The sequence below is a fragment of the Cellulophaga omnivescoria genome, from assembly GCF_027915275.1.
Taxonomy (GTDB): Bacteria; Bacteroidota; Bacteroidia; order Flavobacteriales; family Flavobacteriaceae; genus Cellulophaga; species Cellulophaga omnivescoria.
The window spans coordinates 171824-229494 of sequence record NZ_CP115819.1 but is presented as its reverse complement, the minus strand read 5'-3'; the positions used below and the strand labels follow the sequence as shown (position 1 = coordinate 229494).

Genomic DNA, 57671 nt, shown 5'->3' with positions numbered 1-57671 from the left:
TTCTAACGGATAGGTTTGGTTGTTAACTACAGTAGTAGCTGTTCCATTATCTATTTTAGCACTAACTAATGCCCATGTCCCAAGCAAAGGAGATTTTACTTCTACTTCATCTGCAATTAATGGGTTTGTACCAGCATTTACTTCATCAATATTAATTATCCCGTCAGCATCACAATCTAAATTTTTCCAAGTAGCATTTGTGCTTACTGTTTGGCTGTCTAATTTAAAAGAACAGTTTTTTAGAGGGTCTGTATTGTCTTCAATTTCTTTTCCATCTATAACACCATCACCGTCTGTGTCCTCATTATTTGGATCTGTACCATTTTCTATTTCTTCTTCATCAGTAATTCCGTCGTTATCTGTATCTAAAGTTATATTATCTTCAGCTTGTTCTACTAGTTTATAAAGTTGTTCACTATCATTGTTATTACAAGCTATAAGCATTACTAAAAAAACACAAAAGACAAATACTTTTTTCATAGTTTTACGGCATTAAAGTTGTTTTATAATCTAAAAAAGGATGTATGTAGTTGTTACTGTTCTATTTACGGTGTAAAGTTACTTTTAGACTTTTTAATTATGTTAAAAAACGATAACCAAAAACTTATAGAATTGGCTCATTACAGAATGCCATTTGGTAAATACAAAGGAAGGTATTTGGTAAACCTACCAGAACCATATTTGGTATGGTTTAATCAAAAGGGTTTTCCTGAGGGTAAACTAGGTGTTTTGTTAAAATCTATGTTAGAAATTAAAATAAACGGATTGGAAGATATCATTCTAAAAATTCAGAAAGATTTTCCTAAAGAATAGACTGCTTTTGTAATAGCAATTTGCTATTTTTGCTTGCGTTAAGAAAACAACCTAACGCTACATGGCAAACACTAAGTACATATTTGTAACCGGAGGGGTTACATCATCTCTAGGAAAAGGAATTATAGCTGCATCTTTGGCTAAACTATTACAAGCTAGAGGTTACAGAACTACCATTCAAAAATTGGATCCTTATATTAATGTAGATCCAGGAACATTAAACCCTTATGAACACGGAGAATGCTACGTTACTGACGATGGTGCAGAAACGGATTTAGACCTTGGGCATTATGAGCGTTTTTTAAACGTAAGAACTTCGCAAGCTAATAATGTTACTACAGGTAGAATTTACCAAAGTGTTATAGAAAAAGAACGTAGAGGAGAGTTTTTAGGAAAAACAGTACAAGTAGTCCCTCATATTACCAATGAAATTAAAGAACGTATACAAATACTTGGAAAAAGTGGTGATTATGATATTGTAATTACAGAAATTGGTGGTACTGTTGGTGATATAGAATCTTTACCATATATAGAAGCAGTTAGGCAGTTATTATGGGAGTTAGGAGATAACAATGGTATTGTTATACACTTAACTCTAGTACCTTATTTGTCTGCTGCTGGGGAGTTAAAAACAAAACCAACTCAGCACTCTGTTAAAACATTAATGGAAAGTGGTATTAAGGCAGATATTTTAGTTTGTAGAACAGAACACCAAATCTCTGATGAAATAAAGCATAAGTTAGCATTGTTTTGTAACGTAAAAAGAGAAGCAGTAATACAATCTATAGATGCATCTACAATTTATGATGTTCCTTTATTAATGCAACAAGAAGGTTTAGATACTGTTGTTTTAGAAAGGTTGGCTTTGTCTGATACTGAGAAACCAGATTTAACCACGTGGAATCAATTTCTAGAACGTCATAAAAACCCTAAAAATCAAGTTACAATTGGTTTAATTGGTAAGTATGTAGAATTGCAAGATTCTTATAAATCTATTTTAGAAGCCTTTATACATGCAGGAGCAGAAAACGAGGTAAAAGTTGAAGTAAAATCTATACACTCTGAACATATTTTGGGTAAAAGTATGGCAGAAGAATTAAAAGGATTAGACGGTATACTTGTTGCTCCTGGTTTTGGAGAAAGAGGTATTGAAGGTAAAATTAAAGCTGTGCAATACGCTAGAGAAAATAATATACCATTTTTGGGTATATGTCTAGGTATGCAAATGGCAGTTATAGAGTTTTCTAGAAATGTTTTAGGTTTAGCAAATGCAAACTCTAAAGAAATGGACGAGGAAACTCCTAATCCTGTTATTAATTTAATGGAAGAACAAAAAACTGTAGTAAACAAAGGTGGTACTATGCGTTTAGGTACTTGGGCCTGCCATTTAGAAGATAACAGTTTAGTTAAAGATGTTTACAACGGAAAATCAGATATATCTGAACGCCATAGGCATAGGTACGAGTTTAATAACAAGTACAAAGAACAAATTACGGCTGCAGGTTTACAAGCCTCTGGTATTAATAAAGATACAGGTTTGGTAGAGATTGTAGAATTGCCAAAAGAAGTACATCCTTGGTTTATAGGTGTGCAATATCACCCAGAATATAAAAGTACAGTAGCTAATCCACACCCACTATTTGTAGGATTTGTAAAAGCAGCTCTAGAACATAAAAAACAATAAAAAAGTGCCAGTTTGGCATAAAGTGTACATTTGGGCATATATTTGCAAACTGTAATTTATTATTAACATAAATAGATTTATAGTGGTTACTATAAAATCTTTGACATATTAGAATGGAAGAAAAGAAATTTGATGCAAAAACCTTAATTGGGTTTTTACTAATTTTTGGATTGTTTGTTTTATGGTTTAATACCACACAACCAACTGCCGAGGAACTTGAAGCACAGAAAAAAGAAAAACAAAAAACTGAAGCTGCGGCAGCAGATAACAAACAAGAGAAAGAGACTATTTCTCAAGAACCAGTTTTAAATTTATCAGACTCTACTGCGGTTGCTAATTACAAAAGTAAAATTGGTGCTTTCGGTTACACGCCAGCATCAGACGGAACTACAGTTTTAGAAAATAACGTACTATATTTAAGATTTAGTAACAAAGGTGGGCAAATTGTAGAAGCAAAAATGAAGAATTTTGTTACCTATGATTCTCTTCCTGTACATTTGGTAAAAGACAATAATGCTAGTTTTGGTTTAACTTTTACCACATCAGATAATAGAGTTTTAGATACTAAAAATTTATATTTTGAGCCAACAGTCTCTAAAAATGGTAAAAACACAGTGCTTTCTATGAAAGCTAAAGTTTCTGCTACAGACTTTTTAGAATACAGATATGAGATTAAACCAGATGAATATTTATTGGACTTTAATATTCGCTCACAAGGCTTAAATGGAGTAATAAATAGTGCTGCACCAATTGCTTTGGTTTGGAAGCAAAAAGGAATTAGGCACAGTAAAAGTGCTACCTATGAAAATAGATACACACGTTTAACATACAATCATGATGATGGTAATATTAGTAAGTTATCTGAGGGAAGTGATGATGAAGAGGAAGAGGAAGATGTTAAATGGTTATCATACAGACAACATTTCTTTAGCTCTATTTTGGCAACAGATAAGCATTTTAAAACTGCTAAATTAAGTTCTGTAAATTTGGTAGAGGATGATACACCAGAAACAAAGTTTACAAAAGAAAATACAGCTGTTTTACCTTTACAAACAGAAGCGGGTGAGTTAGCCTATAATATGAATCTTTATTATGGACCAACAGATATTAAAGAGCTATCTAAATATGAAGATTTAGGTCTAGAAGACTCTATACCTTATGGTTGGGGAATATTTGGTTTTATAAATAGATATGTTTTTACACCAGCTTATACATTTTTAAGTAGCTTTTTACCATATGGTATAGCTATTATTGTAATGACAATTTTGGTACGTTTATTAATGTCGCCGGTAACTTATAAGTCATACTTATCACAAGCAAAAATGAAGGTTTTAAAGCCAGAAATTGCTGAAATAGGGGAGAAGTATAAGGACAACCCAATGAAAAAACAGCAAGAAACTATGAAGCTTTATAATAAAGCAGGAGCAAGCCCAATGAGTGGTTGTTTGCCAGCTTTATTACAATTGCCAGTTTTTTATGCATTGTTTATGTTTTTTCCAACGTCTTTTGCGTTGCGTCAAAAACCATTTTTATGGGCAGACGATTTATCGTCTTATGATATTATAGCAGAATTACCTTTTCATATTCCATTGTACGGAGATCACGTTAGTTTATTTCCAATATTAGCTTCTATTGCTATTTTCTTTTATATGATGATGACATCTGGTCAAAATATGCAACAGCAACCAGGAATGCCTAATATGAAGTTTATACTTTACCTATCTCCATTAATGATGTTGGTATTCTTTAATAGTTACGCTAGTGGACTTAGTTTGTACTACTTTGTATCTAACTTAATTACAATATTTATAATGTTGGCAATTAAGAAGTTTATTATTGATGAAGATAAAATACACGCTAAAATTCAGGAAAATAAAAAGAAACCTAAGAAGGAAAACAAGTTTCAGAAGAAGATGCGTGAAATGATGGAGCAAGCAGAAGAGCATAAAAAGAATAGATAATTATCTTTTTAATAGATTATAAAAAAATCCTGCTTCTTGTATATGAAGCAGGATTTTTTTTATTACGGCACAAAAAAAAAGCTCCTATTTCTAGGAGCTTTAAGCACTAAGTAGGTTAAGCTTAGTAACATTTGGGACTCCAAAGATGCAACCTATTAAGAGGTTAAAAAATGTTTAGTTGTAAAAGTCCCTATTTTGTATGTTAAGCAGAGTCATTTTGTTGTTTAATTTTCGACTAAGATTTTAGTCTGTTTTTAATCGATTTTAAATATCGATAAACGGTGCGTTTTTTTATAAAAAATTGAAGATTTATGGGTAATAATAGAAATACAAAGCATTTTAGATTTTTGTATTTTTGCAATTCAGATTTTAAAAAATGAAAAAAGTAGTAGTAGGACTTTCAGGTGGTGTAGATTCTAGCGTTACAGCCTATCTTTTAAAAGAGCAAGGTTATGATGTAATTGGGCTTTTTATGAAAAATTGGCACGATGATTCTGTTACCATTTCTAATGAATGTCCGTGGTTAGAAGATAGTAATGATGCACTAATAGTTGCTGAGAAATTAGGTATTCCTTTTCAAACAGTAGATTTAAGCGTAGAATATAAAGAACGCATTGTAGACTATATGTTTAATGAGTATGAAAAAGGTAGAACACCTAACCCAGATGTACTTTGTAACAGAGAAATTAAGTTTGATGTGTTTATGAAGATTGCAATGCAATTAGGAGCAGACTTTGTAGCAACAGGTCATTACTGCAGAAAAACATCTTTTATAAATGAAGAAGGTAAAGAAATACACCAACTTTTGGCTGGTAAAGATGGTAATAAAGATCAATCTTATTTTTTATGTCAACTTTCACAAGAGCAGTTATCCAAAACATTGTTCCCTATAGGTAATTTGTTAAAACCAGAAGTACGTAAAATTGCTGCAGAAAATGATTTAATTACTGCAGATAAAAAAGATTCTCAAGGTCTATGTTTTATAGGTAAAGTTCGCTTGCCAGATTTTCTTCAGCAAAAATTGAAACCAAAACAAGGTGTAATTGTAGAGGTTTCTTCTAACTTAGAACAATACAACACTATAATACCAAAGTTTGCTACCAAGGAAGAAGAGCTGTCTTACAATGCTGCAAAACCTGTTTATAATTTAAATGATGGTAAAGTTGTAGGAGAACACCAAGGAGCTCATTATTTTACAAAGGGACAGCGTAAAGGTTTAGCTGTTGGTGGTACTAAAGAACCGCTGTTTGTTATAGAGACAGATGTTAATGAGAATGTAATATACACTGGTCAAGGTAAAAATCACCCAGGTTTATACCGTAAAACACTATTTGTGGCTAACGATGAGTTACATTGGGTGCGTACAGATATGGCTTTAAAGGTTGATGAAACAATGGAAGTTATGGCACGTATACGCTACAGGCAGGCTTTACAAAAAGCTACATTATACAAGGTTGATGCTGGTTTGTATGTAGATTTTGAAGAAGAACAATCTGCAATGACAGAAGGGCAATTTGTTGCTTGGTATATTGGAGATGAGCTTATAGGTTCTGGAGTTATATCATAATAATTTTTAAGTTTGATAAAATAAAAATATGCAAAATAGAATAACATCATTATTTAATATTGAATATCCAATTATACAAGCCGGAATGATCTGGGCTAGTGGCTGGAAGCTAGCGTCTGCTGTTTCTAATGCAGGCGGATTAGGAATAATTGGTGCTGGATCTATGTATCCGGATGTTTTAAAAGAGCATATTTTAAAATGCCAGAAAGCTACAGATAAACCTTTTGCAGTTAATGTACCAATGTTGTACCCTAATGTAGAAGAAATAATGAAAATTATTGTAGACTTAGGCGTTAAAATTGTATTTACATCTGCAGGTAATCCAAAAACTTGGACTAGTTATTTAAAAGAAAACGGAATTACAGTAGTGCACGTTGTTAGTAGTTTAAAATTTGCATTAAAGTCTGAGACAGCTGGTGTAGATGCTGTTGTTGCTGAAGGTTTTGAAGCTGGCGGGCATAACGGACGTGATGAAACTACTACTTTAACTCTTATACCAGCCGTTAAAGAGCAATTAAAAATACCATTAATTGCAGCAGGCGGTATTGCAACAGGTAAAGCTATGTTGGCTGTTATGATTTTAGGTGCAGATGCTGTGCAAATTGGTAGTAGGTTTGTTGCAAGTGAAGAAGCTTCTTCACATCAGTTATTTAAAGAAAAAGTAATAGAGTCTAAAGAAGGAGACACGCAATTAACGCTTAAAGAACTAGCACCAGTACGTTTATTAAAAAACAAATTTTACAACCAAGTGCAAGATGCTTATGCAAAAGGAGCAACACCTGAAGATTTGAAGTTATTACTTGGTAGAGCACGTGCAAAACGTGGTATGTTTGAAGGAGATATGGAAGACGGTGAGCTAGAAATTGGACAAGTAGCAGCTATTATACACAAAATTATGCCTGCAGCAGATATTGTTAAAGAAATAGTAACTGAATTTGAGTTGGCAAAAAATGCAGCCACCAATTTATAATTAATAGTGTAGAGATTTAAAATAGATAAAAGCATCTAACAGTCTACTACCATACCAAGAAAAATATTCGCCATCTACGAGCTCAACAGTTGTAGATGGCATTATTTTTTTAATTTCATCTATATGTGTTCTTTTAAACGGGTATGGTTCTGAAGATAATAATATGCAATCTGGCTTTAATTTTTGTATTGCCTTTAAAGTTGTCTCTGGGTAGCGTAAATAATCAGCAAAAACATTAGTATAATTATTAAGTGTTAGCATATGGTTTATAAAAGTATCACGACCAACAGTCATATATGGGTCTTTCCATATTAAATAAACTACCTTCTTATTTGCTTTGTTTTTTATAAAATCTTTAAATGCATTAGCTTCATTCCTTATGGTGTTAACAATTTTGGTGGCGCTAAACATTTTATTAAAAATAGAACCATATTGCATTATCAGCTCTAAAGAGTCCTCTAAATCATTAATATTAGATACGTGTACAGGGTAAAGTTTTTCTAGCGTATCTACAATTTCTTTTGTGTTTTCTTCTTTATTACACAAAATTATGTCTGGTTTAGCAGCTTCAATTTTGGCTAATGAAATTTTTTTTGTCCCGCCAAACACTTTTTTAGATATGCGTAAGTGTTTAGGGTGTACACAAAATTTAGTTACCCCAACAATATATTCTTCTAATCCTAGGTCTACTAATAATTCTGTTTGCGAAGGAACTAAAGAAATAATACGTAATGGTTTTTTAGGGCATTTAATTTGCCTTCCCATTTGGTCTATAATTTGCTGCATAAAAGCAAATATACCTTAAATATTAGCGCATAACATTAAATGTTATCCGGAAACAAGAAAAAGCTTTTTAATATATCTTTTAATCCATCTGGAGTTAGTGGTTTACTCTTAAAATCGTTAATTTGAGTAAAGCTTAAAGCACGTTCTTTATCATCTGGGTTTAAAGATGTTGTTAGCATAACTATAACTGTTTCTGCCATTTGATTTTTTTCAAGCTTTTTGTACTCTTGTAAAAACTCCCAACCGTTCATTATAGGCATATTTATGTCTAATAAAATTAGGCTTGGTTGTGGGTACTTACCATTAGACTCAGTTTTAAGATAATTTATTGCTTCTTCTCCGTTGGTTTTAACAATTACATTATCTGTACAGTTAACCTTTTTAATGACCATTTTGTGCAAAAAATTTGTTGCATCATCATCATCTATTAACAATATACTTTTTAGCTTGTTCATTTTTGTTTTTTAATAGTAAATTTAAATTCGGTTCCCTTGTCTGGTTCAGATATTACCCATATTCTTCCTTCATGCATTAATACAATTTTTAAGCAATGGGTTAGTCCTATTCCTATACCATCATAAACGTCTTTAGAATGTAAGCGTTGAAACATAGAAAATATTTTATCTTGGTGCTTTTTTTCTATACCAATACCGTTATCTTTTACGCTAAACTCCCAGTAATCGCCTGTATCTTTACCTTTAATTTCTACTATTGGAGTATTTCCTTTTTTTTGAAATTTAATTGCGTTTGCTATTAAATTTTGGAAAAGAATACGTAATTCTGTTTTTTGGCCATATATTTTTGGTAGTTTTTTATATTCTATAATGGCGTTTGTATCTTTTAAATGAGGCTGCATTTCTGCAACTATGTTTTTTAAAAGTTTATTGGTTTTAACTTTTACAATTTCATTTTTTGCTCCAATTCTAGAGTAATCAAAAACAGCTTTAATAAGCAAACTCATTCTTGTTGTTGCTTGTTTAATAAAACTAAGATAGGTTTTGCCATTTTCATCTAGCTTGTCTCCATATTCTTCTTTAAACAATTGGGTAAAGTTTAATAGTGTACGTAAGGGCTCTTGTAGGTCATGGGATGCTATAAAAGCAAATTGCTCTAGTTCTTTATTTTTTTGACTAACTACATAATGTGCATTTTTTAGGGCTATTACTCTTATTTGCTCTTTTTTATGAGCAGAGATATAGTCTAGTATAATGCCAATAAAAGGTATGGTGTAAGATATTGCTTTTAAAACGTGTGCTATGTTAAAATTAGAGTCGTGTAAATTTTCTGATCCAAAAGCCATATACATTTGTGTTGCAATGGCGGGTATCATACTCCATAATAGTGTGTTAGAGAATACATTATTCTCTTTTTTAATAAGTTTTGGAAATAAGTATATTGCCATAAGTAAGAACAGTACAAGTGATATTAAATCATAAGGTCTTGTTACAATACTATTATGGAACGTTGTTGTAGGTAAAGTTGGGCTTAAGGCAGATAGGTATACAGTTGAAAGAACTATTACTGCAAAAATTAGGGTAACAATTAAAACTAAACGCCTACCGTTTTTTGGTAACATTCGTTTTTTCTGCAATAAAATTATACTTACCCCTAATATTAAAATTACGCTATTAAATATTCTTGATAATGCCCAAGTAAAGGGTAAAAAATTTTCATTGTCTGTTGCAGGATTAATTATTTTTATTGCTGCTAAAGCATGAAATCCGTCTATAAAGCCAGCACATAGCAATGCACCTCCAATAATTGGTGTGGTAGGGTTATTTGTAATTCTATATTGTATAAAGGCTAATACTGCAGTAGCAATAGCGATACAAATAGCTGTCCATTCTAAAATTAGGTGAGTAAAAGTACCTCTTAAATGCGTAAAGGCTAAATCTTGCGTAGTATGGTTTAGGTTAACCATATCTCCGTTAGCATTTAAAATTACGTTTACACTTCCAAAGTTAACTCCTGCTAACTGAAGAAGAAATGGAGAAATACATATAACCAGTAAAGTAACAACTAAAGTTTTAGATAACTGTAGTTCTTTTGTTAAGGGGGGAGTTTTCATATGTAAATAAATACCTACTCTAAAAATAAGTAATTTTTGTAAGGTATTAAGTATTTTATCAACTTATTTTAGTTAAAAAATAAGTGTAGCGGTTATAATTCTTTAAAATGGTTGTTTACTATTTCTAAAGCTTTTTTTACTTCATCATTATGTACATACAAATCTTGTTCCCCAGGAATGGCAGATGCAAAACCAGCTAGTCTTCCAGACTCGGACTCGTCTTTTACAACGCCTTCTATATTAATTTGTAATAACTTTTCTAAAATAGCCTTTACATTAAATTGGTTTCCGCTATATATTTTTTGGTAGTTAGTTTGTAGCATAAATTTTAATTCAGGTTTAAAATATATAATATACGGAAAAATAAAGAATTTTTATTTTAAAACCTGTTTTTGTAGTATTTTTTTTAACACAAACATGTAAGTGGTTCTTTTACAGCAACTCTATTTTGCATTTTAAATATAAGTAGACTTTAATTAAGTAAAATATGACTGTTTTTTTAACCAGAAAAAATAATATTCGCTAGTTTTTTACAACAAACCTCTTGCCTTAATTTCTAAATATTTATTTATAGTATTAATTGTTAGTTCTTCCGGCTTGGTAAGTATAGTTTGTATACCGTATTGCTGCAGTTCTTTTTGCATTAATTTTTTATCCATACTAAATTTTTCTGCAATAGTTTTGTGGTAAATACCTTGTAAGTCATTGGCACTAGTATTTATGAGTTCTTCTAGCTCAGTATTTTCAAAAAACACAACAACTAAAACGTGCTTTTTGGCAATGGCAAGTAAAAAAGGTAGTTGCCTACGCATAGCTGTAATGTGCTCAAAATTTGTGTATAGCAGTAATAAACTTCTGTGATTTACTTTTCTTTTAATATGCGCGTAAAGCAATCCAAAATCTGAGTCTGTGTACTCTGTAGAAATATTGTAAAGCTTTTCTAGGATAGAGTTTAAATAAGTTGGTTTTTGTACAGCAGGTAAAAAAGTCTCTATGTTTTTAGAGAATGATATCATCCCGGTTTTATCATTTTTTTTAAGCGCTACATTAGAAAATGCAAGTGTGCTATTTATTGCATAATCTAACAGTTTTAGACCATTAAAAGGCATTTTCATTACCCTGCCAGTATCTATAACAGAATAAATAGGTTGCGATTTTTCATCTTGGTATTGGTTTACCATTAATTGGTTGCTTTTGGCAGTTGCTTTCCAATTTATTGTTCTAAAATCGTCTCCTGCAACGTACTCTTTAATTTGCTCAAACTCTTGAGTATGACCAATGCGTCTAATTTTTTTCATTCCAAATTCAGATAATTTATTGCTAATAGCTAAAAAATCATATTTCTGCATTTGTATAATAGACGGGTAAACAGGTACCATTTGGTTCTTTAAATACAAGAACCTACGTTTTACTATGCGTAGGGGAGAAGAGGCATAAATATTTAAATTACCAAAGTAATATTCTCCACGTTCTACGGGTCTAACTGTATACTCAAAAATTTTAGGTTCCTTTTTAGTAAGTATGGTGTTGTATTTAAAATCTCTTTTTTGAAATTGAATAGGTAATTCCTCTACTACAGTAATACCCGTTTTAAAATCGTATGTGCTAATAAATTCCATAACAATAGGGTTATGGTCACTGTTTGATAATTTTTGAGGTAAGCTTCTGCTGGCCTTTACACTGTTTTTTGTGGCGTAAAGTAAAACAACATCAAACAAAAACATTGCTAATAAAACCATAGTACAAATCCACGCAATAGGGTATAGCCATTTGTACCAGTATGATGTCATAAACATTGCTGATAGTATGGCTAGGTACCAGAAAAAGGTATTGTGTATGTAAAACGATTTTAAAAAGCGCATGTAGTATTATCTAGGTATTTCTACAGATTCAATTATCATATGCACAACACTTTCTGTTGTCATACCTTCCATTTCGCGTTCTGGAGTTAAAATTACTCTGTGGTTTAGCACAGGCTCTAACGCCTTTTTTACATCTTCTGGAGTAACAAAATCTCTACCATTAATAGCTGCAAAAGCCTTAGCGGCGTTTAAGGTAGCTAAAGAGGCTCTAGGAGAACCACCAAGGTATAAGTGTGGATGATTACGAGTTTTAGATATTATTTCTGCTATGTAACGTAAAATTTTAGCTTCTACAATTACATCTTGTATATTTTTTTTATACTCTTTTAACTTAGCTGGTGAGAGTATATAATTAATTAATGTTTGTGGTTTAGCTCCTTTACGTTCATGATGAGTTGTAATTATTTTTATTTCTTCTTCTAAGGTTGGGTACTCTACTTTTATTTTAAATAAAAAACGGTCTAATTGTGCCTCTGGTAATGCGTATGTGCCTTCTTGTTCTATAGGGTTTTGGGTGGCTAAAACCATAAACGGAGCTTCCATTTTGTATGTTTTGCCATCCATAGTAACTTGTGTTTCTTCCATAATTTCAAACAAAGCGGCTTGTGTTTTAGCAGGAGCTCTGTTTATTTCATCAATTAAAATAATGTTAGAGAAAATGGGCCCTTTTTTAAATTCAAACTCAGAAGATTTAACGTTAAAAATAGAAGTACCCAAAATATCACTAGGCATAAGATCTGGAGTAAACTGTATGCGACTAAAATCGGTTTTTAAAGTTTTAGCAAATAATTTAGCAGTAACGGTTTTTGCAATTCCAGGAACACCTTCAATTAACACGTGGCCATCTACTAAAAGCGAAACAATTAATAACTCTACAAAACGGTCTTGACCAATAATTACTTTAGCCAGCTCTTGTTTAATACCTGTTACAGCATTTTTTAAATCCTCTAGAGGTATTCTATTATCAAAATTGATATCGTTATTTGCTTCCATTTGCTTTGTCTTTAAATTGTTCTATTTTTTTATCTAATGCTAACAGCTCGTCATTAGTTATGCTGTGTTTATTCATAAGATTATCTAAAAAAAGAAATAAATTTTTAATTTCTTCTTTTGTATGAAAACTTCTTGCGGAGACTGTATTGTAAAAATCATCATTCTTTTCTAAAGTATTTACATGAAATTTAGATCGTACAAAATCCATAAAAAAGTTAATCTTATGTTCTGCAATTTCTTTTTGCCTGTTTTTTTGATAATACATATCTGCTATGGTACGTGTAAATGCCAAAGTCTGATTTTTTAAAGGGGTAACCACAGGTATAGCTCGTTGTTTTCTTTTTCCTTCAAAAAACACATAAAATAAAGCACCAATTAGGGCTATGTAATAGGCCCATTTTAATTCTTTAGCACTTAAAAATATGCGCATTGGTGAAGTGTAAAATGTTTTGCCTGTTTTATGATGATTATCTATATACACATTTTTAGTAGTATCTATATAAGCCAATAAAGAAGATGTAAAATCTGTATTATTTTTATTTTCTAAAATAAAATAATTGGTAAATGCATAAGGGAAATGATTTAAAATAATAGTTCCGTCTCCGTAATTCTGTTTTATAATATTTGCATTTTTTATAGATATGGTTTCAAAATTATCTATAACTCCTAATACTTTGGTATTTAATGTATCTATTTTAGAAAAATAAGTTACATCAGATTTTTTACTAAACACTATAGGTTTACCACTTTTTAAAAAAGGATTAACCAACTGCATATAAAAGTGATGATTTATATCATTTGTATAAAGTGTTTTTGTGCTAAAATTAAGCTCATCTTTTAAAGCTTGACTAAAACTAGAGCCAGCTAAGTATAGTGTATTTCCTTTGGCGGTCCACTCTAAAAGTTTTTTAACTTCACTTTTGTCTATATCTAGGGTATTGTTTATTAAAACATAAGTACCAGAAATATTGTTGTTTTTATTTAAAAAAATATAAGGAGGTTCTTGTACTGCGGTTATTTTATCACCTAATCTTTTTTCTAAAATATCATTAAAAACCTTTGTTCCAAATGGTATTTTATGGTGTGTAGTAAAAGAGGGGAACCAATTAACTTCTTTTGGTTTGTTGTATTCCAAAGCTAAGTAAGCAACAAATGTTACTACTAAAATTATTATGTATGATTTTCCTTTTTTTATCACTTTTTGGTAATACTATTTTGTAGTTTAATAAACTCCGCAGCTGCTTTATTGTATTTTGGTTCGTCTATGGCAAAATCTCCATACCAAATATAATCATATAACCTAGTTATAGTTACAAAAGGTTTGGAGTAAGTAGAGTTGCTTAATTCTTTTTGGTAATCGTCATTAGTTTTTTGTAATTGCCAGTCTATAAGATCTTTTTCACTCATTATTTTTAAAATATACAAGTAGTAATATCTAATGGCTAACCTGTAGTTTTTATCTTCTAATGCATTTTTTATTAACTGCTGAATATCTTCATTTTTTATAATGTTTTCTTCTTCAGATAATGTAACGGCACTCTTGTTCTTTTTAGATAAGCTTATGCTGTTCATATTTGTTTTTAAAAAGAAGAGTACAGCAACTACAATTAAAATAACCAGCAGCAAATATGGTAATAGTCCTAAAAAAACAGACAAATAGCCAACAGCTTTTTCACCTCCAAATAGCCATTGAAAAAAGCGCAACCAGTAAGAGTATAACCAAGTTTTAAATTTTTCCCACCAAGAGTTATCTGCTTTTTCTAAGGTGTAATTATAACTAGAGTCATCTTTATAGGATTGTAAATCTTCTTCTGTAATTTTCTGTACAGGGATAGAAGCATCATCATAATCTACCTTGGTAGAGTCTTGAAAACTGTACGCAGATAAGGAAAACGTAATGCAAATAAGTAAAGAAAAAAGAAGCTTTTGCATATTAAAGATTGGTAGAATTACCCAAATTTTGAATACGCTCCATAGTACCCGTTAAATTTTTTCTTTCGTTTAAATCAAAATATATAAAAGCGCCAGCAACAACAGTTATAATACTTAATAGATATTGAAATAAAGCCGTTATAGTATTTATTGCTATTCCTATTGGGTCTAATAAAGTGCCTCCCATATTACTAGGGTCTATTTCTGCAGAAAATACGCCCATTTTTGCATACATATAAATTGCAGAAGGTACACTAAATGCGTAACCTGCTACGGCAACAACAATACCAACAACAAGCATAGTGGCAAATGTTATCCACCAATAATCTTTAATTAGTGTAAAACTATAGCTAAAAGCATCACCAACAGGTTTTTTATTAAAAATTAAAATACTAAAAGATAAGGTTAGTGGTACATACAAATATATTCCTGGTATTAAACAAAGCATAAATCCAATAATAATACATATACCAACTAAAAAAGCTAATCCAATAAATTTCCAGAATGTGCTGTAAACCTCAGATTTAATTTTGTCAAAATTTATTACTCCATTATTTTCTACATAATTTTTTATATAATGTAAGGTAACAGACTGTGCCATTGCATAAGCTGCTCCCATAGATAAAATAAATACCAATGCAGCAACAAAAATCATTAAAACATTAGTTACTTCGTTAGAGCTTTCAATATTAAAATTCATTAGCCCTCCTACCGTATAAGCATAAAAGGCATTGCAAATTAAAAATATTACTAAATAGGGTCCGGCAATTTTAAAGAAAGTATTAAAAAAAGGTTTTAACTGAGTTCTTAAAAAAGCAAAAGTATCTCCCAAAATCTCACCTAAGTCTCTTTTCTTTTTAAACTCTACATAATTATTGTTCTGCATGGTTGGTTTTTTTGTGTAATAAATAAGGGTAAATAACGTAATAATATAAAATTAAAGCTAACGAGCTTGTTATAATTAATATAGCAAGCCAGTCTGGCATTTCTGTATGTCTGGTTACAAAGCCTTCTAAAAATCCAGCAATGATAAAGAAAGGTACTGTGGATAGCATTATTTTTAGGCCGTTTACAGTTCCTCGTTTAAAAGATTCTAACCTTGTATATGTCCCTGGGAAAAGAATTCCTTTAGCTAAAACAAGTCCGGCACAGCCAGCAATTATAATTACAGATATTTCTATAGTACCATGAATCCAAATTGTACGTGCAGACTCCCAAAGCAGGCCTTTTTCATAAAACATATACTGAAAACTACCTAGCATAATACCATTTTGCATCATAATAAATAGAGATCCAATGCCAAGTAAAATTCCATAAATAAAAGCCATAATTGCAACTTTTATATTATTGATGGTTATACCTAAAAACATTTTAAATTCACTCTGTTGTTTGTACACAGCCATAGGGTCATCATTAGCAATGTTCTCTAAGGTCATATTTACATATGAATCACCTAAAAAAGATCTAACAAAATCTCCATCATTAGCAGCAGAGAAAACTCCTACTGCAGAAAAAAAAGTGAAAACAAGAAATGCAATTAGTAATTCACGACGATTGTGATAAAATAGTGTAGGAAATTCTGTTTTCCAAAAGCTGATTATTCTGTTTTTTGGCTCTTTTTTTGTTTTATAAATCTTTTGATGTGCCTCTGAAGCCAAAGAATTTAAAAAAAAAGCAGTGTTGCTGCCAGGGTAAAAAGTCTTAGCATAGCTAAGGTGATCGGTAATTTCTATATACAAATCAGACAATTTGTTTGGGTCAATTTCCGTTTTCTTTGCCAGGACACTTTCAAAAGTAGTCCATTTGTCTTTATTTTGCTTTACAAAGGCAGCTTCGCGCATTGGCTTTTAAGATTTGTACCAAAGAAACTAAAATATGAACGAAATTCAAATAGAAACAGCTCAAAATATTAGCATTCATCAAAATGCTGCACATTTGGGTGATAGGATGCTAGCCTATATTATAGATAGCATTGTTATTTTTGTTTATACGTTGCTAATGATTCTTTTACTGGTATATATGAACTTAGCTTTTGAAGACATGTGGCATTTATATTTAATTGTAACATTGCCATCTTTCTTCTACTATTTAATGCTAGAGTATTTCATGAATGGCTCTACGGTAGGTAAAAAAATAATGTCTATTAGAGTAGTTAAATTAGATGGTTCTAAGCCAAATTTCTCTAGTTATTTTATACGTTGGATTATGCGTATTGTAGATGTTGCCTTGTCTACAGGAGGTGTTGCAGTACTTACAATTTTATTAAGAGGTAACGGGCAGCGTTTGGGAGATATAGCAGCTGGTACTACAGTAATTACTGAAAAGAAAAAAGTAAAATTGCAAGACACAATGCTTGCTAACTTGCCAGAAATGTACAAGCCAAGTTACCCACAAGTTACTGTTTTTAAAGATCCAGAAATGCAAACCATAAAAGAGTTGTACTCTTCTGCAAAACGTAACGGAGATCATAATGTAATTGTAACTTTATCTAATAAAATAAAAGAAGTAACTAATATAACTACAACCCAAAAACCTTTAGATTTTGTAGACACTGTTATAAAAGATTACATTTACTACACACAAGAATTATAGCATATGTTTTATTTGGTTATAGATATTTTAGGAACCATAGCATTTGCTATATCTGGTGTTTTAGTTGCAATGGATAAAAAGCTAGACCCTTTTGGGGTTTTTATAGTTGCCTTTGTAACGGCTGTTGGAGGTGGTACTTTACGTGATTTATTATTAGGAAATACACCAGTAACTTGGCTACTACAGCCAATTTATATTTACACCATTTTAATTACAGTAGTGTTATCTATATTGTTTAGAAAACAATTAAAATACTTAAGAACGTCTTTGTTTTTGTTTGATACTATTGGTATTGGATTGTATACTTTAGCTGGTGTAGAAAAAGGGTTAGATGCAAACTTGTTACCGGTAATGTGTGTTGTTGTTGGTACAATAACCGCATGTTTTGGAGGTGTTATAAGAGATATTTTATGTAATGAAATACCTGTTATATTTAGAAAAGAGGTATACGCAACAGCTTGTATAATAGGGGCTAGTAGTTACTTTTTACTTGTTAAGTTACCAATTAAACCAAATTATATACACGTTATTTGCATTTTAATTGTTATAACTGTGCGTTTGCTTGCAGTTAAATTTAAAATAGCCTTACCTACAATTTATCCTCCTGTAGAGCATAAAAATAATTAATTTACCACCTCTGCTTTAACAATAAAAATGTTTTTTTTGGGCCAATCACCTTCACCTACGGGTTGCCTGTTAATTAAATCTACAACATCCATACCTTTAATAACTTTACCAAAAGGAGTATAATCTTTATCTAGATGATATGATCCCGGTTTGGTTACCACAATAAAAAATTCGTAAGGAGAAGCTAGTTTATGCGGATTATCATTCTCACTACTAGGCATAGATATTACACCTCTATGATGTTTGTGCCCTTTTTTTGTATCTGGTGGTAATAGGTACCTGCCAATTTCACCTCTTTTTTTTGCTGTCTTAATATTGTCGGCATTACCGCCTTGAATAATGAAATTTTTAACCACTCTATGAAAATAGGTATCATTAAAATATCCTTTTTTTGTTAGATAAATAAAGTTAGCCTTGTGGTATGGCACATTATCAAATAATTGAAGAGTAAAACTGCCAAGGTTAGTTGTAATTTTTACCTTATCTTCTTTTAATGTTTTGTTGTACTCGTAAAAAAAAGGTATTGCATTTTCTTCAGTAAGTACAAATTTTTCTTCTTTTTTAGTAACTTTAGAACTGTCAATAGCAACAGTGTCTTTTTTAACTTCAGTTTGTTTAACTTTTTGTTGTGTTTTTGATGCGTTGTTGCAACCAACAGTAAAAATTAATAATAGTATAGCGTAAGATAGTATCTTTGTATTCATGAATTTTGATGATTTTACCAAAAGAATTTCAAAAATAAAGAATCTTCCTTTATTGGGTGAAGAATCACATAATAAAATGGCTCCATCTATTAGAATTGATGAGTTAAAAAGAATGAAAAAGCAACGTGAACAAGCACGTAAAGCAGCTGTTATGGCATTGTTTTATCCGGCAAAAGATAAAAGTACAAATTTATTATTAATGTTGCGTAAAACTTATAAAGGTGTACACTCTAACCAAGTTGGTTTTCCTGGTGGTAAAGTAGAAAAAGAAGATGAAAACCTACTGTATACGGCTTTAAGAGAAACCTATGAAGAGGTTGGTGTGCCTATAAGTAAGGTTAAAGTAATGGGTGAGTTGTCTTCTATATACATACCGCCAAGTAATTTTGAAGTACAACCCTACATAGGCTTGTATCCTAATCCTACTCCTTTTGTAATTCAGGAGTCTGAAGTTGAGCATTTAGTTGAAGTTTCTTTACAAGACTTTATGGATGATAGTAAAATTAGCACTCAAAATTTAACCACTTCGTATGCAGTAAATATAGATGTACCTGCCTTTAAATTAAATGGTTATGTTGTTTGGGGAGCAACGGCAATGATAATGAGTGAGCTTAAAGAGCTATTAAAACAATTGTTATAGTTATATAAATTTGTAGATTTGGCAACACAATAATAATTATGGGTTTATTTAAAAAGAATCCTTTTGGGCATATACTATTTTTAAAAAAATGGTTAATACGAGTTGCGGCTGTTATAACGCACCGCAGATACAAAGGGTTTAATAAATTAGAAATAGAAGGATCACAAATACTTAGAGACCTACCAGATAAAGGAGTTCTCTTTGTATCTAACCACCAAACTTATTTTGCAGATGTGGTGGCTATGTTTCACGTTTTTAATGCTAGTTTAAGCGGTAGAGAAGATAATATTAAAAATATTGGTTACATCTGGAAACCAAAACTTAATATGTATTATGTTGCTGCTGCAGAAACTATGAAAAAAAGTCTTTTAACTAAGATTTTGGCTTATGCAGGTTCTATTAGTATACAACGCACTTGGCGTGCAGATGGACAAGATGTTAAGAGACAAGTAAAAATGAGTGACATATCTAACATTGGAACTGCATTAGAAGATGGTTGGGTTATTACCTTTCCTCAAGGTACAACAACACCTTGGAAACCTTTACGCAAGGGTACAGCGCATATTATAAAAAAATATAAGCCAATAGTTGTTCCCGTTGTAATAGATGGTTTTAGAAGGTCTTTTGATAAAAAAGGCTTAAGAGTTAAGAAAAAAGGTATTTTACAATCTATGGTAATTAAGGAGCCATTGGATATAGATTATGAAAACGATTCTTTTGAGTCTATTATAGATAGGTTAGGGCACGCTATAGAGCAAGACCCATCTTATTTAAAAGTTATTTCTAAGGCAGATTTAAAAGCGCTAGAAGAAGAAAATGAACTTAGAAAGTGGAAACTAGATTAGTTTTTTTTAATTATAATAAAACAAAAACCATCTGTAAAATTCAGATGGTTTTTTGGTTATAAGGTTTGTGTTTGGTTTAAATTTCCATTTTTTTTAGCTCAAAATAATTTTTGTTTAATTTTTTAAGTAACAAGCCATAAAGCAAAAAGTATATTAAAGCAAAAAGAGCTGTAGTTGCTAATGCTACAATTACAAAGGTAATTACCATTATAGATTTAAATTTATCTGGAGTTATATTAGGAGGTAATTCCTGTTGGTAAACCGTTACAAGCATATTAGGATCAAAATAAACAGTAAGTGCTTGCGCCAGCATTATAAATAATAACATTCCTAAACTAAAAATAACATAGTACTTAACAGTTTTTCTTGTACGTATAATATTTTTCATAAGCGTTTTAGAGTCATCTAAAACAGATATTTCTTTATACCTTTTGTAAAACTGAAAAATAAAATAAAAAATTACTAGGTATTGTAAAAAACTAATCACCATAAAAAATGTGCCATAGCTATTACCGTAGTACATTTTAAGCAGGTGTTCTCGTGTACCAGGAAATAGAAAAAGTAGGTTTGGCAATACAAATTCTAAAATACTAATTATAAATATCCACTTTACAATAGAGGAAGATTTCTTCCATATCATTTTGTAAATATCATTGTATGACAATTTAGGAAGTTCATCTCCTTTTTTTTGCCAATCTTTTTTTAAGATATCCAATTCATCCATATAATTAAGGATTTAAAATGGTTTTTAATTTTTTCTTTATTCTGTTCATCTTTACTCTAGCATTAACTTCGGATATACCCAATGTTTCAGATATTTCTGTATAATCCTTATCTTCTAGGTAAAGAAAAACCAATGCTTTGTCTATGTCACCAAGCTGCTTTACAGCTTTATACATAAGTTTTAGTTGTAATTCTTCTGTCTCATCATATTCATCTGCCTTAATTTTAAAAATTACAGACTCATAGCTTTGTGTACTAACTTTTCTTTTAGATTTTCTGTATAATGTAATGGCAGTATTTAAAGAAACTCTATACATCCAGGTACTAAATTTAGAGTCGCCTCTAAACTTAGGATAAGCTTTCCATAGCTGTATCGTTATTTCTTGAAACAAATCATTATGAGCATCCTTGTCATTAGTGTACAGCGTACAAACCTTATGAACAATATTTTGGTTGTTCTCTAGTTCTGTAACAAAAGCATGTTCTAATTCTTTGCTCACTTTTTAAGTTGGTAGTTGTTACTTGTTAGTAGTTGTAAACTTGTACTTGTTACAAATTTTTATAATTATTTTCTAGGATGGTAGTTTTCAATAACTTGGCTTAAGTGTTTTCTGTCTATATGTACGTATACTTCAGTTGTTGTAATACTTTCATGACCTAACATTTGTTGTATAGCTCTTAAATCTGCTCCGTTTTCTAAAAGATGTGTTGCAAAAGAGTGGCGTAAGGTGTGTGGACTAATTGTTTTTTTTAAGCCAATGGTTTCTGCTAATTGTTTAATAATAGTAAAAATCATAGCACGGGTTAATTGCCTACCTCTTCTGTTTAAAAATAAAATATCTTCAAACCCTTTTTTTATGTTTAGATGATTTCTTATTTCATCCTTATATATGTTAATGTACTTTTTATTAATGTTGCTAATAGGAACAAAACGTTGTTTGTCTCCCTTTCCTGTAACTCTTATAAAGTCTTCTTTAAAAAATAAATCAGATAATTTTAAGTTGGTAAGTTCAGATACGCGCAAACCGCAGCCGTATAATGTTTCTAGCATTGCTCTGTTGCGTTCACCTTCTGGTTTACTTAGGTCAATTGCATCTATTAAACTATTAATTTCCTCAACAGACAAGGTGTCTGGTAACTTTCTTCCAATTTTTGGAGCTTCTATTAAATCCATAGGATTGTCTGCTCTGTAATCTTCAAAAATTAAATAATTAAAAAAACTTTTTAGGCCAGATATAATTCTTGCTTGCGACCTAGGGTTTATTTCTGCTGAGATTTCATAAATAAATTGCTGTGTAGTTTCCTTGGAGATAGAAATAGGAGATTCGGAGATGTTTTTTTTGTTTAAAAATGTAATTAATTTTTCCACGTCTAAAACATAGTTTGTAATAGAATTGTCCATTAATCCACGTTCTATTTTTAGAAAGTGTTGATAATCAGTTAATCCCTGCCTCCATTTCATATAGGTTAAAATTAAGTTAATAATTTGGATAAAAAAAGAGTTTTTAAACCCCTATTTTTGGTGTTTTTAGTTCATAACAAATACTTACATTTACACAACAAACATTGTAAGTAAACAAAATTAACAATCTATGTTTACTGCATAATTATAAACTAAAAATTAAAATTATTTTTATGAAAAAGTTATTTATTGTAGCTATCACAGCTCTAGGATTTACTTTTGCTGCACAAGCACAAGATGCAGCTACTTCTACTAACGGTGGTCAAACTGCTCAAGGTAAATGGTTAATTGAAGCTAACACTGGTTTTGGTGCTGTTAGTGCTGCTAATACAGGATTTGGTTTGTCATCTGTAGATGGTGAAACTACTTGGTCTTTAGGTGCAGAAGGAGGTTATTTTGTTGCTGATGATTTAGCTGTAAAGGTTGGTTTAGGTTACCAAGACTTAGGTGAAGATTTTTCTGTATTTACTTATAAAGTTGGTGCTAAATATTACATTGCTAGTATGATTCCTGTACAAATAGATTATTCTGGCGCTAGTATTAAAGATTTTGATGAGAACCCAAGTTATTTAGGTTTACAAGGTGGTTATGCTATTTTCTTAGGGGAAAATGTTAGTATTGAGCCAGGTTTACGTTACAACATTACTATGAATGATGATTATACTGATGAGGATGTTTTTCAATTCCAAATTGGTTTCGCTTTACATTTCTAAGCAAAAATTTACTAATAGTATTAAAAGCTGCCTAATATTTTAGGCAGCTTTTTTTATGAACTAATTTTGTTAAATAATTTATAAATTAATATAAATACTACTTTTTGTGTAAGTCAATTAAATTATTTAATTAAGTTTATGCTATAATTATAAACTAAAAATTAAAATTATTATTTATGAAAAAGTTATTTATTGTAGCTATTGCAGCTCTAGGATTTGCTTTTAGTGCACAAGCTCAAGAAGGTTTTGGAGCAGGAGTTAATTTAGGTATTCCTATGGGGGATATTGATGATTTCTCTAGTTTTAATATTGGAGTAGATGCTCAGTATTTAGGTGCTGTTTCAGAAACTTTTTATGCTGGTGGTACGTTAGGTTATTCTCATTACTTTATGAAAAATGATGTTGATGCAGTTACTTTTTTACCGATTGCAGCTGTTGCTAAATTTATGGTTACAGAAGATTTTTCTGTAGGTACAGATTTAGGTTACGCAGTTGGTTTAAGTGATAATAATGATGGTGGTTTTTATTACCGTCCTAAATTAGGGTATAGAATTGCAGATGCAATAGAGCTTAACTTATCTTACGCTGGTATTAGTTTAGAAGATGATATAAATGCATCTACTTTTAATATAGGATTTATGTTTCAGTTGTAAAAATAACTGAAATGGAATATTTAAAAGGAAGCCAATTGGCTTCCTTTTTTTATGCGTAATATTTAGTATTTTTACCCTATGAAAATACTTATAATTAACGGACCAAACCTAAACCTTTTAGGTAAAAGAGAGCCAACAATATATGGCAATACAACGTTTGTAGATTACTTTGCTAAGCTGCAAGGTAACTTTATAAATATTGAGCTTAGCTATTACCAGTCTAATATAGAAGGTGAGCTTATAAACAAAATACAAGAAGTTGGTTTTTCTTATGATGGAATTGTTTTAAATGCAGCTGCATATACGCATACATCCATTGGTATTGGAGATGCTATAAAAGCTATAGAAACACCTGTTGTAGAAGTGCATATTTCTAATACATTTGGGCGTGAAGAATTTCGTCATCAATCTTATATATCTCCTGTTGCTAAAGGTGTAATACTTGGTTTTGGCTTGCAAAGTTATGACTTGGCCATACAGAGTTTTTTAGCATCAAAATAATACCCGTAATGCATAAAACATATTTTAACTGGAGTAGTGGTAAGGACTCTGCTTTGGCATTGTATAAGATGCAACAGTTTAAAACGTATAAAGTAGATAGACTTGTAACTTCTGTAAACTCTACATTTAATAGAGTGTCTATGCACGGTTTACGTTTACCCCTTTTAGAGGCGCAAGCAAAGGCAATTGGCTTGCCTTTACAGACTATTAAGTTAAATGCAGATGTGTCTATGTCTAGCTATAATGAGGTTATGAAAACCACAATACAAGGTTTAATTACAGAAGGTTATACACACGCAGTTTTTGGAGATATTTTTTTAGAAGATTTAAAAAAATATAGAGAAGATAAATTGCAAGAGGTTGGTGTTAAGGGTGTTTTTCCGCTTTGGAAACATGACACAAAAGAGTTGCTTAAAGAGTTATTGCAATTGGGGTTTAAAGCAATTACAGTTTGTGTAAATGCTAAATTACTAGATGAATCTTTTGTTGGTAGAGAGGTTAATGAAAGTTTTTTTAATGATTTGCCAGAGAATGTAGATCCTTGCGGAGAAAACGGAGAGTTTCATACATTTGTGTATGATGGTCCTATTTTTAAGCAACCAGTAAGTTTTACAATAGGAGAGAAGGTGCAAAAAGGATATGCACCAACTACGAGCAAAGATGACAATTGCTTTAAAAAAGATGAGGATACTACTTGGGATACTTCCTTTTGGTATTGCGATCTTCTTCCTAATAAATAAAAAAAGCCCTACGCTTTTAAGGCTTTAGGGCTAAAATATTTTTCTTCAATGTAAAAAGTTCCAAAGGGTAGCAGGGAGGCTATAAATAAAATGGCATACCTTTTTATTCCCCAATTTTTTTCTCTGCAAACAAAAAATGCCAATATAGCATAAGCTATAAATAGTACACCGTGTGCATTACCAATATAAATATTAGGATCTTTAATGCCAGCCATATATTTTAAAGGCATACCAACACCAAATAATAACAGGTAAGATATTCCTTCTAGTATAGCAACAAGTCTAAATGCTTTAATCATATTTTAATATTTAAAAAAGCCTAAAACCTAAGTGTAAAATACGCTTAGACTTTAGGCTTTGTATGTGTAAGTTTAATTACTATTACAAGTGTATAACCTCGTCATAAGCATCTGCTACGGCTTCCATAACAGCTTCACTCATTGTTGGGTGTGGGTGTATAGCTTTTAGTATTTCATGACCAGTAGTTTCTAGTTTACGTGCAACAACTGCTTCAGCAATCATATCTGTAACGCCAGCACCAATCATATGGCAACCTAACCACTCGCCATATTTAGCATCAAAAATAACTTTTACAAAACCATCTGGTGTACCAGAAGCTTTAGCTTTTCCGCTAGCAGAGAATGGGAATTTACCTATTTTTAAATCAAACCCCTTTTCTTTTGCTTGTTTTTCTGTTAAACCAACAGAAGCAACCTCAGGAATACAGTATGTACAACCAGGAATGTTTCCATAATCTATAGGTTCTACGTGCATACCTGCTATTTTTTCTACACAAAGAATACCTTCTGCAGAAGCAACGTGAGCTAAAGCTGGTCCTGGAGTAACGTCTCCAATTGCGTAATAGCCAGGTATATTTGTTTGGTAATAATCATTTACCATAATTTTATCTCTGTCTGTAGCAATACCAACGTTTTCTAGACCTATGTTTTCTATGTTAGTTTTAATACCTACTGCAGACAATACCACATCTGCTTGTATAATTTCTTCTCCTTTGCTAGTTTTTACGTAAACACTAACTCCGTTGCCTGCAGTATCTACTTTAGTAACCTCTGAAGAAGTTTTTACTTTTATACCTGCTTTTTTAAAGCTACGCTCTAATTGTTTAGATATATCTTGGTCTTCTACAGGTACTACATTAGGTAAATACTCTACCACAGTAACTTCTGTACCTATAGAGTTGTAAAAGTATGCAAACTCCATACCTATTGCACCACTACCAACGACTACCATTTTTTTAGGTTGTTCAGGTAAAGACATTGCCTCTCTATATCCTATAATTTTTTTACCATCTTGCGGTAAACTTGGTAACTCTCTACTACGTGCACCAGTTGCAACAACAATGTGGTCTGCACTGTACTCAGTTTCTTTACCATCAGCATCTTTAACAGATACTTTTTTACCAGCTTTTAAGGTACCGTAACCATTAATGACTTCAATTTTATTCTTTTTCATTAAAAATTGAACTCCTTTGCTCATACCTTCTGCAACCCCACGGCTACGCTTAATAATTGCACCAAAGTCTTTATCAACATTTTCAGCATTTAAACCATAGTCTCCCGCGTGCTTTAAATACTCAAAAACCTGAGCAGATTTAATTAATGCTTTGGTAGGGATACAACCCCAATTTAGACATACACCGCCTAAACTTTCTTTTTCTACTATAGCTGTTTTTAAACCTAATTGTGAAGCTCTAATAGCAGTTACATAACCACCAGGTCCACTACCTAAAACAATAACATCAAAATTGCTCATATATATACTTTTTTTTGTCTCTAATTTTAATCACACAAATGTACAAAACCAATTAGCAATTAGCAATTACCTAAATCTATAAATATGAATAATAACATATTACTAACTTTTTAGTACTTATCTTTATATTTTACACATAAAACAAACATTATTTAAAGATGAAAACATTAAAATTTGGTTTTTTACTATCACTTTTACTGTTCGTAATAGGTACTCATGGCCAGAGTACAGATGTACATATTACAGTAGAAAAACTTACTCCTCAAATGTATATGTTAACTGGACAAGGTGGTAATATAGGTGTTTATATAGGAGAAGATTATGTGTTTATGATTGATGACCAATTTAGTAGATTGAGTCTTAAAATAAAACAAGCAATTAAAAGTATAACCACTAAGCCAATTGCGTATTTGCTAAATACACATATGCACGGAGACCACACTGGCGGTAATTCAAATTTTAATGATAAAACAACTACTATTGTTGCACACCAAAAGGTTAGAGAGCGTTTAATAGAAGAAAATAAAGAAGTTGTTTCTACTAATAAATTAGATTCTGTTACCGCATATAAGAAATTGCCAGAAATTACATTTTCAGATGCAATGTTATTTTATGACGCAGATGAAACTATTATGGCAACGCACGTACACAATGCACATACAGATGGTGATGCACAAATTTATTTTAGCAAAAATAACGTGCTACATATGGGAGATACGTACTTTTCTAGTAAATATCCATATATAGATTTAAACCGTGGAGGTAGTGTAGTTGGTTATATAAATGCATTAAAAAAAGCTTCAATTTTAGCAAACGAGGATACTAAAATTATCCCTGGACACGGAAAATTATCTAATAAAAAGGAATTAGAAAACTACATTTTAATGTTAGAAGCTATTTATGTTAGTGTAAAAAAAGAGATTAACGCGGGTAAAAGTTTAGAGCAAGTAATGGCCAATAATGCTATTACAGCAAAGTTTGATGCCACTTATGCTTGGAGCTTTATATCTGCAGAAAAAATTAGAGAAACATTTTACAAAAGCTTAAGCAAGTAGTATTATTTATTTGCCAAACATTTTTTTGTTGAATTCGTTAGATTTTCCTGCAGGTATAGATAAAGATTGCCACTCTTTACCCTTTAACATTCTACCAATGTATGCAATTTGTGCAATATGCCCTGCGTAATGTGCTAATTGCCTGCTTACTGCTGCCATAACCGAATGCTCTACAGCTCTAATTTTAATTTTAGTATTAAAATTGTCTTCGTTTATACTATCTATTGCAGCAAATAAGCAATCCCAGCCTTTGTTCCAGTGTAGTAGCATTTCTTCCTTATTTTGGTATAGAGCAACAAACTCGGATTCTCTATTGCGCCATTCTTTTTCTCCGTCTTCTGTAAAAAAGTTTGTCCACCTGCTAAGCATATTACCTACCATATGTTTAACAATTATAGCTATACTATTGTCTGCCTCGCCATAAGTCCAATGCAAATGTTCATTGGTAAGTTGGTTAAATGTTTTTTCAGCCATTGTTTTGTTTCGGTTAAACTCAAACAACATACTTTCTTTATAGTCATCAACAAAACTCATTTTTATTTTTTTTTAAGACGGATTAAAATTTAAACTAGCAGAATTTATGCAGTAACGTTGCCCAGTAGTTTCTTGTGGGCCATCATCAAAAACGTGACCTAAATGTCCGCCACAATTAGCACAAACGGTTTCTATTCTTGTCATACCATGGCTAGTGTCTTTTATGTATTCAATAGCGCCTTTTACTGCTTCATCAAAAGAAGGCCAGCCGCAACCACTTTCAAATTTATGGTCTGCTTCAAAAAGTTTAGCATTACACCCTTTACAATTGTAGCTTCCATCTTTAAAATGAAGATTAAATTCACCAGTATGAGGATATTCTGTTCCTTTGTTTCTTAAAACATTATAAGATTGTGCAGAAAGCTGTTCTTTCCACTCTTTATCGGTTTTTTCTACTGTATATTTTTTACTCATTATTTTGTAGGTGTAAATTTTAAAGCAGCACCGTTAATACAGTGTCTTTCTCCTGTTGTTTTTGGTCCATCATTAAAAACGTGACCTAAATGTCCGCCACAAACAGCGCAATGTTCTTCTGTACGTTTATATCCAATTTTATAATCAACATCAAAAGCTACATTACCTTTTATAGGTCTGTCAAAACTTGGCCAACCCGTACCAGATTTAAATTTATGTTCGCTTTTAAATAAAGGTGTATTGCATGCAGCACAACTATAAATTCCTTTTTCTTTAATATTTAATAGTTCGCTAGAAAAAGCACGTTCTGTACCCGCTTTACGCAATACATTATATTGTAACGGAGTTAATTCTTTTTTCCATTCTGCATCTGTTTTTTCAACTTTAGCTAAGGTTTGTTTTTTTGTTGCTTCCTTTGTTTTTTGCGAGTTTCCTTTGCAACTTAAAAATAGGGCTACTACACTTAAAATTAGTAATTTTTTATACATCATCTTTATATTTTAAGGTTATTCAAATTTAGTCGATTTTAAACGCAATTCCTATCAAATGTAAGACATAAAAAAAGCCTCTGCTTTTAAAAGCAGAGGCTAGTTGTATTGTACAGTATTCTTACTATAAAGAAACGTGTATGATATTTTCTTCTTTAGTATCTAAAATGCCCATAACGTCATTAATATTACCAGTATCTAATTTACCATTTACAGCTTCTGCAGGTAAAATAGCAACTCTAAATGTTTGGTTTGCCGTGTCTGCAGTGCTCAGGGTACCTAAATCAAAGTCCGATTCTAAAAAGAACCTAGCGTCTACAAAAGTATGATCGTAATTATAGATTAAAGTACCTTGATCTAACAATCTAGTTTGTGGCATTAAACGCCAAACGTCTATAGGTTGTCCGTCCGTACCATCTACTTGTTCCCATAAAATATACACTAAAACAACGTCAGATTCAAAAACTTCAACAGTGTTAGGGAATTCAAAGTTTAATTCATAATTATTATCATCAGAGAAAGTTCCGGTAACTTCATATATACTTCCTGTAATGTTTACACCATCTAATCCATCTACACCGTCAATTCCATCAGACCCGCTACAAGCCGTTAAAACTATTGCAAATATTGCTGCTACTACTAAGGTAATTTTTTTCATAATATATAATTTGTTTCGTTTTTCTTTTTTTGAATTATTCAAAAAGCGTTCCAAATTTAAAATTAGAGAATTTATTTTGTAATTAAACTAAACAATTAAGATATTATCTATGATATTATTAAGACATAGAATATTTTTGTATTTTTAAAAACACACTAAACACATTACTATTATGAAAAAAATATTTTTAGTATTAACTATTTTCTTAGCAGTTTCTGCATGTAAAACAAATCCGTTTACAGGAAAAAAAACATTGAATATGTATCCTAACAGTTCAATATTTCCTACTGCTTTTGCACAATACGATCAATTTTTAAATGAAAATAAAACTATAAAGGGTACTTCTGAAGCTAAAATGATTGCTTCTGTAGGCCAGCGTATAGCCTCTGCTGCAGAACGTTGGTTAACGGCAAACGGCTATCCGGGTTATTTAAAAGATTATAAGTGGGAGTATAATTTGGTAGATGATGCAACTGTAAATGCATGGTGTATGCCAGGTGGTAAAATTGTTTTTTACACAGGTATTTTACCAATTTGTCAAGATGAAACTGGTATAGCTGTTGTTATGGGGCACGAGGTGGCTCATGCGTTAGCAGATCACGGTGCACAGCGTATGACAGCAGGACAGTTTCAGCAAATAGGAGCTGTTGCAGGTAATGTTTTAATAAAAGATGATGCGGCAAGAAATACATTTAACCAAGCATATGGAGTAGGGTCTCAAGTAGGTGTAATGCTACCATTTAGTAGAGGTCATGAAACAGAGGCAGACCGTATTGGTTTACAAATTATGGCAATTGCTGGATACAACCCAGATGAAGCTGCGGAGCTTTGGAAAAGAATGAAAGCTAATAGTGGAGGACAATCTCAGCCAGAATTTATGAGTACACACCCATCTAATGATACAAGAATAAATAATTTAACCCAATGGGCACCGGCAGCAAAGGAAGAAGCTAAAAAATTTGGAGTAACTTCTTTTAAGTAACATTGGCGTAAAAGTAAAATTCATTAATAATTGTATATTAGAGCTGTTCAAAACAAAATTTGAACAGCTCTAATTTTTTTATATGACTAGTATTGCATTAGTAAAAGGAAGTAAAAAACTATTAAATGCCTGGGCTTTTTATGATTGGGCAAATTCGGTTTATAGTTTGGTAATAGCATCTGCTATATTTCCTATTTTTTATGGCGCTTTGTTTAGATCTGCAAACATAGAAAAGGTAACTGTTTTTGGAGGTGAAATTGCCAGGGCTCCTTTAATTAGTTACACCACATCATTAGCGTTTGTTTTTATAGCTATTATTACTCCTTTAATTTCTGGTGTTGCAGATTATTTAGGTAATAAAAGAATGTTTATGAAATTCTTTTGTTATTTAGGAGGTGTGTCTTGTATTGGTTTGTATTGGTTTTCATTAGAGAATATATATTTTGGATTACTTTGCTTTTTTATGGGACTTGTTGGTTTTTGGGTAAGTTTTGCAATAAATAATTCTTATTTGCCAGATGTTGCGCATCCAGAGCAAATGGATGCTATTAGTGCTAAAGGCTTTTCTATGGGCTATGCAGGTAGTGTGTTATTATTACTTTTTAATTTACTTATGGTTATGAGGCCAGAAATTTTTGGTATTGAAACAGATACTAATGGTTTGGCTGAGCTTAAAGCAATGAAATACTCCTTTGTTACAGTTGGTATTTGGTGGATAATTTTTAGTCAGTATACATTTTACTACTTGCCTAAAGGAAATAAGCAAGAGGGCGACCGTACAAATGTAATTTTAAATGGTTTTAAGGAATTAAAAGGAGTTTGGGGGCAACTTGGTAGTCAAGTTAAATTAAAACGATATTTGATTGCTTTTTTTGTGTATAGTATGGCTGTGCAAACAGTAATGTTAATTGCTACTTACTTTGGAGAAGAAGAAATAGCTTGGGGAACAGACAAAGAGCGCACAACAGGTTTAATAGTTAGTATTTTAGTAATACAAATAGTTGCTATACTGGGAGCATTAGTAACAGCGGCAGCATCTAAAAAGTTTGGAAATGTAAAAACACTTGCAGTAGTAAATATATTGTGGGTAATAATATGTGTTTATGCATTTTTTATGGTAACACCTATAGATTTTTATATAGGAGCCGGCTGTGTAGGTTTGGTAATGGGTGGTATACAAGCATTGTCTAGATCTACTTATTCTAAGTTTTTACCGGATACTAAAGATACTACTTCATTTTTTAGTTTTTATGACGTTGCAGAAAAAATAGGTATTGTTATAGGTACATTTATGTATGGTTTTATTGCGCAAGTTACAGGTAGTATGCGTAATGCTATTGTATTTTTAGCTATATTTTTTATAGCCGGTGTGGTGTTATTATTACGTGTAAATAAAAGTAAAAGCTTTAAGAGGTAAAAAAAAAGAGAGGTTGTAGCTAATAACCTCTCTTTTTTTATAATTCTTTATCCTTTAGAAACACCACCAGAACCAGAAGTTTTACTTTCTATTTTTTTAGGATTTCCTCTGTATTTAATATCTCCTGATCCAGATACCCTGGCATCTATAGTTTCTTTTGCTGTTACTTTAATATCTGCTGATCCAGATACAAGGGCTTTAACATAATCTGCTTCTAAATCATAAGCAGAAATATCTCCAGAACCTGATACTCTAACAGTAAAGTCTGTAGCAGAACCACTAAGGTTTATATCTCCTGAGCCAGACATTGTAGCTTTAAGTTCTTTAGCTTTAACTTTTAGATTGATATCACCAGAACCAGAAATGCTGGTTTCAAAAGTATTACTAACAATAGTTGTTTTGCCAACTATATCACCAGAGCCAGATAGAGTAGCTTCATTAATATGTTCTACAGGTACTGTAACTAGTAACTTACTATTTCTAGACGGAGATAAATTCATCCCTTTTTCAGCTTTAATTACAAGCTTTCCATTTTTTACTTCGGTTTTAATATGGTTTAATATGTTTTCATCGCCTTTTAGTGTAATTTTTCCTTCTGTACCTTCAATTAATTCTACATCAAAAAAGCCAGAAACAGAAATGGCTTCATAATCGCCTACGTTTCTAGAATCTGTAATAATATTTCCGTTTCCTTTTACACGTTTTCCCCATTGAGCATTTGCTGTAAATGCTAAAGTTAAGGCTAAGCTAAGTGTTAATATTTTTTTCATAGTGTATGTTCTTGTTAATTTTTATGTATAGATATGCTTCCGTATTCTGTATTTATGTTTACAAAGTTATTGCTGTTTTCTGATCCGCAAGAGCCTTTATAATTTTTTTGTGAGTTTTTAACTTCTTTTAAGCTTATGTTGCAATTGTCTACACCGTTAATTCCTCCGTAAGCAGATTTTAAATTAAAATTAAAATTGTAACTAGCATGGTAACCTACTTTAACCCCTGTATAATCTGCATTAATGGTAACGTTGCCAGCACTTCCAGTGAGCTCATCAATTTTTATAGAACCATAATCGGCATCTAAAGTTATGTTTCCATTTATTTTTCCGAGTTTTACGCTAATATAGTCGCCATTACCTTTTATATTTTGAGCTTCATTTACAGATAGACTACCATAGTCGCTATTGTAAACTAAATTATCCATTTTGGATATAGCGGCGCTAGTGTAATCTGTATTTAAATCTAGATTACCAGCTTTTGTAATAGAAAATCCAGAGTAATCTGCATCAATTTTAGCACTATTAACGTAACCTATTTCGGATTTAGAGGTATAATCAAAATTTAAATTGTTGTTCCGTCCTCTAAGCTCGCCAATATCTAGTCTGCCATAATCACAATTTATAGTAGCGTGTCCATCAATCCTATCTAAAGTAATAGAGCCGTAATCGTTAGTTAAGTCAATATTATTTTTAACAGGTAATTTAATAGTATAGTTAATTTGCATATTAACGTTATTGCTATTTCCCCAGCCCCAACTGCTGCTTTTTGCTATGTTGGTTTTTGCAGAAACTATACTGCTAGACCCTTCAAAATTTACGGTAATATTGTCTAATTTACGCTGTACTTTTTCCTCATTATTTCCACTGGTTTTAATGTGTACTTCTATTTCTATACGGTTTTCGTCCCATGAAGTAATATTAAGGTTGCCGTATTTGTTGTTAACTTTAAGTAATGCATTTGCATTAACAGTAAAGTTTTTTATAATGGTTTTTTCTTTTGTGTATTTGCCTTTGTCATTATTGGCAGTACTTAAAAAAGGAGTGGTAAGTAAGAGTAAAGTTATAATCTTATAGTGTAAAATTTTCATCATTATAGTTCTTTAAATTTTTAATAGTATCAATTTGTTCCATAACATCTTTTATAAGATCTATTCTGGTTTGGTAATTGGTTATTATGGCGCTTAGTATAAGTTTTGTGTTGCCGCCGTTTATAAGGTTTTGTTCTAGTTTTTTATAGTCATTTTCTAATTTATTAAGTTGTAAAAGTGTGTCATCTATAATTTTTTTAGTACTAGGAGACGTTTCTTTTTTTAGTTCGTTAACCTGATTATTAATTAAACTAGCAAAGTAAAACTTGGTTTCAGTTATTTCTGGGGCTATTTCTGCAATTTGCTTGTTAGTGGTTTGCTTTTGATAAAAATATGAGAAACCTATTGCACACAAAAAAGCTATAGATGCTGCAATAGCAAATGGTTTCCAAGAGCGTTTATTATTTCTTTTCTTACTAGTGTTAAGTTTCTCTATAAAATTAGTAGTGTGTTTGGTACTTGGTTCTTGAGTGTCAAAACTACCTTTTAACTCTTGAAATAAATTATCTATGTCTATATTGTTTTTCATATACAAGCGCTAGTTAATTGTTTACGCAAACTTTCTTTAGCTCTAGAAATTGTAGTTCTACAATTTGCATAGCTAATATTCATTATTTCACTTATTTCTTCATAGTCATACCCTTCAATTAAATGTAAGGTCAAAGAAATTCTATAATTGTCTTTCAATTGTTTCATGGCGTCCATCACTTTTTGAGCCTTCAATTGTGTTTCACCATTATCTATTGTACTATTATCATTATCTTTGACCCTGTGCATTATATCGTCTAAAGCAACTTCTGTGTTTTTTTGTTGCTTTCTGTATTGGTAAATACTATTGTTAATTACTATTCGTTTTAACCAAGCCCCAAAAGCTACTTCACCTTTATAGGTGTGTAATTTTGTAAAGGCACTTAAAAACGATTCTTGCATTATATCCTCTGCTTCGGCGCTGTGTTTTACAATACGGTATGCAGTATTGTGCATTGCTTTATAATACCTATTATAAATCTCTAGTTGTGCACTTTGCTTACCTTCTTTGCATTGTAGCAATAAAGCATTGATATGTTCTTTTTGTTGGCTCAAAAAAATGTATGGTTTGTTTTATAGATGATAGATTAGGCTATTTGTTACAATTTTTTTTAAATCTATTTGGTATTGGCATAAGAATTGACTTTATATAGGCGATAAAAGTAACGCGCAAGCCACGTAATAAGGGCTTTTGCAATGTATTTATAAAAATAACTAAATTTAAATAATAGATTTCTGTTTTTATTTTATGACAGAATGACTGAAATATAATTATGCGAGATTCAGAATTTGACAATTTGGCGCTACAAGGTATTAATGAAGAAGCAGAGCTTATACCATTATTAACACCTGAAGACGAGGAAGAAATGAGCAAAGAACAATTGCCAGAGATGTTACCAATTTTACCGCTCCGTAATACGGTGCTTTTTCCGGGTGTAGTTGTGCCAATTACAGCAGGCAGAGATGCTTCCATACACTTAATTAAAGATGCTAATGAAGGATCTAAGGTTATAGGTGTTGTGGCACAAAAGGATGAAGAAACCGAAAACCCTGGTATAGATGATATTCATACTTTAGGTACCGTTGCTAGAATTTTACGTGTACTAAAAATGCCAGATGGTAATACTACTGTTATAATACAAGGTAAAAAAAGGTTTGAGGTTGCAGAAGTGCTAACAGAAAAGCCTTATATGACAGCAACTGTACGTGAGGCTAGTGAAGTTAGGGCAGAGGAAGATACGCCAGAGTTTAAAGCCATTATAGAGTCTATAAAAGATATGGCTTTAAAGGTAATATCGGAGAGTCCTAACATACCTAGTGAGGCATCTTTTGCCATAAAAAATATAGAAAGTAATTCATTTTTAATAAACTTTGTTTCATCTAACTTAAGGCTGCCGGTTAAAGATAAACAAGAGTTGTTAGAGATAGAGAATTTAAAGGAAAGAGCATTAGCTACTTTAAAGTTTATGAATGTTGAAATGCAAAAGCTGCAGTTAAAAAACGACATTCAGTCTAAGGTACGTACAGATATGGATCGCCAACAGCGAGAGTATTTTTTACACCAACAAATGAGAACCATACAAGAAGAATTGGGTGGTGGCGCTACAGCAGAAGATGAGTTGGCAGAACTTAGGGAGAAAGCTAAAAACAAAAAGTTTACCAAAAAAGAAAGAGAGTATTTTAATAAAGAGTTAAGTAAAATGCAACGTATGAATCCGCAAGTAGCGGAATATGCAATACAGCGTAATTACCTAGACTTTTTTGTTAGTTTGCCTTGGGGCGAGTATTCTACTGATAAGTTTGATTTAAAAGCGGCTCAAAAAATATTAGATAGAGATCATTACGGTTTAGAAGATGTAAAAAAGAGAATTATAGAGTATTTAGCGGTTTTAAAATTGCGTAATGATATGAAATCTCCAATTTTATGTCTGTACGGACCTCCTGGTACGGGTAAAACATCTTTAGGTAAATCTATAGCAGAAGCTTTAGGTAGAAGTTATGTTAGAATGTCTTTAGGTGGTTTAAGAGATGAGTCTGAAATTAGAGGACACCGTAAAACTTATATTGGTGCAATGCCAGGTAGAGTTTTAAAAAATATTAAAAAAGCAGAGCACTCTAATCCTGTTTTTGTTTTAGATGAAATAGATAAGTTATCTAACAGCCATCAAGGAGATCCTTCTTCTGCTATGTTAGAGGTTCTAGATCCTGAGCAAAATAATGAGTTTTATGATAATTTCTTAGAAGTTGGTTACGATTTGTCTAAGGTGATGTTTATAGCAACGGCAAACAATCTTGGTGCAATACAGCCTGCTTTAAGAGATCGTATGGAAATTATTAACGTATCTGGTTATACTATTGAAGAAAAGGTAGAGATAGCTAAAAGGCACTTGTTACCTAAGCAGTTAAAAGAACACGGTTTAAAGCCTAAAGATTTAAAAATAGGCAAAGCACAATTAGAGAAAATTGTTGAAGGTTACACTAGGGAATCTGGTGTACGTACTTTAGATAAACAAATAGCTAAAATGGTGCGTTATGCAGCAAAATCTATAGCTACAGAAGAAGAGTATGAGGTTAAAGTAACTAATGAAATTGTAGAAAAAGTTCTTGGACCTGCTAGGCTAGAAAGAGATAAATACGAGAATAATGATGTTGCAGGTGTTGTAACTGGTTTAGCTTGGACAAGTGTTGGTGGAGATATTTTATTTATAGAGTCTATTTTATCTAAAGGTAAAGGCGCTATGAATATTACGGGTAACCTAGGTAAAGTAATGAAAGAATCTGCAACCATAGCTTTAGAGTACATAAAATCTAACGCAGATTATTTTGGTATTAAAGATGATATTTTTGATAAATACAATGTGCATATTCACGTGCCAGAAGGTGCAACACCAAAAGACGGCCCAAGTGCCGGTGTAACAATGTTAACCTCTTTAGTATCATTATTTACACAACGTAAGGTTAAAAAGAGCTTAGCAATGACAGGCGAAATTACATTGCGTGGTAAGGTATTGCCTGTAGGTGGTATTAAAGAAAAAATATTAGCGGCTAAAAGAGCAAGAATTAAAGAAATAATTTTGTGTGAGGATAACCGTAGGGATATTTTAGAGATTAAAGAAGAATATTTAAAAGGACTTACTTTTCATTATGTAACAGATATGAGTCAAGTTATAGATATAGCTGTAACAGATCAAAAAGTTAAGAATCCAAAAAAAATCTAGATTACCAAAGGCTATTTAATTAAATTTAAATAGCCTTATTTAAGTATATCAATATGAAAAAAATAACAATAGCTATAGACGGATATTCTTCTACAGGAAAAAGCACTATTGCTAAACAATTAGCAAAAGCTCTTGGCTATGTGTATGTAGATACAGGCGCAATGTATAGAGCAGTTACCTTATACGCTATAAGAAAAGGTTTTGTGTCTGAAACTAGTGAAGATTTTGATTCTCTTATTGCTGCATTGCCAAACATTAATTTAAAGTTTGTACATAATGAGAAGTTAGGTTTTTCAGAAATGTATTTAAATGATGAAAATATAGAAAAAGAAATAAGAACATTAGCGGTATCTAGTCAGGTAAGTAAAGTAGCAGCTGTAAAAGAAGTACGTACTAAGCTTGTAGAAATGCAAAAGGCAATGGGCAAAGAAAAAGGCATTGTTATGGATGGCAGAGATATTGGTTCTGTTGTTTTTCCTGATGCAGAATTTAAGGTTTTTATGACGGCTTCTCCAGAAACTAGGGCGCATAGGCGCTATAAAGAGTTGTTAGATAGGGGAGACGATGTTACTTTTGATGAAGTTTTAAAAAATGTACGTAGTAGAGATCATATAGATTCTACCAGAAAAGAATCTCCTCTTATATTATCTAAAGATGCCATTGAGTTTGATAATAGTGATATGGGACTTATAGAACAATTTGAGCGCATGCATAATTATGCATTACGAATTATAGAAAAACAATAAAATAAAAAAACGGCAATCTAAAGTAAGATTGCCGTTTTCTTTTTAAACCACTGTATTTTATAAATTTGGTATTACCAAAACTTGGTCAGGGTGTATAACGTCAGGATTTTTTAAAAGATCTGTGTTAGCTTCAAAAATCTGTTTGTATTTCATAGGATCACCATAGTAGTGCTTTGCAATTTTACTTAAAGACTCACCACCTTTAACAGTATGTCTGTGGTAAACAGATTCATCAGCAACAGTAATGTTTGCTTTTACGTCTGCAGGGCTATCGCCACCAACTTCTTTAATTTTATCCCAAATTAAGTTTTTTTCATACTGTGTAGCAGCCTGTCCTTTTATTTTTAAAACGCCACCTTCTTCAGTTACATCTCCGTCTTTAATGGCTAATTTTTCTCCAAGATCTAAAACAGACTGGTATTTCGCTTTTACGCTCATAATGTTTATTATTTATAGTTAATTAATAATGCTCAATATAGTAAATTTTAGAACAATTTTAAAGTAAAAAACTTTAAAAAATAATCCGTTTTTGTAATTACCTGAAAATTAGTTAAAAAGAGTGTTTGTATTACTAGAGAATAAGTTGTATTTTTGCAGCCCTTTTTAACGGTAGTATAAGAGGAAAAGGGATAAAAAGAAACTTATATAACATCTTTTGTAGTGGTAGTATAACTCTTATAACACTGCAAAATACAAATTTTAATCAGCAAATGGCTGAAGAGAAAAACAACGCCCAAGTAGAGGAATCTACACAGGCAACAGAAGTAAAAGCTGCAACACCTAAGCAAGATCCAAAAGAATTTTTGGCAAGTTTTGACTGGGACAAGTACGAAGAAGGAATTGAACGCGTAGACGATTCTAAATTAGAAGAGTTTGAAGCAATGGTTGCTGAGAACTTCGTAGATACTGCAGATGAAGAAGTAGTTACAGGTAAAGTTGTTCATTTAACTGAGCGTGAAGCTATTATTGATATTAATGCTAAATCTGAAGGTGTTATATCATTAAACGAATTCCGTTACAATCCAGATCTTAAAGTTGGTGACAACGTTGAGGTTTTAATTGATATTCGTGAAGACAAAAGCGGGCAATTAGTATTATCTCACAGAAAAGCTAGAACAATTAAGGCTTGGGACAGAGTTAATAATGCTTGTGAAAAAGAAGAAATCGTTAATGGTTTTGTAAAATGCAGAACTAAAGGTGGTATGATCGTAGATGTATTTGGAATTGAAGCATTCTTGCCAGGTTCTCAAATAGACGTGAAGCCAATTAGAGATTACGATCAGTATGTTGGTAAAAACATGGAATTTAAGGTTGTTAAAATTAACCAAGAATTTAAGAACGTAGTTGTATCTCACAAAGCTTTAATTGAAGCTGATATTGAAGAGCAGAAGAAAGAAATTATTGGTCAATTAGAAAAAGGACAAGTATTAGAAGGTGTTGTTAAAAACATTACTTCTTACGGTGTGTTTATTGACCTTGGTGGTGTAGATGGTTTAATCCACATTACAGATCTTTCTTGGTCTAGAATTAACCACCCTAATGAGGTAGTTGAGTTAGATCAGAAAATGAACGTTGTAATTTTAGATTTTGATGATAACAAATCTAGAATCCAATTAGGTCTTAAACAATTAGAGAAGCACCCATGGGAAGCGCTTAGCGAAGACATGAAAGTTGGTGACAAAGTTAAAGGTAAAGTAGTTGTTATTGCAGATTACGGTGCGTTTATTGAAGTTGCAGAAGGTGTTGAAGGTTTAGTACACGTTTCTGAAATGTCTTGGTCTACTCACTTGCGTTCAGCTCAAGATTTTGTAAAAGTTGGTGATGAGATTGAAGCTCAAATCTTAACTTTAGATCGTGATGACCGTAAAATGTCTCTTGGTATTAAGCAATTAACTCCAGACCCTTGGACTGATATTACTTCTAAATACCCAGTACACTCTAGACACAAAGGTATAGTACGTAACTTTACTAACTTTGGTGTGTTTGTAGAAATGGAAGAAGGTATAGATGGTTTAATCTATATTTCTGACCTTTCTTGGACTAAGAAAATTAAGCACCCATCTGAGTTTGTAACAGTTGGTGAAACTTTAGAAGTAGAGGTGTTAGAATTAGATGTAGATGCACGTAAACTTAGTTTAGGTCACAAACAAACTACAGAAAACCCTTGGGATAAATATGAGACTGAATTTGCTTTAGACTCTGTTCACAAAGGAACTGTTGATGAGATTGTAGATAAAGGTGCAATTGTTAACTTTAACGAAGATATTGCTGCATTTGTTCCTACTCGTCACTTAGAAAAAGAAGACGGTAAGAAAATTGCTAAAGGTGAAGAAGCAGAATTTAAAATCATTGAATTCAATAAAGAATTTAAGAGAGTTGTTGCTAGTCACACTGCAATCTTTAGAGAAGAAGAGCAACGTAATGTAAAAGCAGCTGTTAAAAGACAATCTGCTGCAGCTGATGAAGCTAAACCAACTTTAGGTGATGCTAACGAGGCTTTACAAGCGTTAAAAGATAAAATGGATGCTGCAAACAAAAAGTAAGCAAACATTTTAATAAATTTAAAAAGGTCTAAACGTAAGTTTAGACCTTTTTTTATGCATAAATTATTGGTAATGTATAATGTAAACACCATCTACCTAAAAAAATAAAAGAATAGCTAAAATAAGAGTTTACTTTATTTAACTAGTTTACATATAAATTGCTATTTTTGTAAAACAAAAGCCTTGGTATCCTAACCTATGAGTAAAAAAGTACTACTTTCCTCAAAAGAAATCCAAATCATATTGCATAGATTGGCTTGTCAGTTATTAGAAAATCATACAGATTTTAAAGACACCGTTTTAATAGGTTTGCAACCACGTGGTACCTATTTAGCAAAAAGACTAACAACTATTTTAACACAAGAGTATGGCGTTAAAGATATAAACTTAGGCTCGCTAGATATTACATTTTATAGGGACGATTTTAGAAGAGGAGATAAAACCCTTGAGGCTAGTAAAACCCACATTAATTTTTTAGTAGAAGATAAAAAAGTGGTTTTTATTGATGATGTACTTTATACAGGACGTAGCATTAGATCTGCTTTAACAGCAATACAATCTTTTGGTAGACCTGCAGAAATAGAATTACTAACCTTAATAGACCGTAGATTTAGCAGACACTTGCCAATACAACCTAATTATAGAGGTAGACAAGTAGATGCCATAAACGAAGAAAAGGTACAAGTACTTTGGCAAGAGAATGACGGGCAAGACATTGTCTATTTAATAAATGAATAAAACAACGAAAATGAGCGAATTGAGTGTTAATCACTTATTAGGAATAAAATATCTTAACAAAAACGATATTAATCTCATTTTTGAAACCGCAGACCATTTTAAAGAAGTAATTAATAGGTCTATTAAAAAAGTACCTTCTTTAAGAGATATTACTATTGCAAATATATTTTTTGAAAACAGTACTAGAACCAAACTTTCTTTTGAGCTAGCTGAAAAAAGATTGTCTGCTGATGTTATTAATTTTTCAGCATCACAATCCTCAGTAAAAAAAGGAGAAACGTTAATAGATACCGTAAATAACATTTTATCTATGAAAGTAGATATGGTTGTTATGAGGCATCCAAATCCTGGTGCAGGTGTGTTTTTGTCTAAGCACGTTAAAGCAGCCATAGTTAATGCCGGAGACGGAGCCCATGAGCATCCAACACAGGCGCTATTAGATTCTTACTCTATACGAGAAAAGTTAGGAGATGTAGGTGGTAAAAACGTTGTAATTGTTGGTGATATTTTACATTCTAGAGTGGCTTTATCTAATATATTGGCTCTTAAGTTACAAGGTGCAAATGTAAAAGTTTGCGGACCAAAAACATTAATTCCTAAACACATAGAGTCCTTAGGTGTAACGGTAGAAACAGATTTACGTAAAGCACTAAATTGGTGTGATGTTGCTAATATGTTGCGTGTGCAAAATGAACGTATGGATATTAGTTATTTTCCAACTACCAGAGAGTATACGCAACAATTTGGCGTAAATAAAGCTTTGTTAGAAAGCTTAAATAAAGAAATAGTAATAATGCACCCGGGACCTATAAACCGTGGAGTAGAAATTACTAGTGATGTTGCAGACTCTAATCAATCTATAATCTTAGATCAGGTAGAAAATGGCGTAGCTGTACGTATGGCTGTTATTTATTTACTTGCTTCTAAAATAAAATAATATACTATGGTTTTTGATAAAGATGGTACAACTACAATTGTAGACCAAGAAAATATCTCTTTGGCTAAATTTTTAGAGAATTTAAATAATGCTTACGAGAAAATAAAAAACGATAATATTATTGTTAACCTTTTTTCGTTTTCTGTATTAACAAGTTCAGATGTGCTAGAGTTTTTAGATTTATCTAATATGCACAGGGCAAGCAATAAGTCTTTTGTACTAGTTACTAATAAGGTTTCTTATGATGATGTACCAGAAGAAATTTGCGTAGTTCCTACCATACAAGAAGCAAGAGATATTATAGAAATGGAAGAAATAGAACGCGATTTAGGTATTTAATTTAAAACTAAAGTCTTTTAGCAAGCAATTTTTACTAAGTTATTAACTTAACCAACACAACTATTTTGCAATTAACAGTATTAGGTTGCCACGCAGCTACACCACGCACACTGGCAAATCCCACTTCACAAACATTAGATATTAAAGGGCATTTATTTTTAATAGATTGCGGAGAAGGTACTCAAGTGCAACTTAGAAAAAGTAAGCTTAAGTTTTCTAGAATAAAACATATATTTATTTCTCATTTACATGGCGATCATTTTTTTGGATTACCGGGGCTAGTATCTACTTTTAGATTATTAGGTAGAGAAAAAGAATTACATGTGTATGGTCCTAAAGGTATAAAAGAAGCAATAACAATGTTGCTTAAACTAGGAGATTCCTGGACCAATTATCCATTGTATTTTCACGAGTTAACCAGCAAAGAATCTACCGTAGTTTTTGAAGACGATAAAGTAAAGGTTTCTACAATACCATTAAATCACAGAATTTACACAAATGGTTTTTTGTTTCAAGAAAAAGAAGCAGAACGTAAATTAAATATTGATGCTGTTACAGCGTACAATATAGACAAGTGTTATTATCAAAAAATTAAAAACGGAAAAGACATTACTTTAGACAATGGCAATGTGGTTTCTAATACTATGTTAACTTTAGATCCACCTAAGCCTAAAAGTTATGCTTTTTGTAGTGATACTGTTTTTGAGCCAAGTATAATACCTATTATTAAAGATGTAGATGTGTTATATCATGAGGCTACTTTTTTAGATTCTGAAGCAGAACTAGCAACAAAAACAAAACATTCAACAGCTAAACAAGCAGCAATAATAGCAAAAGAGTCTAATGCAGGAGCCTTAGTGCTGGGGCATTATTCTACACGTTACAAATCTACCAGCTTATTTAAGCAAGAAGCAGAAGATGTTTTTACACCTGTATTTTTAGGAGAAGATGGTAAAGCTTTCGATTTTTAAGGGGATACGCTGTTATCAATTTTTTAAGTTTTATCTTTGCCGACTTTTTAAAGGTTAAAATAGGTGTAATTTTGGGGTCCGTAAATTTTTGTAAGGGTAACATTGTTAGTGTCTTAACTTTTAAGGTGATAATATTATAAATATGGAGAAGTTAAAAGGAGTACTATATGTTCTTGTAGGAGCAGCTAGTTATGGTGTGTTGGCAACATTTGTAAAAAAGGCAAATTTAGAAGGTTTTAGTACAAGCGGCTTAAATACCCTACAGTATTTAATAGGTTTTATAGGGGTGGCTTTATTGGCATTACTTAACAAAAAAAACAGTACGGTTATTAATTCAAAAGAAAATAAAAATAGTAAACTTAAACTTGTGCTTTTTGGTACTGCAGCTGGATTAACAAGTTATTTTTATTATTTAAGTTTAAATTATATTCCAGTTTCGGTAGCTATTATTTTTTTAATGCAAGCCATTTGGATGGGTGTTGTTTTAGAGATGATTTTAAGTAAAAAAGTAGATAAGCTTAAAATATTTGGTAGTTTATTGGTAATTGTAGGTACTTTATTTGCAGTAAACGTTTTTAATGAAAGTAAAGCTATAGATCCAACAGGTTTTATTTTAGGAGTAATGGCTAGTATGTGTTATACGGCTACGTTATATGCATCTAACACCGTAGCTGTTAATTTACATAATATGGTTAGAAGTAAGTATTTAGTATTAGGCGGTTTGTTAATAGTATTGCTTATTTGGAATACAGATTTACTAACAGAGTTTAATTATGCTAGCTTAAGTTTCTGGAAATACGGATTGTTTTTGGGCTTTTTTGGAGCCGTTTTACCTCCAATAGCCTTTAATAAAGGTTTCCCAATTACGGGTATTGGTTTAGGAAGTATATTAACATCTTTAGAAATACCTGTATCTATATTAACAGCAAGTATAATTTTAGGTGAAGAAATAAAAGGAGTGCAATGGTTGGGTGTTTTTATAATAATTATATCTGTAGCAGTTATAAATTATAAGAGTATTTTAAACGATATTAAAAACACTACAAACCAGTCTGCTTCTGCCTAAATAATTGCTAAATTTGTAGTGATAAAATTATAAATGTTATACGCCTTAAGTGCTATAGCTATTGTAATTTAAATTTAGAAATTACACTATGAAAAAGGATTTAGGAAACTATAGAAAATCATACCAAAAAAGTGAACTTTTAGAGAGCGGATTGACTAATAACCCAATAGAGTTATTTCAAAAATGGTTTTATGAGGTAGAGGCTACAGATGGTGTAGAGGAACCTAATGCAATGACAATCTCTACAATTGGTTTAGATGGCTTTCCTAAAAGTAGGGTAGTGTTGCTTAAAAAATATACGCACGAAGGTTTTATCTTTTACACCAATTATAATAGTGAAAAAGGTAAGGCTATAGCAAATAATCCAAATATGTGTATTTCTTTTTTTTGGCCAAATTTAGAAAGACAGGTTATTATTAAAGGAAAAGCAGAAAAAATAGCAGAGAATTTATCTGATGGTTATTTTGAATCTAGGCCAGATGGTAGTAAGCTTGGCGCTATAGTGTCTAACCAAAGTACGGTTATACCTTCTAGAGAATATTTAGAAGATAAATTAAAGTCTTTGGAAGAAGAATATGAAAATAAAGAAATAGAAAGGCCAAAACATTGGGGCGGATATATTGTAAAACCTGTATCTGTAGAGTTTTGGCAGGGAAGACCAAATAGGTTGCATGATAGAATTAGATATGAGTTGCAAGAAGACTACAATTGGAAGATAGAAAGATTAGCACCATAGTAGGTCTAGAACTAATTTGTATATTTGCACCCCAATAAAAAATGCTGTAATTAATTAATAATGAAGAAGAAAGTAGCTTTTTACACACTAGGTTGTAAACTAAACTTTTCAGAAACTTCTACCATAGCACGTAGCTTTGTAGATGAAGGTTTTGATAGGGTAGATTTTGCAGAAGCTGCGGATATGTATGTAATTAATACGTGTTCTGTAACAGAAAATGCAGATAAAAGATTTAAATCTATTGTAAAACAAGCTCAAAAGAAGAATCCAGATGCATTTGTGGCAGCAGTTGGTTGCTACGCACAATTAAAACCAGAAGAGTTAGCGGCTGTAGATGGTGTAGATTTAGTTTTAGGAGCTACCGAAAAATTTAAAATTACAGATTACATAAACGATTTGTCTAAAAATGATTTTGGAGAAGTACACTCTTGTGAAATTGAAGATGCAGATTTTTATGTAGGTAGCTACGCCATAGGAGATAGGACACGTGCATTTTTAAAAGTGCAAGATGGTTGTGATTATAAGTGTACCTATTGTACAATACCTTTAGCAAGAGGAATTTCTAGAAGTGATACATTAGAAAATGTATTAAAAAATGCAGCAGAAATATCTGCAAAAAATATTAAAGAAATTGTACTTACCGGTGTAAATATTGGCGATTATGGTAAAGGTGAGTTTGGTAATAAAAAACACCAACATACTTTTTTAGATCTAGTTAAAGCTTTAGATACCGTAAACGGTATACATAGACTTAGAATATCTTCAATAGAACCAAATTTATTAAAGAATGAGACTATAGATTTTGTGTCTAAAAGCAATTCTTTTGTTCCGCATTTTCATATTCCGCTGCAGAGTGGTAGTGATGCTATTTTAAAATTAATGCGTCGTAGGTATTTAACAAATTTGTACATAGACCGTGTAGCTAAAATTAGAGAAGTTATGCCGCACGCTTGTATTGGTGTAGATGTTATAGTTGGTTTTCCGGGCGAGACAGAAGAACACTTTTTAGAAACATATCATTTTTTAAATGAATTAGATATATCATATTTACACGTTTTTACTTATTCAGAAAGAGATAATACAGTGGCGGCAGAAATGGAAAACGCTGTGCCTAAAAACGTTAGGGCTAAGCGTAGTAAAATGTTAAGGGGTTTATCTGTTAAAAAACGTAGAGCCTTTTATGAAAGTCAGCTTGGCAGTACCAGAACCGTTTTGTTTGAAAGTGAAAACAAAGAAGGTTATATTAATGGTTTTACAGAAAATTATGTAAAAGTAAAAGCGCCTTGGAATCCAGAACTTATAAATACATTACATACAGTACGGCTTACAGAAATTGACGAAGACGGTTTAGTACGTTTTAATTTTGTAAAAACAGAAGCTACAGTTTAGTAAAACACGTTAAGCTATTAGCTACTATAAGATAAGAAGTAAAAAGGTGCTTTAAAGTAGAACAACTTTTAAAGCACCTTTTTTATTTTTTTAGATACGTATACCAATAGGTAACATTTCTTTGTAGAGTCTTTTATTTTTTCTTAAAAAACTAGCAACATCTGGGCTAGTAGGTACTACTCGCATATTTTTTTCTTGAATATCACTTAAAACAGCCTTAATAAAGTCTTCTTTAAATTCCGTTTCAATTATTTCTTCAGGAATAATTAGTTTTGTTAAAAACACCTTACGTTCTTGTGATGAGTATTCTAATTTGGCCAAATGCCCATTAACTCTAGTTTCATACTGGCGTAAAAAACTATTGTCCTTAATTTCTACTGCATTCATATAGTATATGGTTTTAAATTGAAGTTAAAATATGCGCTATTGTGTTCCAAAATAACGATATTTAGTATCGTCAAATCATATCTTTTTTTAAAAAATAAAATGATGACAACCTAACAAAGTTACGTTAAATTTACGTAAAAACCTAGTTTTCAATTTACTAAAGATTTAGTTGCTCTAATATATGCTTAATGTTTACTTAATGCCAGGTATGGCGGCTAATCCGTCTATATTTAAAAATATAAAACTACCAGAAGATAAATTTAATCTGCATTTACTCTCTTGGTTTGTTCCTAGTAAGGGGATGAGTTTAGAGGAGTATGCCTTACAAATGTGTACTAAAATTACAAAACCTAACGTTGTATTAATAGGTGTATCTTTTGGAGGTGTTTTAGTTCAGGAAATGGCTAAACATATTAATATTAAGAAAGTTATAATAATATCTAGCGTAAAATCTAAATATGAGTTACCTAGGCGCATGCGTTTGGCAAAATATACTAAAGCATACAAGTTACTGCCAACAGGTTTAGTAACTAATATAGAGGTTTTGGCCAAGTACGCTTTTGGAGAAACAGTAACCAAACGTTTAGAGTTGTATGAAGAGTATTTATCTGTTAATGATAAGTATTATATAGATTGGTCCTTAGAGCAAATAATTAATTGGAACCAAGATAAATGTGATCCTAATTTAGTACATATTCACGGAGATAAAGACCCCGTTTTTCCAATTAAACATATAAAAAACTGTATTACAGTACCAAATGGAACTCATATTATGATAATAAATAGATTTAAATGGTTTAATGAGCATTTGCCACAAATAATTTTAGAATAGATTAAGGTATTTAATATCTTTGATAACAATTGAATTATAAAGAAATAGATAGAAGATGAAATTAGTAAAAAAAATATTGATGTTTTTCGGAGTAGTGTTTGTAGCCGGCGCTTTAATGTTTGCGGTACAAAGTAGTGCTGTTGTACCACAAGAAGAAGAAAATGCACAGGAAGTGTCTCCAGAAAACGCTTATAAAATTACGTCTATAGACATACCAGAAGATTTAAATTTTGCAGGAGAAGCGGTTCCACTAACAGATCCGGAAGTAATGGAGCGCATAGATCGTGAGTTTTTAGTAAATACTTATTGGCAGTCCAATGCTTTGTTATTAATGAAAAGAGCACATAAATACTTCCCTATTATTGAGCCAATTTTAGCAAAAAACGGAGTTCCAGATGATTTTAAATATTTAGCAGTAGCAGAAAGCGGTTTACAAAATGTAGTTTCACCAGCAGGTGCAACAGGTTTTTGGCAAATTATGAGAGCTACAGGTAGAGAATATGGTTTAGAGGTAAATGATAATGTAGATGAGCGTTACCATATACAAAAATCTACAGAAGTTGCTTGTAGGTACTTAAAAAAGTATAAGGAAAAATTTGGAAATTGGACATTAGCTGCGGCTTCATACAATGCTGGTGCTGGTGCAATAAATAAATATTTAACACAACAAAAAGTAAACTCTTATTACGATTTATTATTGGGGCAGGAGACAGGAAGATATTTGTTTAGAATTATGGCAATAAAAGAAATATTATCTGCTCCAGAAAAATATGGTTTTGAAATTTCTGAAGAAGATATGTACAAGGCAGTGCCTAGTTTTACGGTAGATTTGGATGTACCTGTAGCTAATTTTGCAGATTTTGCTAATGAGTATGAGATTAACTACAAAATTTTAAAAAGACACAATCCTTGGTTACGAGAGCCGCATTTAAATAACAACTCTAGAAAAAAATACACTATAGAGATCCCTAATAAAGGATATTACAAAGTAGATTAAACTTTATTAGTAAAATTTAAAAAGCCCTTTAAACTTATTTTAAAGGGCTTTTTAAATATATATTTTTAAGTAAATTAGATTTTTTTCATTTGTTGCTTCATCATTTTTATCTGATCGGCAAGCATACCCTGTTTGTCTAATTTTTTAGCTTCGTTTAAAAGCATTGTAGCTTCTCTTTTACGTCTTTTCTGCATTGCAATACCAGCTAAGCTTAATTTAGCCATAGCAACATCATAATCCATTGTTAAGCCTAATTTTAAAGCTTTTTTAAAGTATTTTTCAGACTGAGTTAAGTTTGTCTGAGAAAAGATAATACCGTGCAAGTAATTGTAGTAACCTTGTTGCTTAACGGTTAATGCACCCTCTGGATTTTTAATTTTAGTTAACCATTTCTGAGTTCCAGCAAGGTCTTGCTTTCGCATTCTTAAAAAAGCAAGTAAAATAATTTCGTTTCTGTAATAAAGAAAAACAAAAACTAGTGATAATAAAATAAGGGCAATGCCATTACCTATATTACCTTCTACAAATTGATAAACTGCGTATGCTATTATTAAGGCTGCTACACCTATTTTAATATTTTTATTGAACATGTTTTTATTATTCTATTGTTTTATAAATAATTGTTGATGTAATTTTTGTTGGTATTTTTTGATCTCCTAGCATTGGCACTGTAGAGTTTCCTGTAGAGCTACCAGTAACTTCCATACTTGTAATAAAGCCAGTTTTAGTATTAGCTACTGCTTTAGTAGTTTGGGTACCTGTTAAATCCATATTAGCATTAGCATCTTTAACTGTCATTACTACATCTGCAGTACAGCTTAGCGTGGTAGTGTTAGCATCTTGTGCCTCTAAGGTCCATTTATTTTTTGTATTTAGTTTTCCAGTATATTCATTTTCCCAAGTATCACCAACAGCAACTTTATTTGCTACGTTAGGGTAAATGTATGTCATTTGCTTAAAGCTATTAGCTAAACCTTCTGTACCATATTCTTTAGCTAGAGATGTTTTAATAGTAGCTAAAGTAGTTTCATCTGTAATGCCAGATGCATCCATCATTTTATTAATTAAGTTTTCTCCGCCATCTACATTTGTAATATTACCATTAGCAGCTAAAGTAATTTTTACAGGAATGTTTAAAATAGAATTAAACATTTTAGATTGCATATCTCCTTCTTTTACTTCTTTAGCTTTAATGTCCATTAATACACCTTGTAGGTTAGATGTCATTTTCATATTTAGGTCTGTAAAAGACATTTCTATGCTGTAAGCACCATCTTTTTTTTCTATAACTTTCATTTTATACTCACCCGTAATATCGTTAGTAAGCTCATGAGACATACCTTGCATTTCTTGAGTAATGACTTGTTTAGCATTTTGTTGCACAATAAAAATATCGCCAACAGAAAGTTTGTACTCTAATTTAGTTTGTGCATTAACGCTTGTTAAGCACAGTAAAACCGAGGCAAGGAAGAATAATTTTTTCATTTAAAAATAGTGTTATAAATTAGCAAGCGCAAAAGTACTAAAAACAAACTAAAATATTTTATTAATTAGGTTTGCTATTGAAAAAACTCTTTGTATATTTGCGCCCAGCTTTTCAGGGGCTAAATTAAAGTTAAGATTTTTACATTATATTATTATAAAGATATTCTAAGATGAGCAAAAGAACGTTTCAACCATCAAAAAGAAAAAGAAAGAACAAACACGGTTTTAGAGAGCGTATGGCTTCTGTAAACGGAAGAAAAGTTCTAGCTAGAAGAAGAGCTAAAGGAAGAAAAAAACTTACTGTATCTTCTGAATTGAGACATAAAAAATAATGATTATATTTATCATAAAATAATTAAGGTGTTACTTTTTTAAAGTAACACCTTTTTTTTGACTATACCGTAGCAAAAAAACAATTTTAAATTACACCCAACACAGTAAAAATTAGTTATAATGCCAAAAAGAGAAGACATTAAATCTATTTTAATAATAGGTTCTGGACCAATAGTTATAGGGCAAGCGTGTGAGTTTGATTACTCTGGATCACAAGCACTACGCTCTTTACGTGAAGATGGAATTGAAACAATCTTAATTAATAGCAACCCTGCTACAATTATGACAGATCCTTCAATGGCGGATCATATTTACTTAAAGCCATTAACTACCAAATCTATTATAGAAATTTTAAAAAAGCATCCTAATATAGATGCAGTATTGCCAACAATGGGTGGGCAAACAGCATTAAACCTTTGTATAGAAGCTGATGAAAAAGGAATTTGGGAAGATTTTAATGTAGAAATTATTGGTGTAGATATAGACGCTATTAATATTACTGAAGACCGTGAAAAGTTTAGAGAGCTAATGCTTAAAATTGGTGTTGGTATGGCGCCACAAGCAACAGCAACATCTTTTTTAAAGGGTAAAGAAATTGCACAAGAATTTGGTTTTCCGCTTGTAATTAGAGCATCTTACACTTTGGGTGGGGCAGGAGCTTCTATTGTTTATAAGCCAGAAGATTTTGATGAATTACTTAGTAGAGGTTTAGAAATTTCTCCTATACATGAAGTAATGATTGATAAAGCTTTGCTAGGTTGGAAAGAGTATGAATTGGAGCTTTTAAGAGATAAAAATGATAATGTTGTAATTATTTGTACTATTGAAAATATGGACCCAATGGGGATACATACAGGAGATAGTATAACAGTTGCACCTGCTATGACACTTTCTGATTCTACTTTTCAGAGAATGAGAGATATGGCAATTAAAATGATGCGTAGTATTGGAGATTTTGCCGGTGGATGTAACGTACAGTTTGCTGTTAGTCCAGATGAAAAAGAGGATATTATAGCCATAGAAATTAACCCAAGGGTATCTAGATCTTCTGCATTAGCTTCTAAAGCAACAGGTTACCCAATAGCAAAAATTGCATCTAAATTAGCAATTGGTTACCATTTAGATGAACTAGATAACCAAATTACAAAATCTACTTCTGCTTTATTTGAGCCAACTTTAGACTACGTAATTGTAAAAATACCACGTTGGAATTTTGATAAATTTGAGGGTTCTGATAGAACTTTAGGCTTACAAATGAAATCTGTAGGAGAAGTAATGGGTATAGGCCGTTCTTTTCAAGAAGCACTGCACAAAGCAACACAATCTTTAGAAATTAAACGTAATGGTTTAGGTGCAGATGGTAAAGGATATACTAATTACGACCAAATTATACAAAAATTAACTGTACCTAGTTGGGATAGAGTTTTTGTTATTTATGATGCCATACAGTTGGGTATTCCGTTAAGTAGAATACATGAGATAACTAAAATAGATATGTGGTTCTTACGTCAGTATGAAGAATTACACAACCTAGAAAAAGAAATTTCTAAATATACAGTAGAAAGTTTACCACGTGAGTTGTTACTAGAGGCAAAGCAAAAAGGATTTGCAGACAGACAAATAGCTCATATGCTAGACTGCTACGAGAGTGAAGTGCATAAAAAACGTTCTGCACAAGGCATAAATAGAGTATTTAAATTGGTAGATACTTGTGCAGCAGAATTTAAAGCAATGACACCGTATTACTATTCTACTTTTGAAGCAGAAATAGAAACAGCAGACGGTAAACGTTATGTGCAAAATGATAGTGTTGTAACCGATAAAAAGAAAATTGTTGTACTAGGTTCTGGACCAAATAGAATAGGTCAAGGTATTGAGTTTGATTATTGTTGTGTACACGGAGTTTTAGCAGCTGCAGAATGTGGTTATGAAACTATTATGATTAACTGTAACCCAGAAACGGTATCTACCGATTTTGATACAGCAGATAAATTATATTTTGAACCTGTTTTCTGGGAACATATTTATGATATTATTCAGCATGAAAAACCAGAAGGTGTAATTGTACAGCTTGGTGGGCAAACAGCTTTAAAACTTGCCGAAAAACTATCTAAATACGGCATAAAAATTATAGGAACTAGTTTTGAGTCTCTAGATTTAGCAGAGGACAGAGGTAACTTTTCTAAAATGTTGTTAGAAAATAATATACCTTTTCCTAAATACGGTATCGCAGAAACTGCAGATGAGGCATTAACACTTGCAGATGAGTTAGATTTTCCTTTGTTAGTTAGACCTTCTTATGTATTGGGAGGGCAAGGGATGAAAATTGTAATTAACAAGCAAGAACTAGAAGAGCACGTTGTAGACTTATTACGTAAAATACCTAATAACAAATTATTATTAGATCATTATTTAGATGGTGCAATAGAGGCAGAAGCAGATGCAATTTGTGACGGAGAAGATGTTTACATAATTGGTATTATGGAGCATATAGAGCCTTGTGGTGTTCACTCTGGTGATTCTAACGCAACATTGCCTCCTTTTAACTTAGGAGAATTTGTAATGCAGCAAATTAAAGATCATACTAAAAAAATAGCTCTGGCATTAAATACTGTAGGTTTAATAAATATACAGTTTGCCATTAAAGATGATATGGTTTACATTATAGAAGCAAACCCAAGAGCTTCTAGAACGGTACCTTTTATAGCAAAAGCATACAAGGAGCCATATGTAAATTATGCAACTAAGGTAATGTTAGGAGAGAAAAAAGTTAAAGACTTTAATTTTAATCCTCAGTTAGAAGGTTTTGCAATTAAACAACCCGTATTTTCTTTTAATAAATTTCCTAATGTAAACAAAAATTTAGGCCCAGAAATGAAGAGTACGGGAGAAAGTATTTTGTTTATTGATAGTTTAAAAGATGATGACTTTTATAATTTATACGCCAGACGCAAAATGTACTTGAGTAAATAATATATATAAGTAGTAAAAATCCCTATTAGTTTTATTTCTAATAGGGATTTTTTTATGGAGTAAAAAGTAACCCCAACAGGGAGAGAAAAATACTCTTCCCTAAATGGGGTTAGTGTAACACCTTTGTAACTGTTTGTTTTTTAATTGTGTAAAGGAAGTATGTTAAATATTGATTTATCCCCTTTTGTTATTACTTTTGCTAAAGTTTCAAAAGAATCTTTTTCTGGATCTTCTGAGTTCCAATCGTTACGACCTTTGTCAAAATCTTGGTAATAAGTATCCCAATCTTTATATTTTTCTTTAGCCAATGTAAGTGTATTTGCTAAAATACTTAAACATTCTTCTTTAGTTAAATAACCAGCTGCATATCCCATACTTACATTATTTGCAATTCTTGCATAGTCCCATGATTTGTATGCGTAATCTCTGGTTTCTAAATCTTTTAAGGCTTCTAATAAAGACTCTTTATTAGTAATGTCCCAAGAGTTTTTTAAGACTCTTTTAGCTCCAGAGCTGTCAGATGTTTCAAAAGGGAATTCAAATATTTCTTTGTAGCCACTTACAAGCTCTTCATTAGTGGTGTACCCTGCATTAGACATCATAGATTCTACGCTATTGGCACCACCATATCCGTGAATAAAATAAATACCACCAAGCATAAAGCTACTTAGCGTATCATCTTTTAACTCTGCTTTAGTTCCGCAAGAAATTACAGATAATATTATAGCAGAACATAGTGCAAACAATTTAAACTGTTTTGTTTTTTTCATGATAAATAGAGTTTTTTTATTTCTTATATTGTAATTAAAATGATTACTATTTTTATGCTAAAATATGTCCAAAACGTTATATGTATTTATTAGAATATATATCTGCTTTAAAATAACCTATATTCGTTTATAATTTGCTTTTTTGCGCACATCTACTGTGTATTAACTTTAGTAATTATTAATTTATTTTTTATTGGTTAAGCAAACGTTCTACAAAATCGTTTTTACGACGTGCAGAAACGGGTATTTTTTCACCAGATTTTAGAAATATATAACCATTTTTATCATACTTATCTACAAAACTTAAGTTTACAACATAGGATTGGTGAGTTCGCATAAAGTTTTTTTCGGGAAATTGATTTTCAAATTCCTTTATAGGTTTAGATGCTATATAAGATTTTCCATCGTTTAGATAAAAAGTAGTGTAACCTTTGTCTGATTTGCAATGTGTTAAAAACTTAAACTCTATAACTTGTAAACCTTCCTGTAAGCGTAAAACTAATTTTTCTTTTTTACGGTCTAGCATTTCAGATTTTACAATTTGTAATTGTTCTTGTGCTACTTCAGTATTAGCATCTATAGCTTTGTTTATAGCTGTTTCTAACTCATCTATATCAACTGGTTTTAAAATATAATCTACAGCGCCATTTTTTAAGGCTTGTAGCGCATACTGGTCATATGCAGTAATAAAAATTACATTGTATTTTAAGTTAGTAGTTTGTTCTAAAAAATCAAAGGCGTTGCCATCTAATAAATTAATATCTAAAAAAATTAAATCGGGCTTGCAAGCATTGGCAACAACCACAGCTTCTTTTACAGATTCGCATTCACCCAGTATAGATATTTCTTTGTTTAAGGACGTTATCATTGCTAATAGTCCTTTTCTAATATATAGTTCGTCTTCTACAATTAAAGCTTTAAGCATCTTCTTGTTCTATTTTATATGGTAAAGTAAGTGTAACAATAGTTCCTTGTTCATTAAACTCTGATCGGTCTTGTATAGATAACCCAGTTTGAACGTTTAATTCTTTAGACATTATTTTTAAGCGCTCTGCAGTTATTTGTGTAGAAACAGATTTTTTACTTTTACTTTTACCTGTATTGGTTTTGTTTATTCCTAATCCATTATCTTTTATAATGCAGATAAGTTTGTTGTCTATAAAGTTTATATTTAATTTAATTTCAGCCTTTTCATAATTATTATTAAAGCCGTGTTCAATAGCATTTTCTACAAAAGGCTGCATTAGCATTGGTGGAACAGATATGCAAGATGTGTTTATGTTTTCATTAATATGTAATGTGTATTTAAAACTATTTTGTCTACTCATATTTTGTAAATCAATATAGTTTTGTAGTGCTTGTAATTCTTCCTTTAATGGTACAAGTTTTTCTCTAGAGTTTTCTAAAATTATACGCAATAGTTTAGAAAATTTAGATAAATAGATAATAGCTTTTTTATCTTCCTTGTTTAAAATCATCCCTTGTATAACAGACAAGCTATTAAAAATAAAATGAGGTGTCATTTGTGAACGCAGTAAACGTTGCTCTGTTTGTATTTGTACGTGAGCATTTATAATGTTACGGTATTTAAAAATAAAAAGTACAGCAAGTAATACAACAATTAGCACCACAAGTAAAAAAGCACCCCAAATTTTCTGTTTTTCTGCAAGCGCCAGTCTATTATCTATAATTTTAACTTGTTTTTTTAATGTAGTTTCTCTGTTATTTGCAAACTCTAATTGTTTAGATGATGTTTCTAAGGCTTTTATTTTTTCACTTATTTTTTGTTTAAAAATAGCCTCGTTTACAGCTTCAATAGTGTCTAAATAGTCTGCCGCTTTGTCTAAGTTCTGTTGTTTTTTATAGAGTAGAAAGTAGTTACTAAAAATATTTTTTTTATTGTAAAGTGTTGCGTCTTCATTGCGGGCAAGTGCGCTAATGGCAGAATCTAAATATACTTTTGCTTTCTTGTATTCTCCTTGTCTTAAATAGGCATACCCAATGTTAGAGTAATGTACATTATTGTTTCTTTTAGAAAATTGAACGGATTTTTTTAGGTAAGTAATTGCTTCGTCCCATTTTTCTAACCCCATTAAAGTTAATGCGTAATTATTGGTAAACAGAGGTAGCTTTCTGTATTTAGGTAGTGTAATTTTGTTGTATACATTATGAGCTTTTTTAAACTCATAATTGTGGTAATACATCATACCCCATTTAAAACAAAGTTTTTGAAATTCAATAGAATCTTTTTTCCTAAAAACAGGAGCTACTTTTTCACAATATTCAATGCCTTTAAGAATGTCATTTAAATCTATAAGATTTTCTGCCATAAGGTTAAACGCTCTAACTAATTGTGTAGTGTCTTTTAATCGTATAGCTTCTTCTGTCATTTTATTAGAAAAAACTAAACCATTGGAGTATTGCCTAGTTCTACCGTACGATTTGGTTATATAATACAACTCATCTAAACTTAACTTTTTTTGTTCGTTTTTCTTAGTTAGCGTATCTATAACAGCTTCAAAATTTCTAGCCTCAAAAAGTTCTTTGGGAGATTGTTGCGCTTGTAATCCAGTATATAGCAAGGAGCACAACAAAAATGTGATAATAAACTTTAATTTAATCATGAATTGGTAGGCTATTATTTTTCTTTATAGGATAAAAATAG

The 57671-nt window shown here is 31.5% G+C and carries 62 protein-coding genes (1 of these 62 cut by a window edge); 30 read left to right on the top strand and 32 right to left on the bottom strand.

The window, feature by feature from the left end; genetic code table 11:
- Positions 1–480, bottom strand: the 5' portion of a protein-coding gene (locus PBN93_RS01090; protein WP_077398624.1) for a lipocalin family protein. The gene continues 345 nt to the left of window position 1, outside the view; 480 of the gene's 825 nt are visible here — the first part of the coding sequence; the start codon lies at positions 478–480; its stop codon lies beyond the left edge, outside the window.
- Between the two features lie 99 nt (positions 481–579).
- On the opposite strand from PBN93_RS01090, the gene PBN93_RS01085 reads away from it, so the two are divergent.
- The 5 genes from PBN93_RS01085 to PBN93_RS01065 all read left to right on the top strand — a co-directional run bounded on the left by PBN93_RS01085 (position 580) and on the right by PBN93_RS01065 (position 6995).
- A complete protein-coding gene (locus PBN93_RS01085; RefSeq protein ID WP_077398777.1) occupies positions 580–813 on the top strand; it encodes a DUF3820 family protein in 234 nt (77 codons plus the stop codon).
- Positions 814–874: 61 nt separating this feature from the next.
- Entirely contained in the window at positions 875–2497 is a 1623-nt protein-coding gene (locus PBN93_RS01080) for a CTP synthase (protein WP_077398622.1), read from the top strand.
- Between the two features lie 113 nt (positions 2498–2610).
- Positions 2611–4458 carry a membrane protein insertase YidC gene (yidC, locus tag PBN93_RS01075; protein WP_271081208.1) on the top strand — a complete coding sequence of 616 codons (1848 nt, stop codon included), beginning with the start codon at positions 2611–2613 and terminating at the stop codon, positions 4456–4458.
- A 376-nt stretch (positions 4459–4834) separates the two neighbouring features.
- Positions 4835–6025 (top strand): tRNA 2-thiouridine(34) synthase MnmA, encoded by a 1191-nt coding sequence (gene mnmA / locus PBN93_RS01070; RefSeq protein WP_077398618.1) that lies wholly within the window; start codon positions 4835–4837, stop codon positions 6023–6025.
- Positions 6026–6053: 28 nt separating this feature from the next.
- Positions 6054–6995: an NAD(P)H-dependent flavin oxidoreductase gene (locus PBN93_RS01065; RefSeq protein ID WP_271081207.1), complete on the top strand. Its 942-nt coding sequence runs from the start codon at positions 6054–6056 to the stop codon at positions 6993–6995.
- Here the strand turns inward: PBN93_RS01065 and PBN93_RS01060 are convergent, their stop codons facing one another.
- From PBN93_RS01060 to PBN93_RS01015, 10 genes are all read right to left on the bottom strand, one after another.
- A complete protein-coding gene (locus PBN93_RS01060) occupies positions 6996–7781 on the bottom strand; it encodes an ABC transporter substrate-binding protein (protein WP_271081206.1) in 786 nt (261 codons plus the stop codon).
- A gap of 35 nt (positions 7782–7816) precedes the next feature.
- Complete coding sequence (locus PBN93_RS01055; RefSeq protein WP_077398613.1) at positions 7817–8236, bottom strand: response regulator; 420 nt, start codon at positions 8234–8236, stop codon at positions 7817–7819.
- Complete coding sequence (locus PBN93_RS01050) at positions 8233–9849, bottom strand: ATP-binding protein (protein WP_271081205.1); 1617 nt, start codon at positions 9847–9849, stop codon at positions 8233–8235. The genes PBN93_RS01055 and PBN93_RS01050 overlap by 4 nt, the downstream gene beginning before the upstream one ends.
- A gap of 92 nt (positions 9850–9941) precedes the next feature.
- Positions 9942–10172 (bottom strand): putative signal transducing protein, encoded by a 231-nt coding sequence (locus PBN93_RS01045; RefSeq protein WP_271081204.1) that lies wholly within the window; start codon positions 10170–10172, stop codon positions 9942–9944.
- Positions 10173–10379: 207 nt separating this feature from the next.
- Positions 10380–11711: a DUF58 domain-containing protein gene (locus tag PBN93_RS01040; RefSeq protein WP_271081203.1), complete on the bottom strand. Its 1332-nt coding sequence runs from the start codon at positions 11709–11711 to the stop codon at positions 10380–10382.
- 6 nt (positions 11712–11717) lie between these two features.
- Positions 11718–12704: an AAA family ATPase gene (locus PBN93_RS01035; protein ID WP_271081202.1), complete on the bottom strand. Its 987-nt coding sequence runs from the start codon at positions 12702–12704 to the stop codon at positions 11718–11720.
- Positions 12691–13902: a DUF4350 domain-containing protein gene (locus PBN93_RS01030; protein ID WP_077398603.1), complete on the bottom strand. Its 1212-nt coding sequence runs from the start codon at positions 13900–13902 to the stop codon at positions 12691–12693. Before PBN93_RS01030 ends, PBN93_RS01035 begins: the two co-directional genes overlap by 14 nt.
- Positions 13899–14636: a DUF4129 domain-containing protein gene (locus PBN93_RS01025; RefSeq protein ID WP_271081201.1), complete on the bottom strand. Its 738-nt coding sequence runs from the start codon at positions 14634–14636 to the stop codon at positions 13899–13901. The genes PBN93_RS01030 and PBN93_RS01025 overlap by 4 nt, the downstream gene beginning before the upstream one ends.
- A gap of 1 nt (position 14637) precedes the next feature.
- Entirely contained in the window at positions 14638–15522 is an 885-nt protein-coding gene (locus PBN93_RS01020; protein WP_077398599.1) for a hypothetical protein, read from the bottom strand.
- Positions 15509–16477: a stage II sporulation protein M gene (locus PBN93_RS01015; protein WP_077398597.1), complete on the bottom strand. Its 969-nt coding sequence runs from the start codon at positions 16475–16477 to the stop codon at positions 15509–15511. Before PBN93_RS01015 ends, PBN93_RS01020 begins: the two co-directional genes overlap by 14 nt.
- A gap of 34 nt (positions 16478–16511) precedes the next feature.
- On the opposite strand from PBN93_RS01015, the gene PBN93_RS01010 reads away from it, so the two are divergent.
- Positions 16512–17228, top strand: a complete 717-nt coding sequence (locus PBN93_RS01010; protein WP_077398595.1) for an RDD family protein — start codon at positions 16512–16514, stop codon at positions 17226–17228.
- Between the two features lie 3 nt (positions 17229–17231).
- Entirely contained in the window at positions 17232–17855 is a 624-nt protein-coding gene (locus tag PBN93_RS01005; protein WP_271081200.1) for a trimeric intracellular cation channel family protein, read from the top strand.
- On the opposite strand, the gene PBN93_RS01000 is transcribed toward PBN93_RS01005, so the two are convergent.
- Positions 17852–18559, bottom strand: coding sequence for a peptidylprolyl isomerase (locus PBN93_RS01000; RefSeq protein ID WP_077398591.1), 708 nt, complete (start codon positions 18557–18559; stop codon positions 17852–17854). The two genes, PBN93_RS01005 and PBN93_RS01000, sit on opposite strands and share 4 nt — an antisense overlap.
- Between PBN93_RS01000 and PBN93_RS00995 the strand changes: the two genes are divergently transcribed.
- Positions 18558–19199 (top strand): NUDIX hydrolase, encoded by a 642-nt coding sequence (locus tag PBN93_RS00995; protein ID WP_171974443.1) that lies wholly within the window; start codon positions 18558–18560, stop codon positions 19197–19199. The genes PBN93_RS01000 and PBN93_RS00995 overlap by 2 nt on opposite strands.
- Positions 19200–19237: 38 nt before the next feature.
- A complete protein-coding gene (locus PBN93_RS00990) occupies positions 19238–20044 on the top strand; it encodes a lysophospholipid acyltransferase family protein (RefSeq protein WP_077398589.1) in 807 nt (268 codons plus the stop codon).
- 76 nt (positions 20045–20120) lie between these two features.
- On the opposite strand, the gene PBN93_RS00985 is transcribed toward PBN93_RS00990, so the two are convergent.
- The 3 genes from PBN93_RS00985 to xerD all read right to left on the bottom strand — a co-directional run bounded on the left by PBN93_RS00985 (position 20121) and on the right by xerD (position 22229).
- Positions 20121–20768 carry a hypothetical protein gene (locus tag PBN93_RS00985; RefSeq protein WP_077398587.1) on the bottom strand — a complete coding sequence of 216 codons (648 nt, stop codon included), beginning with the start codon at positions 20766–20768 and terminating at the stop codon, positions 20121–20123.
- Between the two features lie 4 nt (positions 20769–20772).
- The gene (locus tag PBN93_RS00980; protein ID WP_077398585.1) at positions 20773–21267 is read right to left on the bottom strand and encodes an RNA polymerase sigma factor; all 495 of its coding nucleotides are present in this window, start codon (positions 21265–21267) and stop codon (positions 20773–20775) included.
- 65 nt (positions 21268–21332) lie between these two features.
- Entirely contained in the window at positions 21333–22229 is an 897-nt protein-coding gene (gene xerD / locus PBN93_RS00975; RefSeq protein WP_077398583.1) for a site-specific tyrosine recombinase XerD, read from the bottom strand.
- A 173-nt stretch (positions 22230–22402) separates the two neighbouring features.
- Here xerD and PBN93_RS00970 point away from each other — a divergent pair, with 173 nt between their 5' ends.
- The 4 genes from PBN93_RS00970 (at position 22403) to PBN93_RS00955 (ending at position 24836) form a co-directional block, all read left to right on the top strand.
- Positions 22403–22942 carry a hypothetical protein gene (locus PBN93_RS00970; protein WP_077398581.1) on the top strand — a complete coding sequence of 180 codons (540 nt, stop codon included), beginning with the start codon at positions 22403–22405 and terminating at the stop codon, positions 22940–22942.
- Positions 22943–23118: 176 nt separating this feature from the next.
- The gene (locus PBN93_RS00965) at positions 23119–23595 is read left to right on the top strand and encodes an outer membrane beta-barrel protein (RefSeq protein WP_271081199.1); all 477 of its coding nucleotides are present in this window, start codon (positions 23119–23121) and stop codon (positions 23593–23595) included.
- A 78-nt stretch (positions 23596–23673) separates the two neighbouring features.
- Entirely contained in the window at positions 23674–24096 is a 423-nt protein-coding gene (aroQ, locus tag PBN93_RS00960; protein WP_271081198.1) for a type II 3-dehydroquinate dehydratase, read from the top strand.
- Between the two features lie 8 nt (positions 24097–24104).
- Positions 24105–24836, top strand: coding sequence for a Dph6-related ATP pyrophosphatase (locus PBN93_RS00955; protein WP_077398575.1), 732 nt, complete (start codon positions 24105–24107; stop codon positions 24834–24836).
- Positions 24837–24844: 8 nt separating this feature from the next.
- Here PBN93_RS00955 and PBN93_RS00950 read toward each other — a convergent pair whose 3' ends face one another.
- On the bottom strand, positions 24845–25135 hold the full coding sequence (locus PBN93_RS00950; protein ID WP_077398573.1) for a DUF3817 domain-containing protein: 291 nt from the start codon (positions 25133–25135) through the stop codon (positions 24845–24847).
- Between the two features lie 82 nt (positions 25136–25217).
- Positions 25218–26609 carry a dihydrolipoyl dehydrogenase gene (gene lpdA / locus PBN93_RS00945; protein WP_077398571.1) on the bottom strand — a complete coding sequence of 464 codons (1392 nt, stop codon included), beginning with the start codon at positions 26607–26609 and terminating at the stop codon, positions 25218–25220.
- Between the two features lie 158 nt (positions 26610–26767).
- Between lpdA and PBN93_RS00940 the strand changes: the two genes are divergently transcribed.
- A complete protein-coding gene (locus tag PBN93_RS00940; protein WP_077398569.1) occupies positions 26768–27664 on the top strand; it encodes an MBL fold metallo-hydrolase in 897 nt (298 codons plus the stop codon).
- A 6-nt stretch (positions 27665–27670) separates the two neighbouring features.
- Here the strand turns inward: PBN93_RS00940 and PBN93_RS00935 are convergent, their stop codons facing one another.
- From PBN93_RS00935 to PBN93_RS00920, 4 genes are all read right to left on the bottom strand, one after another.
- Positions 27671–28198, bottom strand: a complete 528-nt coding sequence (locus tag PBN93_RS00935) for a DUF1572 family protein (protein WP_077398567.1) — start codon at positions 28196–28198, stop codon at positions 27671–27673.
- Between the two features lie 12 nt (positions 28199–28210).
- Complete coding sequence (msrB, locus tag PBN93_RS00930) at positions 28211–28612, bottom strand: peptide-methionine (R)-S-oxide reductase MsrB (protein WP_077398565.1); 402 nt, start codon at positions 28610–28612, stop codon at positions 28211–28213.
- A complete protein-coding gene (gene msrB, locus PBN93_RS00925; RefSeq protein ID WP_077398773.1) occupies positions 28612–29100 on the bottom strand; it encodes a peptide-methionine (R)-S-oxide reductase MsrB in 489 nt (162 codons plus the stop codon). Before msrB (PBN93_RS00925) ends, msrB (PBN93_RS00930) begins: the two co-directional genes overlap by 1 nt.
- Positions 29101–29224: 124 nt before the next feature.
- Positions 29225–29758 carry a hypothetical protein gene (locus PBN93_RS00920; protein WP_077398563.1) on the bottom strand — a complete coding sequence of 178 codons (534 nt, stop codon included), beginning with the start codon at positions 29756–29758 and terminating at the stop codon, positions 29225–29227.
- Between the two features lie 172 nt (positions 29759–29930).
- Here PBN93_RS00920 and PBN93_RS00915 point away from each other — a divergent pair, with 172 nt between their 5' ends.
- Together PBN93_RS00915 and PBN93_RS00910 are read left to right on the top strand one after the other, a co-directional pair.
- A complete protein-coding gene (locus PBN93_RS00915; RefSeq protein WP_077398561.1) occupies positions 29931–30740 on the top strand; it encodes a M48 family metallopeptidase in 810 nt (269 codons plus the stop codon).
- Positions 30741–30822: 82 nt separating this feature from the next.
- Positions 30823–32157 carry an MFS transporter gene (locus PBN93_RS00910; RefSeq protein ID WP_077398559.1) on the top strand — a complete coding sequence of 445 codons (1335 nt, stop codon included), beginning with the start codon at positions 30823–30825 and terminating at the stop codon, positions 32155–32157.
- Between the two features lie 47 nt (positions 32158–32204).
- Here the strand turns inward: PBN93_RS00910 and PBN93_RS00905 are convergent, their stop codons facing one another.
- The 4 genes from PBN93_RS00905 to PBN93_RS00890 are packed head-to-tail and all read right to left on the bottom strand — an operon-like array spanning position 32205 to position 35101.
- A complete protein-coding gene (locus PBN93_RS00905) occupies positions 32205–32927 on the bottom strand; it encodes a head GIN domain-containing protein (protein WP_077398557.1) in 723 nt (240 codons plus the stop codon).
- 14 nt (positions 32928–32941) lie between these two features.
- Complete coding sequence (locus tag PBN93_RS00900; protein WP_271081889.1) at positions 32942–34018, bottom strand: DUF4097 family beta strand repeat-containing protein; 1077 nt, start codon at positions 34016–34018, stop codon at positions 32942–32944.
- Positions 33999–34547 (bottom strand): hypothetical protein, encoded by a 549-nt coding sequence (locus PBN93_RS00895; RefSeq protein ID WP_271081197.1) that lies wholly within the window; start codon positions 34545–34547, stop codon positions 33999–34001. The genes PBN93_RS00900 and PBN93_RS00895 overlap by 20 nt, the downstream gene beginning before the upstream one ends.
- A complete protein-coding gene (locus PBN93_RS00890; protein WP_271081196.1) occupies positions 34544–35101 on the bottom strand; it encodes an RNA polymerase sigma factor in 558 nt (185 codons plus the stop codon). Before PBN93_RS00890 ends, PBN93_RS00895 begins: the two co-directional genes overlap by 4 nt.
- A 218-nt stretch (positions 35102–35319) precedes the next feature.
- Here PBN93_RS00890 and lon point away from each other — a divergent pair, with 218 nt between their 5' ends.
- Together lon and cmk are read left to right on the top strand one after the other, a co-directional pair.
- Positions 35320–37764 (top strand): endopeptidase La, encoded by a 2445-nt coding sequence (lon, locus tag PBN93_RS00885; RefSeq protein WP_077398550.1) that lies wholly within the window; start codon positions 35320–35322, stop codon positions 37762–37764.
- A gap of 53 nt (positions 37765–37817) precedes the next feature.
- Positions 37818–38510, top strand: a complete 693-nt coding sequence (gene cmk, locus PBN93_RS00880) for a (d)CMP kinase (RefSeq protein ID WP_077398548.1) — start codon at positions 37818–37820, stop codon at positions 38508–38510.
- Positions 38511–38567: 57 nt separating this feature from the next.
- On the opposite strand, the gene PBN93_RS00875 is transcribed toward cmk, so the two are convergent.
- Positions 38568–38948, bottom strand: coding sequence for a LysM peptidoglycan-binding domain-containing protein (locus PBN93_RS00875; RefSeq protein ID WP_077398546.1), 381 nt, complete (start codon positions 38946–38948; stop codon positions 38568–38570).
- A 272-nt stretch (positions 38949–39220) separates the two neighbouring features.
- Here PBN93_RS00875 and rpsA point away from each other — a divergent pair, with 272 nt between their 5' ends.
- From rpsA to mtaB, 8 genes are all read left to right on the top strand, one after another.
- Positions 39221–41053 (top strand): 30S ribosomal protein S1, encoded by a 1833-nt coding sequence (rpsA, locus tag PBN93_RS00870; RefSeq protein ID WP_077398544.1) that lies wholly within the window; start codon positions 39221–39223, stop codon positions 41051–41053.
- A gap of 198 nt (positions 41054–41251) precedes the next feature.
- Positions 41252–41791, top strand: coding sequence for a bifunctional pyr operon transcriptional regulator/uracil phosphoribosyltransferase PyrR (pyrR, locus tag PBN93_RS00865; RefSeq protein ID WP_077398542.1), 540 nt, complete (start codon positions 41252–41254; stop codon positions 41789–41791).
- A gap of 10 nt (positions 41792–41801) precedes the next feature.
- Entirely contained in the window at positions 41802–42728 is a 927-nt protein-coding gene (locus tag PBN93_RS00860) for an aspartate carbamoyltransferase catalytic subunit (protein WP_077398771.1), read from the top strand.
- A 6-nt stretch (positions 42729–42734) separates the two neighbouring features.
- Entirely contained in the window at positions 42735–43067 is a 333-nt protein-coding gene (locus tag PBN93_RS00855) for a ribonuclease Z (protein ID WP_077398540.1), read from the top strand.
- A gap of 65 nt (positions 43068–43132) precedes the next feature.
- Complete coding sequence (locus PBN93_RS00850; protein ID WP_271081195.1) at positions 43133–44038, top strand: ribonuclease Z; 906 nt, start codon at positions 43133–43135, stop codon at positions 44036–44038.
- A 142-nt stretch (positions 44039–44180) separates the two neighbouring features.
- Positions 44181–45104, top strand: coding sequence for an EamA family transporter (locus tag PBN93_RS00845; protein ID WP_271081194.1), 924 nt, complete (start codon positions 44181–44183; stop codon positions 45102–45104).
- Between the two features lie 88 nt (positions 45105–45192).
- Positions 45193–45840 carry a pyridoxamine 5'-phosphate oxidase gene (pdxH, locus tag PBN93_RS00840; RefSeq protein ID WP_271081193.1) on the top strand — a complete coding sequence of 216 codons (648 nt, stop codon included), beginning with the start codon at positions 45193–45195 and terminating at the stop codon, positions 45838–45840.
- 60 nt (positions 45841–45900) lie between these two features.
- The gene (gene mtaB, locus PBN93_RS00835; protein WP_271081192.1) at positions 45901–47229 is read left to right on the top strand and encodes a tRNA (N(6)-L-threonylcarbamoyladenosine(37)-C(2))-methylthiotransferase MtaB; all 1329 of its coding nucleotides are present in this window, start codon (positions 45901–45903) and stop codon (positions 47227–47229) included.
- Between the two features lie 90 nt (positions 47230–47319).
- Here mtaB and PBN93_RS00830 read toward each other — a convergent pair whose 3' ends face one another.
- Positions 47320–47616, bottom strand: coding sequence for an N-acetyltransferase (locus PBN93_RS00830; RefSeq protein WP_077398530.1), 297 nt, complete (start codon positions 47614–47616; stop codon positions 47320–47322).
- Between the two features lie 181 nt (positions 47617–47797).
- Between PBN93_RS00830 and PBN93_RS00825 the strand changes: the two genes are divergently transcribed.
- Positions 47798–48448: an alpha/beta hydrolase family protein gene (locus PBN93_RS00825; protein ID WP_077398528.1), complete on the top strand. Its 651-nt coding sequence runs from the start codon at positions 47798–47800 to the stop codon at positions 48446–48448.
- A gap of 55 nt (positions 48449–48503) precedes the next feature.
- Positions 48504–49445 (top strand): lytic transglycosylase domain-containing protein, encoded by a 942-nt coding sequence (locus tag PBN93_RS00820; protein WP_077398526.1) that lies wholly within the window; start codon positions 48504–48506, stop codon positions 49443–49445.
- A gap of 74 nt (positions 49446–49519) precedes the next feature.
- On the opposite strand, the gene PBN93_RS00815 is transcribed toward PBN93_RS00820, so the two are convergent.
- Entirely contained in the window at positions 49520–50035 is a 516-nt protein-coding gene (locus tag PBN93_RS00815; RefSeq protein ID WP_077398524.1) for a hypothetical protein, read from the bottom strand.
- Positions 50036–50042: 7 nt separating this feature from the next.
- On the bottom strand, positions 50043–50930 hold the full coding sequence (locus PBN93_RS00810) for a DUF6263 family protein (RefSeq protein ID WP_271081191.1): 888 nt from the start codon (positions 50928–50930) through the stop codon (positions 50043–50045).
- Positions 50931–51100: 170 nt separating this feature from the next.
- Between PBN93_RS00810 and rpmH the strand changes: the two genes are divergently transcribed.
- Positions 51101–51262: a 50S ribosomal protein L34 gene (gene rpmH / locus PBN93_RS00805; protein ID WP_077398520.1), complete on the top strand. Its 162-nt coding sequence runs from the start codon at positions 51101–51103 to the stop codon at positions 51260–51262.
- Positions 51263–51383: 121 nt separating this feature from the next.
- On the top strand, positions 51384–54236 hold the full coding sequence (carB, locus tag PBN93_RS00800) for a carbamoyl-phosphate synthase large subunit (RefSeq protein ID WP_077398518.1): 2853 nt from the start codon (positions 51384–51386) through the stop codon (positions 54234–54236).
- A gap of 140 nt (positions 54237–54376) precedes the next feature.
- Here the strand turns inward: carB and PBN93_RS00795 are convergent, their stop codons facing one another.
- From PBN93_RS00795 to PBN93_RS00785, 3 genes are all read right to left on the bottom strand, one after another.
- On the bottom strand, positions 54377–55006 hold the full coding sequence (locus PBN93_RS00795; protein ID WP_077398516.1) for a DUF1266 domain-containing protein: 630 nt from the start codon (positions 55004–55006) through the stop codon (positions 54377–54379).
- Between the two features lie 190 nt (positions 55007–55196).
- On the bottom strand, positions 55197–55931 hold the full coding sequence (locus tag PBN93_RS00790) for a LytR/AlgR family response regulator transcription factor (RefSeq protein WP_077398514.1): 735 nt from the start codon (positions 55929–55931) through the stop codon (positions 55197–55199).
- On the bottom strand, positions 55924–57630 hold the full coding sequence (locus tag PBN93_RS00785; RefSeq protein WP_271081190.1) for a histidine kinase: 1707 nt from the start codon (positions 57628–57630) through the stop codon (positions 55924–55926). The genes PBN93_RS00790 and PBN93_RS00785 overlap by 8 nt, the downstream gene beginning before the upstream one ends.
- Between the last annotated feature and the right edge of the window lie 41 nt (positions 57631–57671).

Bases quoted from the DNA above. Each gene is read 5' to 3' on its own strand.
- PBN93_RS01055 (WP_077398613.1), bottom strand. From the start codon at position 8,236: ATGAACAAGCTAAAAAGTATATTGTTAATAGATGATGATGATGCAACA.
- mnmA (WP_077398618.1), top strand. From the start codon at position 4,835: ATGAAAAAAGTAGTAGTAGGACTTTCAGGTGGTGTAGATTCTAGCGTT.
- PBN93_RS00950 (WP_077398573.1), bottom strand. From the start codon at position 25,135: ATGATTAAAGCATTTAGACTTGTTGCTATACTAGAAGGAATATCTTAC.
- lpdA (WP_077398571.1), bottom strand. From the start codon at position 26,609: ATGAGCAATTTTGATGTTATTGTTTTAGGTAGTGGACCTGGTGGTTAT.
- PBN93_RS01010 (WP_077398595.1), top strand. From the start codon at position 16,512: ATGAACGAAATTCAAATAGAAACAGCTCAAAATATTAGCATTCATCAA.
- PBN93_RS00935 (WP_077398567.1), bottom strand. From the start codon at position 28,198: ATGAGTTTTGTTGATGACTATAAAGAAAGTATGTTGTTTGAGTTTAAC.
- PBN93_RS00905 (WP_077398557.1), bottom strand. From the start codon at position 32,927: ATGAAAAAAATATTAACACTTAGCTTAGCCTTAACTTTAGCATTTACA.
- PBN93_RS00965 (WP_271081199.1), top strand. From the start codon at position 23,119: ATGAAAAAGTTATTTATTGTAGCTATTGCAGCTCTAGGATTTGCTTTT.
- PBN93_RS01065 (WP_271081207.1), top strand. From the start codon at position 6,054: ATGCAAAATAGAATAACATCATTATTTAATATTGAATATCCAATTATA.
- PBN93_RS00895 (WP_271081197.1), bottom strand. From the start codon at position 34,547: ATGAAAAACAATATAGACATAGATAATTTATTTCAAGAGTTAAAAGGT.
- PBN93_RS00845 (WP_271081194.1), top strand. From the start codon at position 44,181: ATGGAGAAGTTAAAAGGAGTACTATATGTTCTTGTAGGAGCAGCTAGT.
- PBN93_RS00990 (WP_077398589.1), top strand. From the start codon at position 19,238: ATGGGTTTATTTAAAAAGAATCCTTTTGGGCATATACTATTTTTAAAA.
- PBN93_RS01015 (WP_077398597.1), bottom strand. From the start codon at position 16,477: ATGCGCGAAGCTGCCTTTGTAAAGCAAAATAAAGACAAATGGACTACT.
- PBN93_RS01085 (WP_077398777.1), top strand. From the start codon at position 580: ATGTTAAAAAACGATAACCAAAAACTTATAGAATTGGCTCATTACAGA.
- PBN93_RS00955 (WP_077398575.1), top strand. From the start codon at position 24,105: ATGCATAAAACATATTTTAACTGGAGTAGTGGTAAGGACTCTGCTTTG.
- msrB (WP_077398565.1), bottom strand. From the start codon at position 28,612: ATGAGTAAAAAATATACAGTAGAAAAAACCGATAAAGAGTGGAAAGAA.
- PBN93_RS00830 (WP_077398530.1), bottom strand. From the start codon at position 47,616: ATGAATGCAGTAGAAATTAAGGACAATAGTTTTTTACGCCAGTATGAA.
- PBN93_RS00820 (WP_077398526.1), top strand. From the start codon at position 48,504: ATGAAATTAGTAAAAAAAATATTGATGTTTTTCGGAGTAGTGTTTGTA.
- PBN93_RS01025 (WP_271081201.1), bottom strand. From the start codon at position 14,636: ATGCAAAAGCTTCTTTTTTCTTTACTTATTTGCATTACGTTTTCCTTA.
- PBN93_RS00860 (WP_077398771.1), top strand. From the start codon at position 41,802: ATGAGCGAATTGAGTGTTAATCACTTATTAGGAATAAAATATCTTAAC.
- PBN93_RS00940 (WP_077398569.1), top strand. From the start codon at position 26,768: ATGAAAACATTAAAATTTGGTTTTTTACTATCACTTTTACTGTTCGTA.
- PBN93_RS00910 (WP_077398559.1), top strand. From the start codon at position 30,823: ATGACTAGTATTGCATTAGTAAAAGGAAGTAAAAAACTATTAAATGCC.
- PBN93_RS01060 (WP_271081206.1), bottom strand. From the start codon at position 7,781: ATGCAGCAAATTATAGACCAAATGGGAAGGCAAATTAAATGCCCTAAA.
- PBN93_RS00825 (WP_077398528.1), top strand. From the start codon at position 47,798: ATGCTTAATGTTTACTTAATGCCAGGTATGGCGGCTAATCCGTCTATA.
- rpsA (WP_077398544.1), top strand. From the start codon at position 39,221: ATGGCTGAAGAGAAAAACAACGCCCAAGTAGAGGAATCTACACAGGCA.
- PBN93_RS00810 (WP_271081191.1), bottom strand. From the start codon at position 50,930: ATGAAAAAATTATTCTTCCTTGCCTCGGTTTTACTGTGCTTAACAAGC.
- PBN93_RS01050 (WP_271081205.1), bottom strand. From the start codon at position 9,849: ATGAAAACTCCCCCCTTAACAAAAGAACTACAGTTATCTAAAACTTTA.
- msrB (WP_077398773.1), bottom strand. From the start codon at position 29,100: ATGTATAAAAAATTACTAATTTTAAGTGTAGTAGCCCTATTTTTAAGT.
- PBN93_RS01000 (WP_077398591.1), bottom strand. From the start codon at position 18,559: ATGAATACAAAGATACTATCTTACGCTATACTATTATTAATTTTTACT.
- PBN93_RS00855 (WP_077398540.1), top strand. From the start codon at position 42,735: ATGGTTTTTGATAAAGATGGTACAACTACAATTGTAGACCAAGAAAAT.
- PBN93_RS00915 (WP_077398561.1), top strand. From the start codon at position 29,931: ATGAAAAAAATATTTTTAGTATTAACTATTTTCTTAGCAGTTTCTGCA.
- PBN93_RS00995 (WP_171974443.1), top strand. From the start codon at position 18,558: ATGAATTTTGATGATTTTACCAAAAGAATTTCAAAAATAAAGAATCTT.
- PBN93_RS00970 (WP_077398581.1), top strand. From the start codon at position 22,403: ATGAAAAAGTTATTTATTGTAGCTATCACAGCTCTAGGATTTACTTTT.
- PBN93_RS01045 (WP_271081204.1), bottom strand. From the start codon at position 10,172: ATGCTACAAACTAACTACCAAAAAATATATAGCGGAAACCAATTTAAT.
- PBN93_RS00790 (WP_077398514.1), bottom strand. From the start codon at position 55,931: ATGCTTAAAGCTTTAATTGTAGAAGACGAACTATATATTAGAAAAGGA.
- PBN93_RS00985 (WP_077398587.1), bottom strand. From the start codon at position 20,768: ATGGATGAATTGGATATCTTAAAAAAAGATTGGCAAAAAAAAGGAGAT.
- PBN93_RS00920 (WP_077398563.1), bottom strand. From the start codon at position 29,758: ATGAAAAAAATTACCTTAGTAGTAGCAGCAATATTTGCAATAGTTTTA.
- PBN93_RS00875 (WP_077398546.1), bottom strand. From the start codon at position 38,948: ATGAGCGTAAAAGCGAAATACCAGTCTGTTTTAGATCTTGGAGAAAAA.
- PBN93_RS01005 (WP_271081200.1), top strand. From the start codon at position 17,232: ATGTTTTATTTGGTTATAGATATTTTAGGAACCATAGCATTTGCTATA.
- carB (WP_077398518.1), top strand. From the start codon at position 51,384: ATGCCAAAAAGAGAAGACATTAAATCTATTTTAATAATAGGTTCTGGA.
- aroQ (WP_271081198.1), top strand. From the start codon at position 23,674: ATGAAAATACTTATAATTAACGGACCAAACCTAAACCTTTTAGGTAAA.
- PBN93_RS00900 (WP_271081889.1), bottom strand. From the start codon at position 34,018: ATGAAAATTTTACACTATAAGATTATAACTTTACTCTTACTTACCACT.
- rpmH (WP_077398520.1), top strand. From the start codon at position 51,101: ATGAGCAAAAGAACGTTTCAACCATCAAAAAGAAAAAGAAAGAACAAA.
- pdxH (WP_271081193.1), top strand. From the start codon at position 45,193: ATGAAAAAGGATTTAGGAAACTATAGAAAATCATACCAAAAAAGTGAA.
- PBN93_RS01035 (WP_271081202.1), bottom strand. From the start codon at position 12,704: ATGGAAGCAAATAACGATATCAATTTTGATAATAGAATACCTCTAGAG.
- pyrR (WP_077398542.1), top strand. From the start codon at position 41,252: ATGAGTAAAAAAGTACTACTTTCCTCAAAAGAAATCCAAATCATATTG.
- PBN93_RS01080 (WP_077398622.1), top strand. From the start codon at position 875: ATGGCAAACACTAAGTACATATTTGTAACCGGAGGGGTTACATCATCT.
- PBN93_RS01040 (WP_271081203.1), bottom strand. From the start codon at position 11,711: ATGCGCTTTTTAAAATCGTTTTACATACACAATACCTTTTTCTGGTAC.
- PBN93_RS00795 (WP_077398516.1), bottom strand. From the start codon at position 55,006: ATGAAAAAAACAAAACAGTTTAAATTGTTTGCACTATGTTCTGCTATA.
- cmk (WP_077398548.1), top strand. From the start codon at position 37,818: ATGAAAAAAATAACAATAGCTATAGACGGATATTCTTCTACAGGAAAA.
- yidC (WP_271081208.1), top strand. From the start codon at position 2,611: ATGGAAGAAAAGAAATTTGATGCAAAAACCTTAATTGGGTTTTTACTA.
- mtaB (WP_271081192.1), top strand. From the start codon at position 45,901: ATGAAGAAGAAAGTAGCTTTTTACACACTAGGTTGTAAACTAAACTTT.
- PBN93_RS00785 (WP_271081190.1), bottom strand. From the start codon at position 57,630: ATGATTAAATTAAAGTTTATTATCACATTTTTGTTGTGCTCCTTGCTA.
- PBN93_RS00815 (WP_077398524.1), bottom strand. From the start codon at position 50,035: ATGTTCAATAAAAATATTAAAATAGGTGTAGCAGCCTTAATAATAGCA.
- PBN93_RS01020 (WP_077398599.1), bottom strand. From the start codon at position 15,522: ATGCAGAACAATAATTATGTAGAGTTTAAAAAGAAAAGAGACTTAGGT.
- xerD (WP_077398583.1), bottom strand. From the start codon at position 22,229: ATGAAATGGAGGCAGGGATTAACTGATTATCAACACTTTCTAAAAATA.
- lon (WP_077398550.1), top strand. From the start codon at position 35,320: ATGCGAGATTCAGAATTTGACAATTTGGCGCTACAAGGTATTAATGAA.